Here is a 56,339-nt window from a genome sequence, read left to right as displayed (position 1 = left end):
GCAGGCCGGCGATCAGGGGATGCAGGTACATGGCCGCGATGGTGCACGGCAAGCCCCCAAGGGGGAACCCACAAACATGGGGGGTCTACCCCCTTCCCCCTGTAACTGGCGCCTGGCGCGTCAGTCGGCCTGCAGGCGTTCCGCGACCTCGTGCCGGCCGAGGTCGCGCACGGCCGCCAGGCGCTCGAGTTGCGCGGCCCGCGGACGGGCCTTGCCTTGCTCCCAGTGGTAGATCGTCTGGCCGGACACGCCGACCAGCTTTCCATACGATGCCGCCGACAACCCCAGCTTGCCGCGATGGGTGGCCAGGCGACCGGGGCTGAAGCGCCGCTTCGGCCCCGTCTCGACGTCGCCCTCTTCCGCCTCCTGCGCCGGGGCGCGGCGGGCGGAGCCCTTGGCCACGTTGCGCAGTTCCTTCTCCAGCGCACTCACCTGGCGGCGCAGCGCCGCGATCGACGCACGATGAAGCACGGACGCCTTCTTCAGCGTCTCGAGTTCCGCCCGAACCTCTTTGCGGGCCACGCGTGAGATTTCGGCTTTAAGGATGGATGCAATGTTTGGCATGACGCGATTGTGCCTAGCTCATGTGCAGGGAGAAAGGGCGCCTTAACCCAGGTCCGAACGCCTGCAATCGAAAACCACGCCCGGGTCGATGGCCCGCAGCGCGGGCACCTTGCCCGCGAAGGTCACGCCGGCGCTGATCAAACGCCATTCGCCGGCTTTGAAGAGCTTGAACAAATGCGTGACTTCGACGCCGACCGCAGGGATGGAGTTGAAGACATAGATGGGCTCGCCGGCTTGGGTCTCTTCCATGCTCAGCAGCTCGGCCCGCATCTTTCCCATGGTCTCCGTGTCTTTCGTCCTGGAGCGGACAATGTCCATGTTGACGGTTCGGGAGTGCTCGTCGATGGCGATCCTGCGAATCCAGGAGGAAGGCGCGGCGCTGGCGGAAGGGCCGGGAACGCATGTGATCGTTCCCGCGGCGCACGAGCCTGCTGTTGCCGCAAGGAGCAGCGCCCGGAGCAAGAAGGTTCCTGGTTGGATTGGCATCCGGCCGACTCTACCCTTGCGGCCGATGCCCGCGCCATGTGGCGCGCCAGTCTTCCTCATGCATTGCCGCCGCGCTTCGCGGCCCACGCCATGGCCATGGCCTTCGCGCGCTCCAGGGCCTCGGTCGCGTTGCTGCCAGCGCTCGGGTCGATCTTCAGCATGCGAATGTCGTTGTCCGGAGGGGCGCGGTACCGGAGCACGGCCTGGAACGATCCGGAAGGGAGCTTTTCAGCGCTGCACAGGAAGCGCCAACCCGCGTGCGGGAACTCGACCATTTCATCCATGGCGGCCACCGCCGGGCGACTGCGATTCACTGGATGCCCTGCCGGGTTTTGCGCTTGCGGCGTTCTTCATTCTGATCCCCTTGCCTTGTTTGGTCTTGGAGAAACCAAGTTAGCGCACACCCTGCGAGGTGCGATGTAGGAGGTCACCGCTGACCATGCAGGTGTTCAGCCGGGAGCGGGCAAGAAAAAGGGCGTTCACTGGATTTCAGTGAACGCCCTTGGACGTTGTGATGGTGGAGCTGGGGGGATTTGAACCCCCGTCCGCAAGCCTTCATCGCGCAGTTCTACATGTTTAGTGATCTGATTTGAGTCTCGCTTCCGGAGTCGCGCAGTCACACGCTAAACCGGACGCCAGCACCCTATTTTCTCGCCCCGACCCAAGGTACCCGGATCGAAGCCAGCCCATGTAATTATCTTTGCAGCCGGGAGGTTTCAGATTGCTCTGTCACCCCCTTGCCCAGCCCATCGGCCTGCTGTTGCAAAGCTCACTGGCAATTAAGCAGCGAGTGCGAAACGTTCGTCGTTTGCAGTTAGTTTGTTTGAATCTGTTTTACGAGCGCATTCAGCTCGACATGCCCCGCTGCGACTCCGAACCCGCGTCGAAACCAGTGCAGCCCCAAGCGACCCATTTTAGGCGCTATTCAGTAACTTCAAGAGCTCCATGGGCGAAGAGATTGAGGCATCGGCCTGCCAGAGCGACGAATCGGCCTGGGAGCCCATGTAGCCGTAGGCCGCGGCGACCGTGCGCATGCCCGCGGCGCGGCCCGCGATGATGTCGCGTTCGTCGTCGCCGACGTACATGCACGCCTCGGAGGGAACGCCGAGCCGGCGCGCGGCTTCGTGCAAGGGCTCCGGATGCGGTTTGGCGAAGGGCGTGGTGTCGCCGCTCACCACCGCGCCCGCGCTCTCGAAAAGCGGAATGGCGCGCGTGAGCGGATCGGTGAAGCGCATCGACTTGTTGGTGACGACGCCCCACAGCAGGCCGCGCTCGCGCAGCGCCTCGATCAGGGCCTGGATGCCGTCGAACACCTGCGTGTTGAGCAGCATGCGGCGTTCGTAGGTGACGAAGAACTCTTCGCGCAGCGCGTCGAACTCGGGCGACTCCGGCGTGATGCCGAAGGCCACGCCGAGCATACCCCGCGCGCCGGCACCCGCCATCGGTCGGTATCGTTCCAGCGGATACGGCGCCAGGCCGCGATCGGTGCGCATCTTGTCGGCCGCGGCACCCAGGTCGGGGGCGCTGTCGATCAAGGTGCCGTCCAGGTCGAACAGGACGGCCTGCGTTTTCATCGAGGCTTGCGTCATGCCTGAGTGCCCGGCAATGCCGCCTTCTGCGTGGCGAACATGTAGTTGACGCTGGTGTCCCCGCTGAGCCAGTAGCGTCGGGTCAAGGGGTTGTGCTCCAGGCCGCGGGTATGGCGCAAGTCGAGGTTGGCGCCGCGGCAGTGCGCGGCCAGTTCGCTCGGGCGGATCAGCTTGGCGTATTCGTGGGTTCCGCGCGGCAGCATGCCGAGCACATATTCAGCGCCCACGATGGCCAGCATGAAGGACTTCAGGCTGCGGTTGATGGTCGAGAGAAACACCCAGCCGCCGGGCTTGACCAGCGTGGCGCATGCCTGGACCACCGAAGCAGGGTCCGGCACGTGCTCGAGCATTTCCATGCAGGTCACGACGTCGAAGCTGCCCGGCTGCTCGGCGGCCAGCGCCTCGGCGCTGATTTCACGGTACTTCACGCCGCGCGTGCCGGCTTCGAGCGCGTGCAACTGAGCGACCTTGAGCGCCTTGCCGGCCAGGTCGATGCCCAGCACGTCCGCGCCCTTGCGCGCCATCGAATCGGCCAGGATGCCGCCGCCGCAGCCGATATCGAGCACGCGGCGCTGCGAAATAGGCGCAATACCGTCAATCCATTCCAGGCGCAAGGGATTGATTTCATGCAGCGGGCGGAATTCGCTCTCCAAATCCCACCAGCGATGCGCCAGCTCTGAAAACTTGGCCAGTTCGGCCGGATCGGCATTCACGTTTTCTGTCATGCAGCGATTATGAAACGAGCAATGCCCGGCAAACACCGGGCAGGTTTTGTTGAATGGGTGAACACCAATTCGACAGGCATAAAAAAACCCCGCCGTGGCGGGGTTTTCATGATCGATGGGAATCGATTGATTAGTTGGCGCGGGTGCCGACCACTTCGATTTCCACGCGACGGTTCTTGGCGCGACCTTCCTTGGTCTTGTTGTCAGCCACAGGTTGCGACTTGCCCTTGCCTTCGGTGTAGACGCGGTTGCGTTCGATGCCCTTCGAGACCAGGAAGGCCTTGACGGCTTCGGCGCGACGGACCGACAGGCGTTGGTTGTAAGCAACCGAGCCGATCGAGTCGGTGTGACCGACGGCGATGATGACTTCGAGGTTGACGCCACGGATCTTCTCGACCAGGTCGGTCAGCTTGGCGCGACCTTCAGGCTTCAGAACCGACTTGTCGAAGTCGAAGAAGGCGTCAGCAGCGAAGGTGACCTTCGAAGCGGCGACTTGCTGGGGCGTCGGGGCGACCGGAGCGGTAGGCGTGGGGGTAGCTGCAACAGGCGCAGCAGGAACCAGAGCACCGTCGCAACCAGCGGCAGCCGTTGCGGGCGTCCAGTTGGCATCGCGCCAGCACAGTTCGTTCGTGCCGTTCTTCCAGACCAGTTCGCCGGTGCCGTTTTGCCAGTTGTCGATCGTAGGACCGCCGTCCGCAGCGGTGACACGGGTCTGCGCGCCGGCGGCAGTGGCGAGCGCAGCGACTGCAAACATCATCGCCACTTTATTCAGTTTCTTCATGGTTCTCCTCTTGGGGAAAAAGCCGCAGCCGCGCTGCGAATCAAGGACGCTTTAAGTGACCACCACCCAAAACGTTGAGGCGATTGTGCCATAGGGTCTTTGGCAAACAGGCCGCTGGACGCCCCCGAAGCGTAGGACGGAGGCGGAATAGACGCCTTGTGTTGCGGCGGTGCGACACCCCTCACAGCGTAAAATTTCGGGTTCCTGCCGCCAGCCCCTCGCTCATGACCTCCTTCGCAAAAGAAACCCTGCCCATCAGTCTTGAAGAGGAAATGCGCAGCAGCTATCTCGATTACGCCATGAGCGTGATCGTGGGCCGAGCGCTTCCCGACGCCCGCGACGGCCTCAAGCCGGTGCACCGCCGCGTGCTCTACGCGATGCACGAACTCAACAACGACTGGAACCGGCCGTACAAGAAATCGGCCCGTATCGTCGGCGACGTGATCGGTAAGTACCACCCGCACGGCGACCAGTCGGTCTACGACACCATCGTGCGGCTGGCCCAGGACTTCTCGATGCGCCACATGCTGGTCGACGGCCAGGGCAACTTCGGGTCGGTCGATGGAGACAACGCGGCTGCAATGCGTTATACGGAAATCCGGCTGGCCAAAATTGCGCACGAAATGCTGGCCGATATCGACAAGGAAACCGTCGACTTTCAGGACAATTACGACGGCTCCGAAAAAGAGCCGAAAGTGCTGCCCAGCCAGCTGCCGAATTTGCTGGTCAATGGCTCCGGCGGTATTGCGGTCGGCATGGCCACCAATATCCCGCCGCACAACCTGAACGAGGTTGTCGACGCCTGCCTGCACCTGCTGCGCAACCCCGAAGCCAGCATCGACGAATTGATGGAAATCGTGCCCGCGCCCGACTTCCCCACCGCCGGCATCATCTACGGCATCAACGGCGTGAAGGACGGCTACCGCACCGGCCGCGGCAAGGTCGTGATGCGCGCCAAGTGCCACTTCGAGGACATCGACCGCGGCCAGCGCCAGGCGATCATCGTCGACGAGCTCCCCTACCAGGTCAACAAGAAGACGCTGCAGGAGCGCATGGCCGAGCTGGTGCACGAGAAGAAGATCGAAGGCATCAGCCACATCCAGGACGAGTCCGACAAGTCGGGCATGCGCCTGGTGATCGAACTCAAGCGCGGCGAAGTGCCCGAGGTGGTGCTCAACAACCTCTACAAGCAGACGCAGCTGCAGGACACCTTCGGCATCAACATGGTGGCGCTGGTCGACGGCCAGCCCAAGCTGTGCAACCTGAAGGACCTGATCCAGGTCTTCCTGCAGCACCGCCGCGAAGTGGTCACGCGCCGCACCGTGTTCACGCTGCGCAAGGCCCGCGAACGCGGCCACGTGCTCGAAGGCCTGGCAGTGGCGCTGGCCAACATCGACGAGTTCATCCGCATCATCCGCGAATCGCCCACGCCGCCGGTCGCCAAGGCCGAGCTCATGACGCGCTCGTGGGACAGCAAGCTGGTGCGCGAAATGCTCACGCGCTCGCGCGCCGACGGCGGCGTGATCAACGCCGACGACTACCGCCCCGAGGGCCTGGAGCGCGAGTACGGCATGGGCGGCGACGGCCTGTATCGCCTGTCGGAAACGCAAGCGCAGGAAATCCTGCAGATGCGCCTGCAGCGCCTGACCGGCCTCGAACAGGACAAGATCGTGGCCGAGTACCGCGACGTCATGGCCGAGATCGACGACCTGCTCGACATCCTGGCCAAGCCCGAACGCGTCTCGACCATCATTGGCGAAGAGCTGGGCACCATCAAGCAGGAGTTCGGCCAGTCGAAGATCGGCGCCCGCCGCAGCCTGGTAGAGCACAGCGCCTTCGACCTCTCGACCGAAGACCTGATCACCCCGACCGACATGGTGGTGACGCTCTCGCACAGCGGCTACATCAAGAGCCAGCCGCTGGGCGAATACCGCGCGCAGAAGCGCGGCGGCCGCGGCAAGCAGGCCACCGCCACCAAGGACGACGACTGGATCGACCAGCTCTTCATCGCCAACACGCACGACTACATCCTGTGCTTCTCCAACCGCGGCCGGCTGTACTGGCTCAAGGTGTGGGAAGTGCCGGCGGGCTCGCGCGGTTCGCGCGGGCGCCCCATCGTCAACATGTTCCCGCTGCAGGAAGGCGAGAAGATCAACGTCGCGCTCGCCCTCACCGGTGAAAAGCGCAACTTCCCGGCCGACCAGTACGTGTTCATGGCGACCTCGATGGGCACCGTCAAGAAGACCGCGCTCGACGAGTTCAACAACCCGCGCAAGGGCGGCATCATTGCCGTGAACCTCGACGAAGGCGACTACCTGATCGGCGCCGCCCTGACCGATGGCAAGCACGACGTGATGCTCTTCAGCGACGGCGGCAAGGCCGTGCGCTTCGACGAGGAAGACGTCCGCCCGCTGGGCCGCAACGCGCGCGGCGTGCGCGGCATGTCGCTGGACCCGGGCCAGGGCGTGATCGCCATGCTGGTGGCCGAGGACGAGCAGCAAAGCGTGCTCACCGCCACTGAAAATGGTTACGGAAAACGCACAAGCATTACGGAATACACGCGCCACGGCCGTGGAACCAAAGGCATGATCGCGATTCAACAGAGTGAGCGCAACGGCAAGGTCGTTGCCGCCACACTCGTGCATTCGGATGATGAGATCATGCTCATCACCGACAAGGGCGTGCTTGTGCGCACCCGGGTTGCCGAAATTCGCGAACTGGGTCGTGCGACGCAAGGCGTCACGCTGATCGGGCTCGACGAAGGCGCCAAACTCAGCGGGCTACAACGTATCGTAGAAAACGACGCGAACGGCGAAACCGAGCCTGACGCGGACGATACTTCCACATCTTCAACGGAGAATCCTCAGTGAAAAAAATCAAACTCGCACTTCTGACGGTCGCACTGGCTGGTAGTTCGATGGCCGCCATGGCCCAGGACAAGGCCACGCTCATCAAGCAGTTCATCGACATCCAACGCCCCGGCATCGAATCGCTGGCGCGCGGCCTGGTCGAGCAATCGAGCGCTCCGATCGCACAGGCGGGTTCGCAGTACCTGCAGACGCAGGTGCCGGAAGCCAAGCGCGAAGCAGCCGCCAAGGCTGCCGACGCCGAACTGAAGAAGTACTTCGACGACGCCTTCCCGATCGTGCGCGACAAGGCCCTGCAACTGGCCCCGGGCGCCCTGACCCCGCTGCTCGAGCAGAACTTCAGCGAAGACGAGCTCAAGCAACTGCTGGCCTGGATCAACTCGCCCCTGAGCAAGAAGTACCAGGACCTGAACCCGAAGATGCAGACCGCCCTGACGGAAAAGCTGGTGTCCGACACCCGCGCCACCATCGAACCCAAGATGCGCGCACTCGACGAAAACGTCGCCAAGGCCCTCGGCGCCCCGACCGAAGCTCCCGCCGCCAAGGCTCCGGCCAAGGCACCAGCCAAGAAGTAAAGCAACGTGACCCAGCAGCAGACGCCGGCCGGCAAGCGCCCCTACAACTTTTCGGCCGGTCCGGCTGCCATGCCGGAGGCGGTGCTGCAACGCGCCGCCTCCGAAATGCTCGACTGGCACGGCAGCGGCATGAGCGTGATGGAAATGAGCCATCGCGGCAAGGAATTCGGCGCGATCTGTACGCAGGCCGAAGCCGACATCCGCACGCTGCTGGCCGTGCCCTCCAATTTCCACGTCCTGTTCATGCAGGGCGGCGGCCTCGGCGAGAACGCCATCGTTCCGCTGAACCTGTCGCGCGGCAAGACCGCCGACTTCGTCATCACCGGCAGCTGGAGCGCCAAGTCGCACAAGGAAGCGCAGCGCTACTGCACCGCGCGCGTGGTCGCGAGCAACGCCGACGACCAGCACACCAAGCTCCCCGATCCCGCGACCTGGCAACTGTCCAAGGACGCCTCGTACGTGCACGTGTGCTCCAACGAGACCATCAACGGCATCGAGTTCCAGCAGTTGCCCGACCTGGCCGCGCTCGGCAGCAATGCCCCGCTGGTCATCGACTTTTCGTCGCACGTCGCCTCGCGCAGCGTCGACTGGTCCCGCGTGGGCCTGGCCTTCGGCGGCGCCCAGAAGAACCTCGGCCCGGCCGGCCTGACCATCGTCGTCGTGCGTGACGACCTGCTCGGCCATGCCCTGGAGATCTGCCCGAGCGCGTTCAACTACAAGACCGTGGCCGACAACAACTCCATGTACAACACCCCGCCGACCTGGGGCATCTACATGGCGGGGCTCACGTTCCAGTGGCTGCTGCAGCAAAAGGAAGGCGAGCACACCGGCATCGCCGCCATGGAGCAGCGCAACATCGCCAAGGCCAAGCTGCTGTACGACTTCATCGACGGCTGCGACTTCTACGCCAACCGCATCGACGCGGGCTGCCGCTCGCGCATGAACGTGCCGTTCTTCCTGGCCGACGAAGGCCGCAACGAGGCCTTCCTGGCCGGCGCGCGCGAAGCCGGGCTGCTGCAGCTCAAGGGCCACAAGTCGGTCGGCGGCATGCGCGCGAGCATTTACAACGCCATGCCGCTGGAAGGGGTGCAGGCCCTCGTGGGCTACATGCGAGAATTCGAGCGATCGCATGCCTAGGCGCATGCCCCGCTCAGTTGCTCGCACCGATGACCGCCTCCGCCCCCACACCACCCTCCTCTCCTTCCGATAAGTCCGAAAGCCTGTCCGATCTGCGCGTGCAGATCGACTCGCTCGACCAGCGCCTCCTGAGCCTGCTCAACGAGCGGGCCCACGTGGCCGAGCTGGTCGGCGAGGTCAAGAAGCGCGAGGGCACGCCGTTCTTTCGCCCCGATCGCGTGGCGCAGGTCATCGACAAGATGCAAAAGAGCAATGGCGGTCCGCTCAAGGACCTCCATGTGGCGGCCATCTGGCGCGAGATCATGTCGGCCTGCCTGGCGCTCGAGTCGCCGCAGCGCGTGGCCGTGCTCGGCCCCGAAGGCACGTTCTGCGAACAGGCCGCCATCGAGTACTTCGGCGGCGCCGCCGACCTGATCTACTGCGCCAGCTTCGACGAGGTGTTCCACGCCACGGCCGCCGGCAGCGCCCAGTACGGCGTGGTCGGCGTCGAGAACTCGACCGAAGGCGTGGTCACGCGCTCGCTCGACCTGTTCCTGCATTCGCCCACGCACGTGGTCGGCGAAGTCAGCCTGCTGGTGCGCCACCACCTGCTGCGCAGCAGCAACTCGCTCGAAGGCGTCGAGGCCGTGCTGGCCCATCCGCAGGCGCTGGCGCAGTGCCAGACCTGGCTGTCCAAGCACCTGCCCAACGCCGAGCGGCGCGCCGTGTCGAGCAATGCCGAAGCGCGCGCCTGGCGTCCACCAACCCGGCCTGGGCCGCGCTGGCCGGCGAACGCGCCGCCACCCGATTCGGCCTGCACATCGTGGCGCACGCCATCCAGGACGACTCGTACAACCGCACCCGCTTCTCCATCATCTGCCTGCCGCAGACGCTGGCCATGCCGCCGGCCTCGGGCCGCGACTGCACGAGCCTGATCGTGTCGGTGCCCAACCGGCCCGGCGCGGTGCACGACCTGCTGGTGCCGCTGAAGGCCAACAACGTATCGATGACCCGCTTCGAGTCGCGCCCCGCGCGCACCGGCCAGTGGGAGTACTACTTCTACATCGACCTCGACGGCCACCCCTCGCAGCCCAACGTGGCAGCGGCGCTGGCCGAACTGCGCGGACTCTGCGCTTTCTACAAGGTGCTGGGCGCCTACCCCGTCAAGGCCTGAGCGGCAGGCAAGCAGAAGCATGTTCGAACAACTGGGACTGATCGGCTGCGGCCTGATGGGCGGCTCGTTTGCGCTCGCGCTCAAGCGCGCCAAGCTGGTGAAGCGCGTGGTGGGCTACAGCAAGTCGCCCTCCACCACCGAGCGGGCGCGCCAGCTCGGCGTGATTGACGTGGCGGCGCCCTCCGCGCTGCTGGCGGTGTCGGGCGCCGACATCGTGCTGCTGGCGGTGCCGGTGGCGGCGTCGGAAGCCACCTTCAAGGCCATCCGCCACGGCATCTCGGCGGACACGCTGGTGATGGACGTCGGCTCGACCAAGGGCGACGTGATCGAAGCCGCGCGCAACGGCCTGCAGCGCCAGTTCTCGAGCTTCGTGCCGGCGCACCCGATCGCGGGCAAGGAACTGTCGGGCATCGAACACGCCGAAGCCTCGCTCTTCAGCGGCCGCCAGGTGGTGCTCACGCCCGTGAAGACCACGCTGCGCTCCAACGTGCAGCGCGCCTCGCAGGTGTGGAGCGGCATCGGCGCGCACGTCCTCACCATGACGCACGAGGAACACGACGCCGCCTTCGCCGCCGTGAGCCACCTGCCGCACCTGCTGGCCTTCGCGTACACCAACGCCATCGCCAGCCAGCCGCAGGGCGACCGCTTCCTGAGCCTCGGAGGCCCAGGCTTTCGCGACTTCTCGCGCATCGCCGCGAGCGACCCCGTCATGTGGCGCGATGTGCTGCTGGCCAACCGCGAGCAGGTGCTGCAGCAGTCGCAGGCCTTCCGCAAGGCGCTGGACGACCTCGAGGCGCTGATGACCGCGGGCGACCTGCAGGGGCTGGAACAATCCATCGCCGCCGCCAGCAAGACCCGCGCGGCCTGGAAGCCGGCCACCGACACCTCGTCGCAGCAACAGGACGCCTGACCATGTTCTCGACGACCTTCCTCGATCTGCCCCCGCTCGCAGGCGCCGCCGGCACCGTTCGGCTGCCCGGCTCCAAGAGCATTTCCAATCGCGTGCTGCTGCTGGCGGCCCTCGCGAGCGGCACCACCACCATCCACGACCTGCTGGATTCCGACGACACGCGCGTGATGCTCACGGCCCTGCGCGCGCTCGGCTGCGGCATCGACCCGGACGGCAGCACGCTGCGCATCACCGGCCTGGGCGGGCAACTGAAGCCCAGCGAGGCACTGCTGCCGCTGTTCCTCGGCAACGCCGGCACCGCGATGCGCCCGCTCACGGCCGCGTTGTCGCTGCTGGGCGGCGAGTTCGAACTCAGCGGCGTGCCGCGCATGCACGAGCGCCCCATCGGCGACCTGGTCGACGCGCTCACCCAGCTCGGCTGCCGCATCGACTACCTCGGCAACCCCGGCTACCCGCCGCTGCGCATCCACCCGGTGCCGCACGGCGAGCTGGTGCTCGACGCCCCGATTCGCGTGCGCGGCGACGTGTCGAGCCAGTTCCTGACCGCGCTGCTGCTGGCGCTGCCGCTGGCGGCGGCCAACGACATCGTGATCGAGGTGGTCGGCGAGCTCATTTCCAAGCCCTACATCGAGATCACGCTGAACCTGCTGGCGCGCTTCGGCATCCAGGTGCGGCGCGACGGCTGGGAGCGCTTCACCATTCCGGCCGCAGCCGCTACAGCTCGCCGGGCGACATCCACGTCGAGGCCGACGCCTCGTCTGCTAGCTATTTCATAGCACTGGGCGCCATTGCGACGGGTGTTTCCGGCAAGGACGGCATCCGCATCGAAGGCGTGGGCGCCGACTCCATCCAGGGCGACATCCGCTTCATCGACGCCGCCCGCCAGATGGGCGCGCAGGTCGACAGCGGCCCCAACTGGCTCGAAGTGCGCCGCGGCGCGTGGCCGCTCAAGGCCATCGACCTGGACGCCAACCACATCCCCGACGCCGCGATGACGCTGGCCGTCATGGCGCTCTATGCCGACGGCCCGACCACGCTGCGCAACATCGCGAGCTGGCGCGTGAAGGAAACCGACCGCATCGACGCCATGGCCAACGAGCTGAAGAAGCTCGGCGCCACGGTCGAGGCCGGCCCCGATTTCATCCGCGTGCACCCGCTGGCCCCGGCCGGCTGGCAGCCGGCAAGCATCCACACCTACGACGACCACCGCGTGGCCATGTGCTTCTCGCTGGCGGCGTTCAACCCGGCCGGCGTGCCGGTGCGCATTCTCGATCCGCACTGCGTCGCCAAGACTTTCCCCGACTACTTCGAGACCCTGTTCTTGGTGGCCCGGGCCGCCGAGGTGCCGGTGATCTGCATCGACGGCCCGACCGCCTCCGGCAAGGGCACGCTGGCGGCCGAGGTGGCGCGCCTGCTGGGCTACCACTACCTGGACTCGGGCTCGCTCTACCGCGTGACCGGCCTGGCCATGCGGCGCGCCGGCCTGGAGGCCGACGCCGGGCACGAGGCGCAGATCGCCGCCCTCGCCGCCGCCCTGCCCCTGCAGTTCACCGAAGGCAAGGTGCTGCTGGCCGGAGAGGACGTCAGCGACGACATCCGCACCGAAGCCGCCGGCATGGACGCCTCCCGCGTCTCCACCCTGCCCGCCGTGCGCGCGGCCCTGCTGGCCCTGCAGCAGCGCTTTCGCCGGCTGCCCGGCCTGGTGGCCGACGGGCGCGACATGGGCACCGTGATCTTCCCCGACGCGACGCTCAAGGTCTTCCTCACGGCCAGCGCGGCCGAGCGCGCCGAGCGGCGCCATAAGCAGTTGATTTCAAAGGGTATTTCGACTACACTCGACAGTCTTCGCTCCGACTTGGAAGCACGTGACGCCCGGGACTCCTCCCGCAGCGTCGCGCCACTCAAGCCGGCGCAAGATGCCCGCCACCTCGACAACTCCCAGCTGTCCATCGAGCAATCGATCGACCAGGTGTTGGAATGGTGGCAACAAGTACAGCCTTTCAAGTCCGCTTGAAAAGCTGGCGCCCGACGGTATTTCGGAAGGCGCATACCGCTCCAGCAGGCTCTCTTCGCGCGACAGCGCACCGGCCTGCTGGTTGTTCAACGAACCCGGGCTCACGCCCAACCAACCGCCGTCTACAGACCCACAGCAGCCGCACGCAATTTCGCAAGAGCGCCTGCCAACCCTGCCTGACGGAAGGAACCATAAATGTCTGAATCTTTTGCCGATCTGTTCGAAGAGTCCCTGAAGCGTTCCGAAATGCGCACCGGCGAGGTCATCACGGCCGAAGTCGTGCGTGTCGAACACAACCACGTCGTCGTCAACGCCGGTCTGAAGTCCGAAGCGTATGTGCCGATCGAAGAGTTCAAGAACGACAAGGGCGAACTCGAAGTTCAGGCCGGCGACTTCGTTTCCGTTGCCATCGGCAGCGTTGAAAACGGCTACGGCGACACCATCCTCTCGCGCGACACCGCCAAGCGTCTGGCTTCGTGGCTCGCCCTGGAGAAGGCACTGGAATCGGGCGACTTCGTCACCGGCACCACCAGCGGCAAGGTCAAGGGCGGCCTCACCGTCCTGGTCAACGGCATCCGCGCGTTCCTGCCCGGCTCGCTGATCGACACGCGTCCGATCAAGGACCTGACCCCGTACGAGAACAAGACCCTCGAATTCAAGGTCATCAAGCTGGACCGCAAGCGCAACAACGTCGTGCTGTCGCGCCGCGCCGTGGTCGAAGCCAGCATGGGCGAAGAACGCGCCAAGCTGATGGAAACGCTGAAGGAAGGCGCAGTCGTGCGCGGCGTGGTCAAGAACATCACCGAATACGGTGCGTTCGTGGACCTCGGCGGCATCGACGGCCTGCTGCACATCACCGACATGGCATGGCGCCGTGTCCGCCACCCGAGCGAAGTCGTTCAGGCCGGCCAGGAAATCACCGCCAAGATCCTCAAGTTCGACACCGAAAAGAACCGTGTCTCGCTGGGTCTGAAGCAAATGGGTGACGACCCGTGGATGGGCGTTTCGCGCCGCTACCCGCAATCGACCCGCCTGTTCGGCAAGGTCACGAACATTGCCGACTACGGCGCGTTCGTCGAACTCGAACCCGGCATCGAAGGCCTGGTGCACGTCTCCGAAATGGACTGGACCAACAAGAACATCGCTCCGAACAAGATCGTCTCGCTGGGCGATGAAGTCGAAGTCATGGTCCTGGAAATCGACGAAGACAAGCGCCGCATCAGCCTGGGCATGAAGCAGTGCAAGGCCAACCCGTGGCAAGAGTTCGCTCAGAACACGAAGCGTGGCGACCGCGTCAAGGGCCCGATCAAGTCGATCACCGACTTCGGCGTGTTCGTGGGTCTGGCTGCCGGCATCGACGGCCTGGTTCACCTGTCCGACCTCTCGTGGAACGAAGCCGGCGAAACTGCCGTTCGCAACTACAAGAAGGGCCAGGAAGTCGAAGCGATCGTGCTGGCAGTCGACGTCGACCGCGAGCGCATCTCGCTGGGCATCAAGCAGCTCGACAGCGACCCGTTCACCACGTTCACCACCGTGAACGACAAGGGCCAGATCGTGACCGGCAAGGTCAAGACGGTTGACGCCCGCGGCGCTGAAATCGACCTGGGCGAAGACATCCTCGGCTACCTGCGTGCTTCGGAAATCTCGCGTGACCGCGTCGAAGATGCCCGCAACGTGCTCAAGGAAGGCGACGAAGTCACCGCCATCGTCGTGAATGTGGATCGCAAGACCCGCAACATCCAGCTGTCGATCAAGCAGAAGGACATGGTCGACGAACAAGGCGCCATGGCCAGCCTGAGCCAGCAGTCGGCACGCGAAAACGCGGGCACGACCAGCCTGGGCGCACTGCTGCGCGCCAAGCTCGACAACAGCGACAACAAGTAAGCTGAGTCCGAAGACAGAGCAGGCCCTGGGGCCGCTCTGTCTTTTTCGTCCACGTTTTTGTTTGGCCTATGACCCGCTCAGACCTCGTCGAAGAACTTGCAGCCCGCTTTGCGCAACTGACGCACCGCGACGCCGAATACGCCGTCAAGACCATCCTCGACGCCATGAGCGACGCACTGGTGCGCGGGCACCGCATCGAGATCCGTGGCTTCGGCAGCTTCTCGGTCAACCGCCGTCCGCCGCGCATCGGCCGCAACCCGCGTTCGGGCGAGAGCGTGCAGATCCCTGAAAAGCGGGTGCCGCACTTCAAGCCCGGCAAGGCGCTGCGCGAGGCCGTGGACGCCAAGACCGCCGAGCTCGACGCAGGCAAGGAAGCCAAGGCCCGCAAGGCCTGAGACGCGGACGACACGAATGTCTGCAAACGTAGAATGCTCCCGGCAACGGGAACGGCAATGAAATACCTCCTGTGGCTGCTCAAGGCAGCCATTTTTTTTACGCTCTTCGCTTTCGCGCTGAACAACCAGCACGACGCGACCGTGTATTTCTTCTTCGGCACCCACTGGCGCGCACCGCTGGTGCTCGTCGTGCTCGCGGCCTTTGCCGGCGGGCTGGTGGTGGGCGCGCTCGGCATGCTGCCGGGCTGGTGGAAACACCGCACCGCGGCGGCGCAACTACCCGCCACCGCCTCCGAAGCCCCGACCACCACGGCACCGGCGGCCGCCACCGCTCCCGCGGCGGCGCCGTCCATTTCCGCCACCGACCTTCCCGCCGTACGTCAACATGGACTTTGATCCCAGCTGGCTGCTGATCAGCCTGCCCGTCGCCTTCGTGCTGGGCTGGCTCGCATCGCGCTTCGACATCCGCCAGCTCAAGCTCGAGAACCGGCAAGCCCCCAAGGCCTACTTTCGCGGCCTGAACTTCCTGCTCAACGAGCAGCAGGACCAGGCCATCGACGCCTTCATCGAGGCCGTGCAGAACGACCCCGACACGCAGGAGCTGCACTTCGCGCTCGGCAACCTGTTCCGCCGCCGTGGCGAGTACCAGCGCGCCGTGCGCGTGCACGAGCACCTGCTGGGCCGTGGCGACCTGAGCCGCACCGACCGCGAACGCGCACAGCACGCGCTGGCGCAAGACTTCCTGCGCGCCGGCCTGCTCGACCGCGCCGAGGCCGCACTGCAAAAACTCGAGGGCACGCGCTACGAGAACGAGGCGCGGCTGTCGCTGCTGGCCATCTACGAACGCTCGCGCGAATGGGCCCAGGCCGCCGACGTGGCGCAAAAGCTCGACGAGTCCGACCAGGCCAGCTACGCCACGCGCCGCGCGCATCACCTGTGCGAGCAAGCCACCGAGCGCGTGGCCGCCAGCGACCTGCCCGGCGCCACCAAGCTGCTCGCGCAGGCCGTCGAGCTGGCGCCGCAAGCCCCGCGCCCGGCCATCGACACCGCCAACCTCCAGCTGCGCAAGGGCGATGCCGCTGCGGCCTTCGACACCTTGGTCGCGCTGAGCGACACCGCCCCGCTCGCGCTGCCGCTCTACGCCGCCGCCTTGCAGCAGGCCGCCGTGGCCGCGCACCGCGAAGGCGAAGCGCTCGCGCTGCTGCAGCGTCGCTACGTGGAGTCGCCGTCGATCGACGTGCTCGAGGCACTCATCGCGCTCGGCGGCACGCCGAACGCCACCGCCGAAGACCCGCAGCCCACGCCGCGCGACGGCTACATCGCGCACCTCGCGCAACAGCCTTCACTGGTGGCCGCATCGCGCTGGCTCGCGGGCGAACGCTTCGAGCACGAGCAGTTCCATCCGCAGGTGCAGCGCGCGCTCGACCAGGCCACGCGGCCCCTGATGCGCTACCGCTGCGCCGCCTGCGGTTTCGAGGCCCACCAGTACTTCTGGCATTGCCCCGGCTGCCAGGCGTGGGACAGCTACCCGCCCCGCCGCGTCGAAGAACTCTGATCACGGTTCTGAACAATGGTCACGTGGACGCCGACAAGGCCGCCACGCGTCAACGCCCCTCCTTCGAGCCCCGTTGAGCCCAAGCCGGCAAGCTTGCCGGCTGTCAGTCATATCAACAAGTCAGAGGGAGTTTTCAACCATGTTCAAGAAGTTCCTGGCCGCCACGGCCATGCTGTTCGCGTTCGCCTCGTTCGCCGCCGTCGATGCCAACAAGGGCAGCGCCGCCGACCTCGACGGCCTCAAGGGCGTCGGTCCCGCCATGTCCCAGCGCATCATCGACGCGCGCAAGGAGCGCGAGTTCAAGGACTGGCCCGACTTCATGCAGCGCGTGAAGGGCGTGAAGGAAAAGAAGGCCGCCAAGCTGTCGGCCGAAGGCCTGACGGTCAACGGCCAGGCCTTCAGCGAGCCGGCCACGGCGCCCAAATCGGCCAAGGCCGACAAGCCCGCGAAGGCCCCCAAGTCCTGAGCCTCGCGAACTCGCAAGCCACACGAAGCCGCCCTCGAGGCGGCTTTTTCATGCGCGCGCCAAGGCAGGGAAATGCCTCAGAGATGGCCCGAAATTTGCACGTATGCTCATTTTCGTTTTCACTTTCATACGTTCCGGAGCGCTCATGAATCACAAGTTCGGCATTGCCCTCGCTGGTCTGACCCTCGGCGCAGCAGCCTTCGCACAGACCAAGTGGGACCTGCCCACCGCCTATCCGGCGAGCAACTTCCACACGGAGAACATCACCCAGTTCGCAAGCGACGTGGACAAGGGCAGCGGCGGCAAGCTCAAGATCACGGTGCATGCCAACGCCTCGCTGTTCAAGGCGCCCGAGATCAAGCGCGCGGTGCAAGGCGGCCAGGCGCAGCTCGGCGAGATCCTGCTGGTGAACTACCAGAACGAATGGCAGATGTTCGGTGCCGACGGCATTCCGTTCCTGGCCGACAGCTACGACGCCGCCTGGAAGCTCTACCAGGCGCAAAAGCCCGTGCTCGAGAAGAAGCTGGCCGAGCAGGGCATCGTGCTGCTCTACACGGTGGCGTGGCCGCCGCAGGGCATCTTCGTGAAGAAGGAAATCGCTTCGGCCGCCGACCTGAAGGGCGTGAAGTGGCGCGCCTACAGCCCGGCCACCGCGCGCATCGGCGAACTGGTGGGCGCGCAGCCCGTCACGGTGCAGCAGGCCGAGCTGTCGCAGGCCATGGCCACCGGCGTGATCGAGTCGTACATGTCCTCCGGCTCCACCGGCTACGACACCAAGACCTACGAGTACATCAAGAACTTCTACGACACCCAGGCCTGGCTGCCGAAGAACGCGGTGCTCATGAACAAGAAGGCCTTCGACGCGCTCGACAAGCCCACGCAGGATGCGGTGCTCAAGGCCGCGGCCGATGCCGAGAAGCGCGGCTGGGACCTGTCGAAGAAGAAGAACCTCGAGTACCTCGACCTGCTCAAGAAAAACGGCATGACGGTGCACGTGCCCTCCGCCCAGCTGAAGGCCGACATGAAGAAGGTCGGCGACACCATGATCAAGGAGTGGACCGAAAAGGCCGGCCCCGAAGGCCAGGCCGTGGTCGATGCCTACAAGAAGATGTGAAGCGGACTCGCACTGCATCCGATGCGCAAGACGCTTGATCTTCTCTACATGAGCGCCGCCGCACTGGCGGCGCTTTTCATGGTCGGTCTGCTGGTGATGGTGCTGCTGTCCATCGTCGGCCGCCAGCTCCACTTCAACATTCCGGGCATCGACGCCTACGCCGGCTACCTCATGGCCGGCGCCGGCTTCCTGGCGCTCGCGCACACGCTCAAGCGCGGCGAGCACATCCGCGTGACGCTGGTGATGCAGAACCTCTCGCCCGCGGCGCGGCGCTGGCTCGAGCGCTGGGCCATGGGGGCCGCGGCGCTGCTCTCGCTGCTGTTTGCCTGGTACAGCGTGCGCCTGTCGTGGCAGTCGTTCGACTTTCACGACATCTCCACCGGCAACGACGCCACGCCGCTGTGGATGCCGCAGCTGTCGATGGCGCTCGGCGCCATCGTCTTCGCCGTCGCGTCGCTGGACGAGTTCGTCATCGAATGGCGCGGCCGCCCCGCCAAGGCCGCCGAGACGGAGGCGCTTCGCCATGAGTGACATCGCCGTTGCGGGCCTGCTGATCGCCGCGCTGTTTCTCATCCTGGGCAGCGGCGTGTGGATCGGGCTCACGCTCTCGGGCGTGGCCTGGATCGCCATGCAGATCTTCTCGTCCCGCCCCGCCGGCGACGCCATGGCCGTGACCATCTGGGGCTCGGCCTCGAGCTGGACGCTCACCGCGCTGCCGCTGTTCGTGTGGATGGGCGAGATCCTGTTCCGCACGCGGCTCTCTCAGGACATGTTCAAGGGCCTCGCGCCCTGGATGCAAAGCCTGCCGGGCCGGCTGCTGCACACCAACGTGGTGGGCTGCGCGGTGTTCGCGGCGGTCTCGGGCTCGAGCGCGGCCACCTGCGCCACCATCGGCAAGATGAGCCTGCCCGAGCTCAAGCGCCGCGGCTACCCCGACGACATGGTCATCGGCACGCTGGCAGGCGCCGGCACGCTCGGCCTGCTGATCCCGCCCTCGATCATCATGATCGTCTACGGGGTGAGCGCGGACGTGTCGATCGCGCGGCTGTTCATCGCGGGCGTCATTCCGGGCATCCTGCTGGCGCTGCTGTTCTCGGGCTACATCGTGTTCTGGGCACTGCGCCATCCTGACCGCGTGCCGCCGGCCGACGCCAGGCTGCCCTTCGGCGAGAAGCTCAAGGCCTCGATGTCGCTGATTCCGGTGGCGCTGCTGATCCTGTCGGTGCTCGGCTCGATCTACGCGGGCATCGCCACCGCCACCGAGGCGGCCGCCGTGGGCGTGGTCGGCGCGATGGTCATCTCCGGCGCGCAGGGGTCGCTCACCTGGCACAGCTTCAGGGAAGCGCTGCTGGGCGCCACGCGCCTGTACTGCATGATGGCGCTGATCCTGGCGGGCGCGGCCTTCCTCACGCTGGCCATGGGCTACATCGGCCTGCCCCGGCACCTGGCCGAATGGATCGGCTCGCTGGGCCTGTCGAAGTTCCAGCTCATCCTGATGCTGGCGGCGTTCTACGTCGTGCTGGGCTGCTTTCTCGATGGCATCTCGATGGTGGTTCTGACCATGGGCGTGATCATGCGACCGTCACCGCGGCCGGCATCGACCCGATCTGGTTCGGCATCTTCATCGTGCTGGTGGTCGAGATGGCGCAGATCACGCCGCCGGTGGGCTTCAACCTCTTCGTGCTGCAGGGCATGACCGGCAAGGACCTGCTCTACATCGCGCGCGTGACGCTGCCGATGTTCTTCCTGATGGTGGCGGCGGTGCTGATCATCTACTTCGTGCCGCAGCTGGTGACATGGCTGCCGCAGCAGATGGCGCCCTGAAGCCGGCGGGGCGCGCCGACAATAGACGCATGCTTCTTCCGGTTCTTGCGATCTGCATCGGCGCGTCGATCGGCGCCTTGGCCCGCTGGGGCCTCGCGCTCTGGTTCGGCGCCGGCGGCCTCATGCCATGGGGCACGCTGGCGGCCAACCTGATCGGCGGCTACCTCATCGGCATCGCCATCGCCAGCTTCCAGCTGCTGCCCGACCTCGACCCGATCTGGCGGCTCGCGCTGGTGACCGGCTTCCTCGGCGGCCTCACGACCTTCTCGAGCTTCTCGGCCGAGGTCACGACCATGCTGCTCGAAGGCCGGCTCGGCGTGGCCATGCTCACGGCGGCGGCCCACCTGGGCGGCTCGCTCTTTTTCACCTGGCTGGGCATCCGCTCCGTGCAGGCTTTCGCGGCCTGAATGTCCCGAAAAGTGCCTTATGTCTTGCGGTTATAGATAAGCCCTTTCATAGGGGCCACCGATAGAATCAACCCCAATGCCCCTGGTCTTTCTCGTCGCACTCCCATTCATCGCCAGCGTGCTGGCCGCGTTGATGCCTTCCAACGCGCGAAACAGGGAGTCGACGCTCGCGGGCCTCGTCGCGCTGGGCTGCGCCATCCAGGCCGCATGGTTCTTTCCGCAGATCGCGCACGGCAACGTGCTGCGCCAGCAGATCGAATGGCTGCCGGCCCTGGGCCTGAATCTCGTGTTCCGCATGGACGGCTTCGCATGGCTGTTCTGCATGCTGGTGCTGGGCATCGGCGCGCTGGTGGTGCTGTATGCGCGCTACTACATGTCGGCCTCCGACCCGGTGCCGCGCTTCTTCTCGTTCTTCCTCGCGTTCATGGGCGCGATGATGGGCGTGGTGCTCTCGGGCAACCTCATTCAGATGGTGCTGTTCTGGGAGCTCACCAGCCTGTTCTCTTTCCTGCTCATCGGCTACTGGCACCACCGGCGCGACGCGCGGCGCGGCGCGCGCATGGCCCTTACCGTGACGGGCGCGGGCGGCCTGTGCCTGCTGGCCGGCGTGCTGGTGCTGGGGCGCATCGTCGGCAGCTACGAGCTCGACGTGGTGCTGGCCTCGGGCGACCTGATTCGCGCGCACGCGCTCTACCCGGTCGCGCTGGTGCTGGTGCTGCTCGGCGCCTTCACCAAGAGCGCGCAGTTTCCGTTCCACTTCTGGCTGCCGCGCGCCATGGCCGCGCCCACGCCGGTGTCGGCCTACCTGCACTCGGCCACCATGGTGAAGCTGGGCGTGTTCCTGATGGCGCGGCTGTGGCCCGTGCTCTCGGGCACCGAGCAATGGTTCTGGCTGGTGGGCGGCGCGGGCGCGATCACGCTGCTGCTGGGCGGCTTCGCGGCCATGTTCCAGCGCGACCTGAAGGCGCTGCTGGCCTACTCGACCATTTCGCACCTGGGCCTGATCACGCTGCTGCTGGGCCTGAACAGCCCGCTCGCCGCCGTGGCCGCCGTGTTCCATGTGATGAACCACGCGACCTTCAAGGCCTCGCTGTTCATGGCGGCCGGCATCATCGACCACGAGACCGGCACGCGCGACATCCGCAAGCTCAGCGGCCTGATGCGGCTCATGCCCATCACGGGCACGCTGGCCATCATCGCCAGCGCCTCGATGGCCGGCGTGCCGCTGCTCAACGGCTTTCTCTCGAAGGAAATGTTCTTCGCCGAGACGGTGTTCATCCAGTCCACGCCGTGGGTCGATTTCAGCCTGCCGGTCATCGCCACCATCGCGGGCATCTTCAGCGTGGCGTACTCGGCGCGTTTCGTGTTCGACGTGTTCTTCGGCCCGCCCTGCGGCAACGACGTGCCCAAGCACCCGCACGAGCCGCCGCACTGGATGCGCGTGCCGGTCGAGCTGCTGGTGCTGCTGTGCCTGGTGGTGGGCGTGGCGCCCGCGTGGTCCGTCGGCCCGATGCTCGCTGCCGCCGCCACGCCCGTGGTCGGCGGCACCTTGCCCGAATACAGCCTGGCCGTATGGCACGGTTTCAACCTGCCACTGGTGATGAGCTTCGTCGCGCTGCTGGGCGGCGCCGCGCTGTACCTGCTGCAGCGCCGCCGGCGCGCCAGCGGCGGCCTCGAAAACACGCCGCTGCTGCACCGCTTCGACGGCCAGGTCATCTTCGAGCACCTGCTCGCGCTGCTGAGCGAAGCCGGCCGCCGCAGCCGCCGCCTGTTCGGCACGCGCCGCATGCAGTGGCAACTGCTGCTGCTCGTGGTGGTGGCCGTGGCCGGCGCCGCCGCATCGCTGTGGGCCACGCCCGCCGCACCGGGCACGCGCGAGCTGCTGCCCTTCTCGCCGATGTTCGCCATGACCTGGATCATCGGCGGCACCTGCGCGCTGGCCGCCGCGTGGCAGGCCAAGTTCCACCGGCTCGCGGCGCTCATGCTCGCGGCGGGCGCGGGCCTCGTGTCGTGCGTGACCTACATCTGGTTCTCCGCGCCCGACCTCGCGCTGACGCAACTGGTGGTCGAGGCCGTGACCACCGTGCTGATTTTGCTGGGCCTGCGCTGGCTGCCGATGCGCAGCAAGGACGCCGTCCAACCCGCCCGCGCGCGGCTGCGGCCCTGGGGGCGCCGCGGCCGCGACCTGCTGGTGGCCACCATCGCCGGCGGCGGCATGGCCGCGCTGGCCTGGGCCATGATGACGCGGACCTTCCCGCAGAGCATTTCCCCCTTCTTCCTCGAACGCGCGCTCACCGAGGGCGGCGGCACCAACGTCGTCAACGTGATGCTGGTCGACTTCCGCGGCTTCGACACCTTCGGCGAAATCACGGTGCTCGGCGTGGTCGCGCTCACCGTCTACGCGCTGCTGCGCCGCTTTCGCCCCGCCATCGAGTCGATGGCGCTGCCGATCCAGCAGCGCCTGCAGGTCGACGACGGCAGCAGCGACCTGCTGAACCCGCGCCGCGCCAAGGACACCGCCGTCGGCTACCTCATGGTGCCGGCCGTGCTGGTGCGGCTGCTGCTGCCGCTGGCGGTGCTGGTGTCGGTCTACTTCTTCATGCGCGGCCACAACGCGCCGGGCGGCGGCTTCGTCGCCGGGCTGGTGATGTCGGTCGCGCTGGTGCTGCAGTTCATCGTCTCGGGCACCGAGTGGGTCGAGGAGCACCTGCGCATCTACCCGCGCCGCTGGATCGCCATCGGCCTGCTGTTCGCGCTGGCCACCGGCAGCGGCGCCGTGGCGTTCGGCTACCCCTTCCTGACCACGCACACCGCGCACCTGCACCTGCCGCTGCTGGGCGAGGTGCACGTGCCCAGCGCCCTCTTCTTCGACATCGGCGTGTTCGCGCTGGTGCTCGGCGCCACCATGCTGATCCTGACCGCGCTGGCCCACCAGCGATACGAAGCCACCGCTGGGCCGACGAACAGGCCGAGAAAGAAGCCGAGGCCGCCGCGGCCGAAGGCGCCGAGGGAGCGCACTGACATGGAAATCGTGCTCGCACTCGCCATCGGCGTGCTCACCGGCTCGGGCGTCTACATGCTGCTTCGCCCGCGCACCTTCCAGGTCATCATGGGCCTGACGCTGATCTCGTACGCGGTCAACCTGTTCATCTTCAGCATGGGCCGGCTCAAGGTCGACAGCGAGCCCGTGCTCGTCAAGGGCTTCGAGGCCACGCTCGCCAACACGGCCGACCCGATGCCGCAGGCGCTGGTGCTCACGGCCATCGTGATCGGCTTCGCCATGACGGCGCTGTTCCTCGTCGTGATGCTCGCCTCGCGCGGCCTCACCGGCACCGACCACGTGGACGGTGAAGAGCGGCAGGAGGCGGCGGAGTGACGGAAATCTTCCACCTGCTCGACCAACTGCTCGAGTTCAGCATGCCGCACCTGATTGCGGTGCCGATCCTCGTGCCCATGCTCACGGCCGCGCTCATGCTGCTGCTGGGCGAGAACCGCCGCCGCACCAAGTCGGCGTTGAGCGTGGTCTCGGGCCTGGTCGGCCTGCTGGCCGCGCTGGCGCTGCTGCGCTGGGTGAACGCGCCCGAAACCGGCGGCGGCCCCGGCTCCATCGGCGTGTATCTGCCGGGCAACTGGCGCGCGCCCTTCGGCATCGTGCTGGTGGCCGACCGGCTCTCGACCATGATGGTGGCGCTCACCGGCGTCATCGCCTTTGCCGCGTCCATCTATTCCACCTCGCGCTGGGACCGCGCGGGCGTGCACTTCCACCCGCTGCTGCAGCTGCAGCTGATGGGCCTGAACGGCGCGTTCCTCACGGGCGACCTGTTCAACCTGTTCGTGTTCTTCGAGGTGATGCTCGCGGCCTCCTACGGCCTGCTGCTGCACGGCTCGGGCCGGCTGCGCGTGCAGGCCGGGCTGCACTACATCGCAATCAACCTCGCGGCGTCGTCGCTGTTCCTCATCGGCGCGGCCATCCTCTACGGCGTGACCGGCACGCTGAACATGGCCGACCTGGGCGTACGCATCGCCGAGCTGTCGGCGGGCGACCGCGGCCTGGTGCATGCGGCGGCGGCCATTCTCGCGACCGCCTTCTTCGCCAAGGCCGGCGCGTGGCCGCTCAACTTCTGGCTGGTGCCGGCCTACAGCGCGGCGGTGTCGCCCGTGGGCGCGGTGTTCGCGCTGCTGACCAAGCTGGGCATCTACACCATCCTGCGGCTGTGGACCGTGCTGTTCGCGCCCGACACCGGCGACTCCGCCGCCTTCGGCCAGGCCGCGTTGGTGGGCATGGGGCTGGCCACGCTGTTCGTGGGCGCCATCGGCATCGTCGGCACGCAGCGGCTGTCCAACCTTGCGGGCTTCAGCGTGCTGGTGTCGGCGGGTACGCTGCTCGCGGCGGTCGGCCTCGGGCAGCCGGCCGTGTGGGCCGGTGCGTTGTATTACCTGCTGAGCTCCACGCTCGCGGTCAGCGCCTTCTTCCTGCTGACCGACATGATCGAGCGCTGGCGCAATGCCGGCATGAGCGTGGCGCCGCACGAAGCCGCTGGCAACGCGCCCTTCCTGGCCGAAGACCTGAGCGCGCTCGCCGACGTGAACCTCGACGACGAGGCGCAGGCGCTCTACGGCCGCGCCATTCCCGCCGGCGTGGCCTTCCTGGGCCTGAGCTTCATGGGCTGCACGCTGCTGCTCGCGGGCCTGCCGCCGCTGTCGGGCTTCGTCGGCAAGTTCGCGATGCTCTCGGGCCTGCTCGGCGCGCCGGGCGTCAGCGCCGCCGGCTGGACCTTCCTTGCGCTGCTGATCGTCTCGGGCTTCCTGACGCTGATCGCGCTGAGCCGCACCGGCATTCGCCACTTCTGGACCCAGCCGCACGCCACCATGCCCTCGCTGCCCGCGCTCGAGGTGCTGCCCGTGGCCGGCCTGCTCGCGGCCTGCGTCGCGCTCACCGTGTGGGCCGAGCCCGTGATGCAGCACGCCAAGGCCACCGCGCAAGGCCTGAAGAACCCCGTGGCCTATCGCCAGGCGGTGTTCGGCGCCAGGCAAGTGCCGAACCCCGTGCCCCCCGCGGACAAGAAGCAGGAAGCCCCGGCTCCATGAAGCGCCTGATTCCTTCCCCGCCGCTGTCGTTCGCGCTGTTCGTCGTCTGGCTGCTGCTGAACCAGTCGCTCGAGGCGGCCACGCTGCTGTCGGCACTGATCCTGGCCATTGCCGTGCCGCTGCTGACCCAGGGCCTGCGCCCCGCCGCCGTGCGCATGCGCCGGCCCGGCGTGGCGCTGCGGCTGTCGTTCCTGGTGACCTTCGACATGCTGAAGTCGGCGTTCGACGTGGCCCGGCTGCTGCTCACGCGCCGCACGCCGGCCATCGGCTCGAAGTTCGTGCAGATCCCGTTGGACATGCGCGACCCCAACGGCCTGGCCGTGCTCGCCATGATCATGTGCCTCACGCCCGGCACCGCCTGGGGCGAAGTGTCGTTCGACCGCAGCACCCTGCTCATCCACGTGTTCGACCTCGATGACGAGGCGGCCTTCGTCGCGATGATCAAGAAGCGCTACGAACGCCCCCTGATGGAGATCTTCGAGTCATGACACCCATCCTCTTCTGGGCCCTGAAGTTCGCGCTGTTCCTGCTGGCCGTGGCCATGCTGTGCGCGCTCTCGCGGCTGCTGGTCGGCCCCACCGCGCAAGACCGCGTGATGGCGCTGGACTGCCTCTACGTCAACGGCATGCTCATGATGCTGGTGCTCGGCATCATCTACGCGAGCAACGTGTACTTCGAGGCGGCGATGCTGATCGCGCTGTTCGGCTTCGTGGGTTCCACGGCCATGGCCAAGTTCCTGCTGCGCGGGGAGGTGATCGAATGAACGACTTCATCGTGGGCCCGCTGCCGCTGTGGGCCGAAATCATCACCGCCGTGTTCGCGGTGCTGGGCGCGGCCTTCGCGGCCATCGGCTCCTTCGGCCTCGTGCGCCTGCCGACCTTCTTTCGGCGCATTCACGCGCCCACGCTGGGCGCGACGGTGGGCGTGTGGTGCATGACGATCGCCACGATCGTCTATTTCTCGGTGCAGGGCTTCAGCCTGTTCCTGCACGCGGTGCTGATCGTGCTGTTCATCGCGCTCACGGCGCCCATCACGACCATCTTCCTGATGCGCGCCGCCCTCTTCCGCGAGCGGCAAAAGGGCGGCGAGGTGCCGCCCGCCGCCAAGCCGGAATAGCGCGCCCGGCCCCGGCGGCGGCCGCGCGGCCTAGATCCGCCGCTGCCACATCTCCTCCAGCTCGTAGCCGATCGAACGCGCCAGGCCTTCGAGGTCCGGAAACAGCGTGGCCTGCGTGATGTTCATGCGGTACAGCGCGTGCATCGCCTCCGAGCGCAGCTCGCGGCCGAGCACCACCTTCTCGATCAGCGGCTGCTCGCTGTCGTAGCTGCGCAGCACGTCGTCCAGCGGCATCTCCAGCGTGCCCGGCATCACCAGCAGGCCCGACTGCGCCACCAGCCGCCGGTCCATTTCGGAGGGCTCGCCGAACCAGACCATCGGATGGTGGTTCTCGGCGAAATAGCGCTCGAAGTTGCCCTGCACGCGCGGGTCGATCTGCTCGCGCGTGAGCGTCGGATCGTGGCGCGGCGCGGCCGACCAGAGCCACGGCGTGTTGAGCGCGTACACCACCGCATCGCCCACCGCCTGCTCGACCGCGAAGAAGGCCGCGACAAAAGGCGACTTGGTGAAGTCGAGCAGCCGGGTCGGCGCCCCGTGGTGCTGCATCAGCGCCAGGCAGCGCAGTTCGTCCTGCAGCACCGAGCGGTCGGGCAGGTAGACGTGCGCCTTGCGCCGGAAGATGCGGATCGAGCGCTCTTCGCGCGCCTGCCATTCGCTGCGGCCCGCCGGATCGCGCAACAGCCGGCGCGACAACGAGCTGAACAGCGGCCAGCCCGGATCGGCCTGGCCGCGAAAGGCCCACCCGTCGCGGCGGTTGCAGTAGTCGACGAACTCGGCCCACGAACGCAGGCGCAGCTCGTGCATGGCATCGGGGCCTGGAAGCGGGGTCGGGTTCATGGAGACCATTGCAAATAAATCGCCCGTGGGCGTCGCCCTCATTCTGCGGAAAGACCGATCTTCCTGGCAATGTTCGCGAAGCGGTCGACGTCACCGTCGACGATCTTCTGGAACGCGGCCGGTCCGTCGTTCGCGGGCGTGTAGCCGAGGCCGGCGAGCGTGCGCCTGACGTCCTCGCGCGCCATGATCTTCGCGATGCCTTCGTAAAGCCGCATCTGCACCTCGGGCGGCGTGCCCTTGGGCGCGAGCAGGCCGTGCCACTGGCTCAGCTCGTAGCCCGGCAGGCCCTGCTCGGCCACGGTCGGCACCTCGGGCAACTGCGACAGCCGCTCCTTCGACGACACCGCGAGCGCGCGCAGCTTGCCGGCCTTGATGAACGGCAGCGCGCTCGAGGTGGTGACCACGCCCAGCGCCACCTGCCCGCCGATGATGTCGGTGAGCGCCGGCCCGCAGCCCTTGTAGGGCACGTGCAGCAGGTGCACCTTGGCCTGGATGTTGATGAGCTCGCCCGCCAGGTGCTGCGGCGTGCCCGCGCCGCAGGAGCCGAACGAGAGCGTGTTCTTCTCGGGCGTCGCCGCGGCCAGGACGTCCGCGAGCGTCTTGTAGGGCGAGTTGACGGGCACCACGACCACGCTCGCGATGTAGGCCACGTTGATGATCGCCGCGAAGTCGGCCTTGGGGTCGAAGGGCAGCGACTTGAAGACGCCGGGGTTGACCGCGAAGGAGCTGTTGACCATCAGCAGCGCGCTGCCGTCGGGCGGCCGCCCCGCCACATAGCGCGCGCCGAGGTTGCCGCTGGCGCCGGGCCGGTTCTCGACGATCGCGGTCTTGCCCAGGCTCTCACCGGCGTGGCTGCCGATCAGCCGCGCGAGCATGTCGGTGCCGCCGCCCGGCGGGAAGGTCACGGTGATCTCGATCGGCGCGCCGGCGGCCGAGCTTCTGGCGGCGCCGTTGCCTCCGGCCGTCGACGGCAAGGCGAACACGCAGGCCGCCGCGAACATCGCGATCCGGACCATGGGACTGCAGCAGCGATTCATGCCCGACTCCTTGGTTCATTTCACACGGCCGCCCGATCGTCGGATGGCTGATTGCAACACCGGCGGCGGCCATCCGCTGCGCCTCGATACGGATGCCCGGCGTGCCCACGGCCTCGCCCCGGCAGAAGGATCCTGCTTCCAGGCACGCCCTGCAGGCGGCAAGGTCTTCGGGCGAGGCCGCATGGATGCGGTAGAGCACATCGCCCGCTTCGACCGCATCGCCGACCTTGCACCGCAGGTCGATGCCCGCGCCCGGGTCGCCCGGCGCACCGGCCCGGCGCGCGATGCCGGCAATGGCCCATCCGTCGATGGCCACGACCTTGCCGGCCCGTGGCGCACGCACGACGTGTACCAGCGCGCTCGGCGCCGCCGGCGGCGCTTCGTTGCGCCCTTGCGCGTCGACGATGCGCTCGAAGGCCCGCCGCGCCGCGCCCGACTGCAGCAGCGACTGCGCCAGCCCGCGCCCGGCTTCCACCGAGCCGACGGCGGGGTCCCACGACAGGATGACGCCCGCGAACAGCAGCGCCTTCTCGCGCAGGTCGGCCGGCGCGCGCGCATCGTTGTCGAGCACCTGCAGCACATCGCGCATCTCCAGCGCGGGCCCGATGCCGTGGCCGATCGGCTGGCTGCCGTCGGTGGCCAGCGCGCGCACCTGCAGCCCGATGCCGCGCCCCGTGGCCTCGAACAGCGCAGCGAGGGCCAGCGCCTCCTGCTCGCCGTGGATCTTGGCGTGCGGGCCGTAAGGCAGGTCGACGATCACATGGGTGGCGCCCGCCGCCTTCTTCTTCGACAGGATCGAGGCCACCGACCAGCGGTTGGAGTCGATCGCCAGCGGCCGGGTGATCGCGTTCATCACCTCGTCGAGCAGCGAATGGCTGAGCCGGCCGTTCCAGGCGATGCAGGCACGCGCCTGCGCGACGCAGCGCCGCACGTCCTGCGCGTTCAGGTCGACGCGCGCGACGACTTCCATGGTGTCGGCCGTGCCGGCGGCGGAGGTGATGGCGCGCGACGAGGTCTTCGGCATCGCGAGCCCGTGCGCCGCCACCAGCGGCACCACGATCGGGCTCAAGCGGTTGCCGGGGATGCCGCCCATCGAGTGCTTGTCGACGACCATCTTCTCGTCCCAGGCGATCTGGTGCGCGAGGCTGGTGCGCACGCGCGCCAGGCTCAGCACTTCGGCATCGCTCAGATGGCGCGTGGCCGCGACGAGAAAGGCGGTGAGCTCGCGGTCGCTGTAGCGGCCTTCGACGACATCGCGCAGCACCTGGCGGTACTGCGGCTCGTCGAGCGCCTCGCCGCGGATCTTGCGCGACAGGAGTTCGCGGCTGCGCGGCGCGGGGATTGCGCGCACGGTCACCGGCGTGCCTTCGGCCACGCCCAGGGCTTCGAAAGACTCGACCGAAAGCCCGATCTCGCCGGGCTTCGTTGCGCCCTCGATCCCGCAGACATGCACGCGCGCCTGCAGGCGCCGCCCGCCCGTGGCCACGAGTTCGATGCGCGCGTGGCCGGCCAGTTCGCAAAGGCCTTCGGGCGCACCGGAGGCCGGCAGGTAGGCGATGCGGTCGGTGCCGCCGCGAATGTCGAGCGCGCGAACGGCCAGCCGGCCGCGAAACGACGCAATGGCTTCGACGAAGCGGTCGATGCCTTCGGCCAGCGTCGCGTCGTTGTCCACCGCGAGCGACAGCACCGAATCGGGCATCGGATCGACGCGCCGCGCGAGCCGCTGCAGCAACGCGTCGCCGCTCTCGCGACCGCGTCCCGCGATGCGTGCCGCCAGAACCTCTGGCGGTGCGCTCACCTCGATCACGCAAAGGTCCGGCAGCTTGCGGGCCAGCGCGCCCACGATGCGGCGCGAGCCGTTGGCGACGACGTTCGCGCCCTGCGCCATTGCCGCGAGCAGCGACGCCGGCAGCCCGTAGCTGAGCCCGTGCGCCTGCCAGGTCACGAGGAATTCGCCGGCGGCCTCGCGCCGCTCGAACTCGGCCTGCGAGATGCTCTCGTGGTCCTCGCCCGGCGCATCGGCGGCCCGCGTGATCGCGCGCCGGGCGAACACATGGCGATGGCCATCGGACAGGCGTTCGCGCGCGCCGTCGATCAGGGAATCCTTTCCCGCACCGCTCGGCCCGACGACCAGGAAGAAAAGACCGGGGACCGTCACGCTCAAGCCTCGTCGAGGCCGATGTCGACCGCGACGGCAGCCTGCGTGATCTTGCTGGTCGAGATGTAGTCGACGCCGGTTTCCGCGATCGGCCGGATCGTCTCGAGCCGGATGCCGCCCGAGGCCTCGATCTTCGTGCGCCCGTTCACCATCTCGACCGCCTTCTTCATGTCGGGCACCGACATGTTGTCCAGCATGATCACGTCGACGCCGGCCTCCAAAGCCTCGCTCACCTGGTCGAGGCGGTCGCATTCGACCTCGAGCTTGGTCAGCACCGGCAGCACCTTGCGCGCCCGCTCGACCGCGGCCGAGATGCTGCCGCAGACGGCGATGTGGTTGTCCTTGATCATCACGCCGCTGTCCAGGCCGAGCCGGTGGTTGAGGCCGCCGCCGCAGCTCACGGCGTGCTTCTCGAGCATGCGCAAGCCGGGCGTGGTCTTGCGGCTGTCGATCAGCCGGGCGCGCGTTCCGGCGATGGCGTCCACGTACCGGGCGGTCTCGTTGGCGATGCCGCACAGGCGCTGCATGATGTTGAGCGCCGTGCGCTCGGCCGTAAGCAGGCTGCGCGCCGACCCGCTCACCCGGGCCAGGATCGCGCCCGACGCCACGCGCTCGCCGTCCGAGACGGCCACCTTCACCTCGAGCGTGGGGTCGTAGCGCCGGAACACCTGGGCCGCCACGTCGATGCCCGCGACGATCATCGGCTCGCGCGCATTCATGACGAAGGCGCCGCGTTCGTCCTTGCCGATCATGGTCTGCACCGTGAGGTCGCAACCCCCGATGTCTTCCATGAGCCACTGGTCGATCAGGCGATCGGTCGAGAAGGTGTCGTACATCTTGGCTTGCTCCTGCAGGTGTTGAATTTACTTAGGGATCGAAACTTATACGCAATCCTAGACCTGTGGGCCTCCATGTCAACTATTATTTGATCTCTAATTTAAATTCACTCGAAGCCGGGCACCGCGCGCAATCGGACCGCCGCCCCGAACCCTTATCATTTGCCCGGCCCCGCGGGCCTTCCTTCCGCGTTCTTCATCACCCTTCGCCTTGCACGCCATGAGAGACCGACAACAGGCGCCGGCCGCCCCCACCGCCGACCCGACGCAGGAGCGCCTCGCGCACATCGTCAAGGACGCGGCGCGCGCGTACGTCCGCGCGCTGCAGATGCGGCTCGCGCCGCATGCGGTGTCCTATGGCCACTGGTCGATCCTGCGGGTGCTGTGGTCGCGCGACGGCCTCACGCAGCGCGAACTCAGCGAACAGGCCAACATCGCCGAGCCGACCACGTTCGCGGCGGTTAAGGCGCTGGAGACGCTGGGCTACGTGGAGCGCATGCACCTGCCGGGCAATAACAAGAACATCCACGTCTACCTGACCCGTTCGGGCAAGCAGCTCGAGCGCAAGCTCGTTCCGCTGGCCGAAGAGGTCAACGAGGTCAGCGTGAGCGGCATCTCGGCCGAAGACGTGGAAACCACGCGCCGCGTGCTGCTCGCGATCAATGCCGCGCTGGCGGCGGACGAAGCGGCGGCCGAGGGCACCAAGCGCCGGATTCCGTCAACGCGCGAACTGGGCAAGCGGCTGTCGGACATCGGCATCGCCGCGCCCTGAAGGCGAGCGCCGCGGCGGCGCCCCCGCGCGCGCAAGCTCAGACGGCTTCCGCGCGCTCCTTGGCCGTGGCCACCGCGACCTCGCGCGGCAGCGTCACCGCGTTCTTCACCGCCAGGATTTCGGCCATCACGCTCACCGCGATCTCGGGCGGCGTCTTGCTGCCGATGTAGATGCCGATCGGCCCGCGCAGCCGGGCCAGCGACTCGTTCGTCTGGTCGAAGTGCTCGATCATGCGGTCGCGCCGCGCGTCGGCGTTGCGGCGCGAACCGATGGCGCCGACGTAGAAGGCCTCGGTCTGCAGCGCCTCGAGCAATGCGAGGTCGTCGAGCTTGGGGTCGTGCGTGAGCGCCACCACGCAGCTGCGACGGTCGGGCCTGAAGGCCAGCACCGCGTCGTCGGGCATCTCGGTGGTGATGTGCACACCGGGCAGCGACCACGCCGTGCGGTACTCGGCGCGCGGGTCGCACAGCGTGACCGCGAAGCCGCTGAACTTGGCCATCGTGGCCAGGTACTCGGCGAGCTGGCCGGCGCCGATCAGCAGCATGCGGTACTCGGGGCCGAAGGTGTTGGTCAGCTCGGTGTCGTTCACCACGAGTTCGTCGGGGGCGCTGGCTTCGGCCAGCCGCACCGCGCCGGTGGCCAGCGTGACCGTGCGCCGCATCAGCTTGCCCTGCTCCAGCTGCGCGACCAGCAGGTCGAGCGAGGCGGCGTCGGGCGCGTATTCGAGCAGCAGCTCCAGCGTGCCGCCGCAGGGCAGGCCGAAGCGGTGCGCCTCGTCGGCGGTGATGCCGTACTTGACGAGCGCGGGCGGCGCGCCCAGCGGCACGTCTTCGCCCTTGCCGTGGGCGTGGCTGTAGCGCGCGATCAGGTCGTCCTCGATGCAGCCGCCCGAGACCGAACCGACCACCGCGCCGTCTTCCGCCAGGGCCATGATCGAGCCCACCGGCCGGGGCGACGAGCCCCAGGTGCGCACCACCGTCGTCAGCAGCGCGCGCTTGCCGGCGCGCCGCCAGTCGCGCAGCGTGCGCAGCACCATGACGTCGAGGTTTTCCACGATGCGCTCCGTCGGCCTCTCAGGCGGCGTCGCCGGGTGCTGCGGGCTCGTCCTTCTTGCCCAGGCCGATCTTCTTCATGAGGCCGGACATGACGCCGGTCTTCTCGGCAGCGGGCGCCTCGGCGGTTTCCGGCACGGCGGCCGGCGGCGGGCCGTAGCGGCTTTGCATCTCGGCCTCGAAGCGCTTGAAGAAATCGTCGGCGGTGGACTTGGCGGCGCCGTCGATCAGGCGCTGGCCGAGCTGGGCGATCTTGCCGCCGACCTGGGCCTGCACGGTGTAGTCGAGTTCGCAGCCGGCCTCGGGCGCGGCGGCGGCCGCATCGGCGCTCGCCGGCTTCAGCGTGACGCTCGACGAGCCCTTGGCAAACCCCGCCACGCCGCCCTGCCCCTCGAAGCTCAGCTTGTAGCCGTCGGGCGCCACGATGTCCGAGAGCATCACCTTGCCGTTGAACTTGGCCGACACGGGGCCGATCTTGACCGCCAGCGCGACGCTGTAGGTGTTGTCGCCCGTGAGCTCGAACTTGTCGCAGCCGGGAATGCATTTCTTCAGCGTCTCGGGGTCGTTGAGCGCTTCCCAGGCCTGTTGTTGGGTGATGCCGAGGTGGCGGTTTCCGAGCATTTCCATGGTGGGCTTCCTTTTTTCGAATCCTGCGCGGGGGCGTCAGCGGCCGGAGCGCATCAGGGCGGCGAGGCTGGCGGCCAGTTCCTCGAGCGCGTTGAGATTGTGAACCGCCAGCATCGCGTCTGCATGGCGGTGCAGCACGCCGGCCCCACGGGCCAGAGGGGCGTAGCCGGCAAAGCGCAGCAGCGGGTTGAGCCACAGCAGCCGGCGCGAATGGCGCTTGAGCCACAGCAGCTCCTGTTCCAGCGCGGCGGGCTCGCCGGTGTCCAGGCCGTCGCTGATCACCAGCACCAGCGTGCGGCGACCGGTCAGGCGACGGGCATGCGCACGGCGCAGTTCGGCCAGCGAAGCGCCCAGCCGCGTGCCGCCCGCGAAATCGTCGATGGCCACGCTGGCGGCGCCGAGCATGGCGTCGGTGTCGGCCAGCCGGAAGGCCGGCGTCAGGTCGGTCAGGCCGGTGCCGAAGGCGAACACGTCGCGCCGGCCGGCGCGGCGGGTCGCGGCATGCAGAAACGCCAGCAGCAGGCGCGCGTAGCGCTCCATCGAGCCCGACACGTCGACCAGCACCAGCAGCGGCAAGGGCTGCGCGCGGCGCGTCAACCGGGGCAGCCGCAGGATCTCGCCGCCGGTGCGCGCGGCCTCGTGCAGCACGCCGGGCCAGTGCATGCGCGCATGCTGCCGGCCGGCCTCGCCCGCCGCGCGCAGGCGGCGCGAGGGCAGCGACGGAATCGGCAACGCGATGTCGCGCGCGAGCCGCTCGACCAGCCGGTATTCGGACGCGCCGAGCGCATTGAAGTCCGCATGCTGCAGCCGCTGGCGGTCGCTCGAGGTCATGGCGGCGTCGAACTCGACCTCGCGGTCGGGCTTGGCCAGCTCGGCCGGTTTGGCGGCGTTGCGCGGCGCCGTAAGCGCTTCGCGCACGCGGGGCCGGCGCTTCGACGGCTCGGCCTTGCCTTCGGCGCTGGGCAGCATCTGCGCGAGCAGCTTGTTGGCCAGCTCGGGTCGCGGAACCAGGCGTCGAACAGCTCGCGGAACACCATGCGGTCTTGTTCGCGGCTGACCATCACGGCTTCCATCGCGGCGCCCAGGTCGAGCTTGTCTTCCACGCCCACCAGCGTCGCGGCTTCCGCGGCCAGCGCGATGCGCGCCGCGTCGGTGCGCACGCCGGCGCGGCGCAGTGCGCGGCCGAAGGCGGTGATGTTGCCCGCGAGCTTGCCGCTGCGGACATCGCCGAGTTGCTGGATGCCGGCCATGCGAAGTGCCTGCCTGCCTCGACCGTTCGCGCTCAGCGCGCGGCCGGCTCCTCGGGGCGCAGCAGGTCGGACGCCAGCTCTTGCGTGAGCGCGGCCACGTCGTCGCGCTGCTTGAACAGGATGCCGGCGGTGTCGACCACCACCTCGGGGTCGAGTTCCACCGTGTCGAGCGCGATCAGCGCCCTCGCCCACTCCACGCTTTCGGCGATGCCGGGGGCGCGCTGGAAGGCGTTGACGAAAGGCGCCTCGCGCAGCCGCGCGACAAAGGCCGAGACCTGCGCCGACAGCTTCTCGCCGGCCTGCGGCACCTGCGCCCGCACGATGGCCAGTTCGCGTTCGCGCTCCGGGTAGTCGAGCCAGTGGTACAGGCAGCGGCGCTTGACCGCATCGTTGAGCTCACGCGTGCGGTTGCTCGTGAGAATGGTCACGGGCGGCACCACGGCGCGCACCGTGCCCAGTTCGGGAATGCTCACCTGGTACTCGCCCAGGTACTCCAGCAGGAAGGCTTCGAAGGGCTCGTCGGCGCGGTCGACCTCGTCGATCAGCAGCACGGCGCCGGGCGCGGGCGTCTGCAGCGCCTGCAGCAGCGGACGGCGGATCAGGTAGTGGGGCTGGTAGACCTCGGCCTCGACGTCGCGCGCCGCGCCCGTGGCCTCGGCCGCGCGCATGTGCAGCAGCTGCGCGGCGTAGTTCCATTCGTAGAGCGCCTCGCGCTGCTCCAGGCCGTCGTAGCACTGCAGGCGCAGCAGCTCGCGGCCGAGCGCCTTCGACAAGGCCTTGGCCAGCTCCGTCTTGCCCACGCCGGGTTCACCTTCGAGCAGCAGCGGGCGCTGCAGCTTGAGCGCCAGGAACACGGCCGTCGCCAGGCGCCGGTCGGCAAAGTAGCCGGCCTGCATCAAACCGTCGGACAGGGAATCGATGGTCGGAAAGATCATGGCGAAGCGTAGCGGAAGACGCGTGGATGCCGCGCCTTCCGCCCTGCGATGAACCGCGCCGGCCGGCTCAGCCCAGCGCCTTGGTCACGGCGCGCTGGGTCAGCACGCTGATCAGGTTGGCGCGGTAGGCGGCCGAGGCATGCAGGTCGCTGTTGAGGTCGCTGGCGTCGATCTTCACCGTGGCGGCCGATGCGGCGGTGAAGCTCTGGTTCAGCGCGGCTTCGAGCCCCGCGTGTCGGAACACGCCGTTGCCTGCGCCGGTGACGGCCACGCGCACCGCGCCGCTGTCCGACTGCGTGAGGAAGATGCCCACGAGCGGGAAGTGCGAGGCCTTCTGGCGCAGCTTTTCATACACGGCGCGCTTCGGAATGGGAAAGCGGATGGCGGTGATCAGCTCGTCTTCTTCCAGCGCCGTGGTGAACAGGCCCTGGAAGAAATCGTCGGCGGCAATTTCGCGCTTCGACGTGATGACGGTCGCGCCCGAACCCAGCACTGCGCTCGGGTAGCACGCCGCCGGGTCGTTGTTGGCCACCGAGCCGCCGATGGTGCCCATCGCGCGCACCTGCCGGTCGCCGATGCGCGAGGCCAGGTCGGCCAGCGCCGGGAACGCGGCCTTCACGTCGGCGTTGTTGGCCACGTCGAGGTGGCGCGACATGGCGCCGATGACAAGGGCGTTGCCGTCCTTGCGGATGCCGGTGAGTTCCTTGATGCCGCTCAGGTCCACCAGCTGTTCGGGGGCGGACAGGCGCAGCTTCATGGAAGCCAGCAGGGTCTGGCCGCCCGCCAGCGGCTTGGCGCCGGCAGCGACGAGTTTGGCCGCATCGGCCACGGACAAGGGCCGTTCGAGTGTGAAGGCATACATGGTGGTGATTCCTTCTTTGTTATTTCAATGATTGGCGGCGGCTTGCATGGCTTCCCAGACCCGGCTGGGCGAGGCTGGCATGTCGAAATCCTTGACGCCCAGCGGCGCCAGCGCGTCGAGCACGGCATTGATCACGGCCGGCGGCGAGCCGATGGCCCCCGCCTCGCCGCAGCCCTTGGTGCCCAGCGGATTGTGCGTGCACGGGGTGCACACGGTGTCGAGCTTGAACTGCGGAAAGTCGGCGGCGCGCGGCATGGCGTAGTCCATGAAGCTGCCGGTGAGCAGCTGGCCGGTCTCGTTGTCGTACACGCAATTCTCGATCAGCGCCTGCCCGATGCCCTGCACCAGCCCGCCGTGAACCTGGCCCTCGACGATCATCGGGTTGATGATGGTGCCGAAGTCGTCCACCGCGGTGAAGCGGTCGACGCGCACCTCGCCGGTCTGCTTGTCGACCTCGACCTCGCAGATGTAGGTGCCGCCCGGAAAGGTGAAGTTGGTCGGGTCGTAGAAGGCGGTTTCGTTCAGGCCGGGCTCGAGCTTGTCCAGCGGATAGTTGTGCGGCACGTAGGCCGTGAGCGCCACCTGGCCGAACGGAATCTTCTTGTCGGTGCCCTTGACCGTGAACTCGCCGTTGGCGAACTCGATGTCGGCGTCGCTCGCCTCCATCAGGTGCGCGGCGATCTTCTTGGCCTTGGTCTCGATCTTGTCGAGCGCCTTCATGATGGCCGCGCCGCCCACCGAGATGGAGCGCGAACCGTAGGTGCCCATGCCGAAGGGCACGCGGCCGGTGTCGCCGTGCACCACGTCGACGTTCTCGACCGGAATGCCCAGCCGCGCGGCCACGACCTGCGCGAAGGTGGTTTCATGGCCCTGGCCGTGGCTGTGCGAGCCGGTGAACACCGTCACGCTGCCGGTCGGGTGCACGCGAATTTCGCCGCACTCGAACAGGCCGGCCCGCGCACCGAGCGCCCCGGCGATGTTCGACGGCGCGATGCCGCAGGCCTCGATGTAGCTGGAGTAGCCCATGCCGCGCAGCTTGCCCTTGGCCTGGCTCGCCGCCTTGCGCGCCGCGTAGCCGTCTACTTCCGCCAGCACGCGGGCCTTGTCCATGCAGGCATGGAAGTCGCCCGTGTCGTACTGCAGCGCCACCGGCGTCTGGTACGGGAAGGTGGAGATGAAGTTGCGCTTGCGGATCTCGTCCTGCCCCAGGTTCATTTCCCAGGCGCAGCGCGACACCAGCCGCTCCAGCAGGTAGGTGGCCTCGGGCCGGCCCGCGCCGCGGTAGGCATCGACCGGCGCGGTGTTGGTGAACCACGCATCGACCTCGACGTAGATCTGCGGCGTGGTGTACTGCCCCGCCAGCAGGGTGGCGTAGAGGATGGTCGGTACCGCCGTCGAGAAGGTCGACAGGTAGGCGCCCAGGTTGGCGTCGGTATGCACGCGCATGGCCAGGAACTTGCCGTCCTTGTCCATTGCCATTTCGGCGTGGCTCACGTGGTCGCGGCCGTGCGCGTCCGACAGGAAGCACTCGGAGCGCTCGGCCGTCCACTTGATGTTGCGGTTGAGCTGCTTGGCGGCCCAGGTCAGGCACACGTCTTCCGCGTACAGGAAGATCTTGGAGCCGAAGCCGCCGCCCACGTCAGGGGCGATCACGCGCACCTTGTGCTCGGGCAGGCCCAGCACGAAGGCCGTCATGAGCAGGCGCTCGACGTGCGGGTTCTGGTTCGACACGTACAGGGTGTAGTCGTCGGTGCCCCGGCTGTAGCTGCCGATGGCCACGCGCGGCTCGATCGGGTTGGGAATCAGGCGGTTGTTGACGAGGTCGAGCGTGGTCACGTGCGCCGCGCCGGCAAAGGCCGCGTCGACCGCCGCCTTGTCGCCCAGCGCCCACTTGTAGCACTGGTTGTCGGGCGCTTCGTCGTGCAGCGTGACGCCGCCGGCCTTCTTGGCCGCGTCGGCCACGCTCACGAGCGCGGGCAGCACGTCGTAGTCGACCACCACGGCCTCGGCCGCGTTCTTGGCCTGCTCCACCGTCTCGGCCACCACCATGGCCACGTGGTCGCCCACGTAGCGCACCTTGTTGATCGCCAGGATCGGGTGCATCGGCTCCTTCATGGGGGTGCCGTCGGGGTTGTTGATGAGCCAGCCGCAGGGCAGCCCGCCCATCTTGCCCTCGATGTCCTTGCCGCTGAAGATGCCGACCACGCCGGGCATCTTCATGGCCTGGGCGATGTCGATCGACTTGATGGCGGCATGCGCGTGCGGCGAGCGCACGAACACCGCATGGCTCTGGTTGGCCAGCGTGATGTCGTCGGTGTAGTTGCCCGCGCCGGTCAGGAAGCGATAGTCTTCCTTGCGCCGCAGGGCCTCGCCGATGTGCGGCAGGTTGGAGAAGTCGGAAGCGCCCATGATGCCGCTCCTTTCACGCCGTGGCGGTTGATTTCACGGGTGTGCCCGAGGCCATGGCCTCGCCGCCCATCTTCACGGCCTTCACGATGTTCTGGTAGCCCGTGCAACGGCACAGGTTGCCGTCGAGCAGCTCGCGGATCTCCGACTCGCTCGACTTGGGGTGGTGGGTGCACAGGTCGATGGCGCTCATGACCATGCCCGGGGTGCAGAAGCCGCACTGCAGGCCGTGGCACTCCTTGAAGGCCGCCTGCATGGGGTGCATGGTGCCGTCGGCCTCGGCAATGCCTTCGATGGTGGTGATGTCGGCGCCGGCCGCCTGGGCGACCAGCACATTGCATGACTTGACGGCCCGGCCGTTCACATGGACGGTGCAGGCGCCGCACTGGGCGGTGTCGCAACCGACGTGCGTGCCTGTCAGATGGAGGTGCTCCCGGATGGCGTGGACAAGGAAGGTGTTGGGAGGAGCATCGACCGTGACCTGGCGGCCGTTGACTTTGAAAGCGACCTGCATTTGGCTGTCTCCGTGAAAGGTGATGGCTGATTCAGCAAAAGCATCTTGGATGCCGACCTTTCGCACTATCCTAGGCAAAACCCTTGACACTTGCACAGACCGCGCGAAATTCTCAAAATGAAACAGCTTGCCATCCGGCGAGCCGGGAAAAGCCACCCCACACGCGCGAACACCCCACGATGTCTGCCTCTGTCGTTTCGCCTGCCCCCGAACGCTCCCTGGCCATTGCCCAGGCCCGCCGCGAACTGATTCACGGCGAATCGCCGCGCGCGCATGCCAACCCCTGTGTCGACTCCTGGATCTCCCGCTCGTGGCAGCGCTGCATCGAGGCCGGCCGGCGCCCGCAGCAGCGCGTCAGTTTCGACCCGGTGGGCCCGTCGGCCGGCCGTGATGCAACAGAGCGCAACAGGGCGCTCGTCACGGCCGCCCGGCCGGTGATCGAGCGGCTCTCGCGCGCCATTGCCGACACCCGCTATTTCGCGATCCTGACCAACGCCGACGGCATCGTGGTCGACGTGGGCAACCTGCCCGACGGCACCGACGCCGCCAGCCGCTACGCGCGCGACATCGGGCGCATCGGCGTGGACCTGTCCGAAAGGGCCATCGGCACCAGCGCCATCGGCACGGCGCTGGCCGAGCACGAGTCGGTATGGCTGCACCGCGGCGAGCACTTCTTCGACGACACCAGCGTCTACAGCTGCGCCGGCGCCCCGCTCTTCGGTCCCCGAGGCGACTGCATCGGCATGCTCGACCTCACGGGCGTACAGGTGGTCGAGCGGCCGGAGCTGCGCCACCTGGCCACGCTGTCGACGCGCAGCATCGAGAACATGCTGGTGCTGCACGAACCCTGCGAGCTGCTGCTGCACCTGGCGTGGCCCGGCAGCACGGCCAGCGAAGCCACCGAGGGGCTGTTGTGCATCGACGCCGACGGGCACGTCACCGGCGCCAATGCCGCGGCCCGGCAAATGCTGCACCAGCCGCTGGCGCGCAGCCAGCACGCGCTGCACTTCAACGACCTGTTCGCCCTGCCCCTGCACATGATGTTCGACGCCGCGCGGCGCGGCGACGCCATGCTCGAGGTGCCGCTGTGGTCGGGCCTGCGGGTGCAGGTGCAGCCCCAGCGCGGCGGTGGCGGCATGCCGGTCCAGCCCGTGGTCGACACCCGGCCCCGGCTGCGCGACGTGGAGACCGCATTGATCCGCAAGGCGGTGGCCGATGCGCGCGGCAACGTGGCGGAGGCCGCAAGGGCGTTGGGGATCAGCCGGGCGACGGTGTATCGCAAGCTGTGGCGCGGGCGGCCGGCGGGCGCGCCGGACTGACTGACCGGCCGGCCCCGCCGTTCAGCTCCCGTTCAGGCGCCGACCGGCACCTTGTCGAGAAAACCCGTCACCGAACGCAGCTTGCCCGCCTCCACCTGCGCGAAGTCGGTCCCCTGGATCAGGTCTTCCGCGCCGCTGGGGCCCAGCGTCCACGAAAAGCGCAGGTGGTCGCCGTGCGAATCGGCCTTGCCCAGCAGGTTGAAGCGAAAGCCCGGAAAGCGCTGGTGCACCGCGCCGACCAGCGCGCTGATCTGCTCGTGGCCGCTGGCCTGCGCCATCGGGTCGATGTAGCTGGCGTTGGCGGTCCAGCCGGCTTCGATGAGCGCGGCGCGGCGGGCCGCGTCGGTCTCGTTCCAGACGGCGATGTAGCCTTGGGCGATCGTGGCGGCGTCGTGTGCGGCGGTGTTCATGATGACCATTCCTTTCGGGGGTTGGCCCCGCAACATCGCGGGGTGAATGAATGGTCGCGCCGCACGCGCGCAGCGTCGATGACGTGGGAGGTTATGCCGCCTGCGCCATCGCCACGTCCGCGTCCAGCGGGAACACCGGGCGGCGCACTTTGCTGAACGGGAACAGGCTGTAGTCGGAGCTCGTCACGCCGGGGCTGTCGCACTCCACCAGCGCGGCCGACAGCGGCTCGAACACCGGCCGGCAGTACATGCGCGACTTCAGCAGCAGGAAGCGCTCGGTGCGCGGGTCGAGCCCCGCGCACTCGAACACGCCGATGTCCCACGGCTCCTGCGTGCGCTCCGTCACCACGATGCGCGCCGCGCCGATGTCGAACAGCACTGTGCGGCCCATGCTGCTGCGCTGGCCCGTGTAGGTCGGGCCGGTGATCACGTACTCGCCGTTGCTCACGCTGCGCACGGTGCCGGTCAGGCGCACGGGCGTCTTCGCCAGGCCGATGCCCGCGAGCGAGACCTTGTTGCCCAGCGCCACCGTCACCTGTGCGCCCTCGCCCGCCGCGATGAGCTGCGCCACCGCCTCGGGGTCGCACAGCGGGCCCACGCCGATGCCGTGCAGCCCCTGCGCCAAGGCCTCCTGCAGCACGTCCATGGTGTCGCAGCTGCCGCCCGACATGCAGTTGTCGCCGTGGTCCAGCAGCAGCACCGGGCGCGTCGCGCCTTCGGCGATCAGCCTGGCGCGCGCCACCGATTCCGCCAGCGGCTCGCTGCGGTAGATGAATGCTTCGCGCTCGTTCCACATCTGCGCGGCGATGCGGTCGGCCGTGGCCTGCGCGCGTTCGGGCGAGTGCGCGTCGACCACGATCACGCTCATGCACGGCGCCTCGATGTCCGACAGCGAGAAGCCCGCCAGGATCGACACCGCGAGCGACTCCGATTTCTCGGCCTCGCGCGCGGCCTCGATGGCGCGCTGCATCGCGCCGGTGAACGACGCGCTGCGCAGCGTGTGCGCCATCAGCGGCAACTGGCGCCAGCGCATCGCTGGCTGGCTGCGCCCGGCCAGCAGGTCGAGCAGCAGGCGCCCGACATGCGCGCCGGTCTCGTACATGTCGATGTGCGGGTAGGTCTTGAAGCCGACGATCACGTCGGCGTTCTCCACCATCGCGGGCGTGACATTGGCGTGCAGGTCGAGCGCCACGCCGATCGGCACGCCGGGCGCCACCGCGCGCAGGCGCAGCAGCAGGTCGCCCTCGCCGTCCGCGCTGTTCTGCGCGACCATGGCGCCGTGCAGGTCGAGCAGGATGGCGTCGCAACCCGGCGCCGCGTCGACGATGCACTGCGTGAGCGTGGTGTAGGCCAGCGCATCGACCGGCCCGCTCGGGTTGGCCGAGGCCGACACCGGCGTGACCACCGACGCGCCCGCCGCTTCGGCCAGGTCGATGAAGGCCGACATCGCGGTGCGCATGCCCTTGTTGTCGCTGTAGGCCTGCGCGCCGAAGGTCGGCCCGTCGGGCCCGAAGGCCGCGAGCGGCGTGGGCACGGGCGAGAAGGTGTTGGTCTCGTGGTTCAGGCGTGCGATCAGCACTTTCATTTCGCCACTCCCGCGCTTTGCAGCATCGCCTGCAGCAGCACGTTGCAACCGGCCTCGAGGTGATCGGGCTGCGCGTCCTCGATCTCGTTGTGGCTGATGCCGTCCAGGCAGGGCACGAAGATCATCGCCGTGGGGCACACGCGCGCCAGGTACACGGCGTCGTGGCCCGCGCCGCTGATCACGTTCATCCAGGTCATGCCCTGGGCCTGCGCCGACTCGCGGATGGCCGACACCAGGTGCGGCGTGAACGGCTGCGGCGGGAAGTACACGACCTGCTCGGCGGTCATCGCGACCTTGCCCTGCGCGGCCAGGCGCTTCACCGCTTCCTTGAGTTCGGCGTCCATGGCCGACAGCGTGGCGTCGTCCGCCGCGCGCAGGTCGACACTCATCTTCACGCGGCCCGGAATCACGTTGCGCGAGTTGGGATAGTTGTCGATCCAGCCGACCGTGCCGCGCGCATGCGGCGCGTGCGCCAGCGCGATGCGGTTCACCTCGATCACGAGTTGCGAAGCGGCGAGCAGCGCGTCCTTGCGCAGCTCCATCGGCGTGGGGCCTGCATGCGCTTCCATGCCCTGCACCACCACGTCGTACCAGCGCTGGCCCAGCGCGCCTTCGACCACGCCGATCACGCGCGCGTTGGCTTCGAGCACCGGGCCCTGTTCGATGTGCGCCTCGAAGTACGCACCCACGGGAGATGCGGCCGCCGATGCCGGCGTGCTGCCTGCGTAGCCGATGGCGTCCAGCGCTTCGGACACGCTCACGCCGTCGTTGTCGCGCTGCGCCAGCGCATGTTCGAGCGTGAAGGCGCCGACGAACACGCCCGAGCCCATCATCACGGGCACGAAGCGCGAGCCTTCCTCGTTGGTCCAGACCGCGACCTCCAGCGGCGCCTCGGTCTCGACCTTGGCGTCATTCAGGCAGCGAATCACTTCCAGCCCCGCAAGCACGCCGTAGTTGCCGTCGAACTTGCCGCCCGTGGGTTGCGTGTCGATATGGCTGCCGGTAGTGACGGGCGGCAACGCATTGTTGCGGCCCGCGCGGCGCGCGAAGATGTTGCCGATGGCGTCGACGCGGACCTCGCAGCCCGCCTCGCGCACCCAGCGCGTGAACAGGTCGCGGCCCTGCCGGTCGAGATCGGTCAGCGCGATGCGGCAGACGCCGCCCTTCTCGGTGGCGCCGAGTTGCGCCAGCTCCATCAGCGAGTTCCAGAGCCGCTGGCCGTCGATGCGCAGTTCAGTGTGTGATGAGTTCATGACTTTGAAAAAAGAGATGCGATGCGCGGCGCCTCAGGCGAGGCCCACGCCCAGATAGCGGTCCTTGACTTCGTGGTCGGCCATGAAGGCGGCGTTGTCGGCTTCGTGCACGATCACGCCCTGCTCCACGATGTAGTGGCGGTCGGCCAGCTGCACGCAGACCTCCAGGTTCTGCTCGACCAGCAGGATGGCCACGCCGGCGGCCTTGATGGTCTTGAGCTGCGCGACGATCTCCTCCACGATCACCGGCGCCAGGCCTTCGACCGGCTCGTCCAGGATCAGCAGGCGCGGGTGGTTCATGAGCGCGCGGCCGATGGCCAGCATCTGCTGCTCGCCGCCCGACAGCTGCCCGCCGCCGTTGCGCCGCCGTTCCTTCAGCCGCGGAAAGATGCGGTAGATGTCGGCCAGTTGCCACGGCGATTCGCGCCGCAGGCCGAGCAGCAGGTTTTCTTCCACCGTCAGCAGCTTGAAGATGCCGCGGTGCTCGGGCACCAGGCACACGCCGCGCGTGGCGATGCGGTGCGGCGGTTGGCCGGCGATGTCGGCGCCCTGGAATCGCACCCGGCCCGAGGACGGCGTGACCGCGCCGGCAATGCTCTTGAGCGTGGTCGACTTGCCCGCGCCGTTGCGCCCGAGCAGCGTGACGAGTTCGGCCTCGCCCACGCGCATCGACACGCCCTGCAGCACGTGGCTCTTGCCGTAGTGCGCGTGCAGCGCTTCCACTTCGAGGATGTTTCCAGCGCTCATGCCTTGCCTCCGGTGATCATGTTGCCCAGGTAGGCCGTGCGCACGCGCGCGTCGGCGCGAATGTCGCCCGGCAAGCCCTCGGCCAGCACGCGGCCCAGTTGCATCACGGTCACGGTGTCGGAGATGTCCATCACGATGTTCATGTTGTGCTCGATCAGCACCACGGTGTGCGCGTCGCGCAGGCCGCGGATCAGCTGCTTCATGTCGTCGAGGTCGTCGATGCCCATGCCCGAGGTCGGCTCGTCGAGAAAGATCGCCTTCGGCTTCGCGGCCAGCGCCATGCCCACTTCGAGCCGGCGCTGCTGGCCGTGCGAAAGCTCGCCGACCGGCGTGTTCGCCAGCCGCTCGAGGCCCACGCGCTGCAGCACCTCGTCCACCGTTTGCGTGCAGGCCAGTTCGCCGACCGGCGCGCGCCAGCAGTTCATGGCCTGTCGCGGCGACACGCCCTGCGCCGCCACGCGCAGGTTCTCGCGCACCGACAGGCTCGCGAACAGCGCCGTGACCTGGAACGAACGCGCCATGCCGCGTTGCACGCGCTTGTGGTCGGGCTCGCGCGTCACGTCATGGCCGTCGAACACGATGCGCCCGCCCGTGGTGGTGCCGGTGCCCGTGAGCATGTGGAACAGCGTGGTCTTGCCCGCGCCGTTGGGGCCGATCACCGAGTGCACGGTGTTGCGCCTGATCTTCAGGTCGACCCCGCCGAGCGCGGCGAACTTGCCGTAGTGCTTGGTGACGCCGACGGCTTCGATGAGTACGGGTTGCGTCATGCCTTGTCTCCCTGCGCGGAAGGTGTGGGAGCGCCCGGCGGCGTCCTGCGGAAAATGCGGCGCCATGCGGCCTCGCCCACGCCCCAGAGCCCGCGCTGCATGCCGATGCTCACGCCGATCAGCAACAGCCCCAGCAACAGCAGCCAGCGCGGCCACAGCGTGGAAAGCCAGTCGGCCAGCAGCACATAGAAGGCCGAGCCCAGCACCGAGGCGAACAGGTTGCCGGTGCCGCCGATCACGGCGATGACCAGGATCATTTCGCTCGTGTGGTACTCGGCGTTCGACAGCGGCGCGATGCCGGTCATCATCGCGTGCAGGCCGCCCGCCAGGCCGGTGACGGCGCCCGAGATCACGAAGGCCAGCAGCTTGAAGCGCTTGAGGTTGTAGCCCACGGCGGCCGCCCGGTCTTCGTTGTCGCGGATGGCCAGCAGCGTGCGGCCGAAGACCGAGTCGGTCACGCGCAGCAGCAGCGCGAACGCGATCAGAAAGACCACGGCCACGAAGGCGTAGTACTTCCACGGCGTGTCCATGAAGCCGGGACGCGGCACGTCGAGCAGGCCGTTGTCGCCGCCCGTGAGCTCGGTCGCGGTGTAGGCGATGAAATAGAACATCTGCGCAAAGGCCAGCGTGAGCATCACGAAGTAGGTGCCGCGCTGGCGGATGGCGACCCAGCCGACCACCGCCGCGCCGAGCGCGCCCATGCCCATGGCCGCCAGCAGCGCAAGCGGCATCGGCAGGTGCAGCCGCGTGAGCAGGATCGCGATGGTGTAGCTGCCCAGCCCGAAGAAGATGCCCTGCCCGAAGGACAGCAGCCCCGTGTAGCCCAGCAGCAGGTTGCAGCCCAGCGCGGCCAGCGCATAGATCAGCACCTCGCTTGCGAGCGAGCCCGAGCGCAGCACCAGCGGCAGGCCCAGCGCGGCGATCAGCGCCAGAAGGAAAGTGATTTTTCTCGGCATGGCGGTGTTCATCCTTTGCGGCCGAGCAGGCCATGCGGGCGCAGCAGCAGCACGGCCGCCATCGCGATGTAGACCATCAGGCTCGCCCCCGGCGGCCAGATGGTGCTCATGAGGCTCTGCACGATGCCGATCAGCAGGCCGCCCACGAGCGCGCCGCCGAAGCTACCGAGCCCGCCGATCACCACCACCACGAACGCGACGCTCAGCGCCTCGACGCCCATGAACGGTTCGGCCCCGCGGATCGGCGCGGCCAGCACGCCCGCCAGCGCCGCCGTGGCCGCGCCGAGCGCGAACACCAGGCTGAACACGCGGAACACGTTGATGCCCAGCAGCGACACCATCTCGGTCGATTCGCTGCCCGCGCGCACCGCGCTGCCCAGCCGCGTGCCTTCGAGCACCCACCACAGGATGATCGCGAGCACGGCGGTGAAGCCGATCACGAACAGCCGGTACTTGGGATAGACGAACGAGCCCCACATCACCACGCCCTGCAGCAAGTCAGGCGTGGGCACGCTGTTGCCCAGCGGGCCCCAGAACACGATGACGATCTCCTGCACCGCGAGCGCCAGGCCCACCGTCACGAGGATGTGGAACTCGTGCGCCTTGGCGTACACGCGGCGCAGCAGCAGCTTCTCGGCCAGCCAGCCGAGCGCGCCGACGCACAGCGGCACCAGCACCAGCGAGGCCCAGAAGTTCAGCCCCCATTGCGTGGCCTGGTAGCAGAGGTAGGCGCCCAGCAGGTAGAAAGCGCCATGCGCGAAGTTCACGAAGCGCAGCAGGCCGAACACGATGGACAAGCCAACGGCCAGCAGGAAATACAGCATGCCGATGCCGATTCCGTTGATGGTCTGGAGCAGGTAGACGGACATAGGTGTGAGTGATCGCGGACACGAAAGCAGTGCGCCTTCCAGGAACACCGCGGAACCGGCTTCGCCGGGCCGCAGGTGTTGCCCCCGGCAAGGGGGTGGGAGGCCACACGCAGTGGGCAAGCCTGGGGGTCAGCCCAATTTGCAGCCGGTCTTGTCGACCGGGAGGAAAGACTTGCCCGAGCTGATCACGTCGACGAAGTCCGCCGGGTTCTGCATCTTCGACTTGGCCTTGCCCTTGAGCAGGTAGTAGTCCTTGATGACCTGGTGGTCGGCCTTGCGGATTTCCTCGGTGCCGGTGAGGCCGTCGAACTTCATGCCCTCGAGCGCGGCGATCACGGCCTTCTGGTCCACCGTGCCCGCCTTCACGATGCCGTCGATCAGGATCTTGGTGCAGACATACGAGCCCGCAAGGCTGTAGTTGGGCACGATCTTGAGCTTGTCGGCCGTGCGCTTGACCAGGTCCTTGTTCAGCGCCGTGTCGGCGGTGTGCCAGTACTGCGCACCGAAGTAGACGCCGTCGCACAGGTCCGCGCCCAGCGACTCGAACTGCTCCAGGCCCGAGGCCCAGGCCATGAGGATCGTCATGTTCTTGTTCATGCCGAAGCTGATGGCCTGACGCAGCGCGTCGGACGACTGCGCACCGAAGTTGAGCAGCAGCAGCACGTCGGGCTTGGCGGCCGCGGCGTTGGTGAGGTAGCCGCTGAACTCCTTCTCGTTGAGCGAGTGGTAGCTGTTGCCCACGTGCTCGATGCCCTTCTCCTGGAAGATGGCCTTGGCCGCGCTCAGCAGGCCGTCGCCGAACACGTACTGCGGCGTGATGGTGTACCAGCGCTTGGCCTTGGGCATCGACGCGATCAGCGGGCGCACGGTCTGCTCGATCGCACCGAAGGTGGGCACCGACCAGCGGAAGGTGGCGGGGTTGCAGTCCTTGCCCGTGATCTCGTCCGCGCCGGCGGTGGTGATGAACAGGCCGCCGGCTTTTTCGGCTTCCTTGCCCATGGCCAGCGATTCGGACGACAGGATGCCGCCCGCGAAGAACTTCGTGCCCTGCTGCTGCGAGGCTTCCTGCACCTTGCGCACGGCCGTCGCGGGCTTGCCTTCGGTGTCGAGCACCGTGTAGGCCAGCGGCCGCTTCAGCACGCTGCCGTACTGCTCGATGGCCAGCTTCATCCCCAGGTCGGCGAACTTGCCGTTGGCCGCGAAGGCGCCCGACATCGGGACCGGGCAGCCGAAGCGGATCGCGTCGGCCGACTGGGCAAAAGCCGCGCGGCCCGCCAGCAGGGATGCGGGGGCGGCCGACAGGGCGGCCAGCTGAAGAAGGTGTCTGCGTTGCATGGAGTTCTCCGGTCGTGGTGTGGAAGTAAGGAAAAAGGCGTGATCCGCGATGGCGGCGAATTTAAGCGGATAAATAGGATTAATATGCTGGTAAAAACCCGCTAGCAAACGCCGTGCCCAAAACCAGAGTCTTCGTCCCGATGCAGTTGATTAAGATCGCGCGTGGTTGCGCAGTCCGCGCTTCTCTTGATGGGCATGGAGTGCGCGAATGACAGTGGGGCAACACCGCCCAAAGCGGCAAAAGCTCTCGGACGTCATCGTCGAAGACGTCAAGCGCTGGATCGTTGCGGAGCGCAAGCAGCCGGGCGACCGGCTACCGAACGAGAAGGAGCTGATCGAGCTGTTCGGCTATTCGAAGAGCACCGTGCGTGAGGCGCTGAAGGCGCTGGAGGTGCGCGGCCTGATCTCCATTCGCACCGGCCCCGGCGGCGGTGCGTACCTGCAGCAGGTGTCGGTCGACCACGCGTCGGAGCCGCTGCGCAACTTCCTGCACTTTCACCACCTCGACGGCCACCACATCTACCAGCTGCGCAAGGCGCTGGAGCCCGAATTGGCGGTGAGCGTGGTCGGCAAACTGACACCGGCGCAGTTCGAGAAGCTCGAAGAAAACATCCGCCTGTGCGCCATCGAGCCCGGCAACGACGACGAACTGCGCATCCAGCGCGAGGCCGAACTGGCTTTTCACACCATGTTGGCCGAGAGCTGCCCCAATCCGGTGCTGTCTTTCATGTGCAGGTTTCTCAACGACCTGCTGCGCGACCTCGTGGTCTACAAGAAAGCGCTGGACCACCACCACTTCGGCGAGACCAACGTGGACTATCACACCCAACTGCTGGCCGCCTACCGCAAGGAAGACGCCGAGGAGGTGCGGCGGCTGATGGCTGAGCACATGATCGATGCGGAGCAGCACATGCACGAGATGGAAGCGCACATCGGGGCGAAGCATTTGTTGCTGCCGAGCGGGCAGCGGTAGTCAATCAATCAATCAATCAATCAATCAATCAATCAATCAATCAATCAATCAATCGGTCAGTTGATGCGCGCGTTCGTGAGTTCCATGTGCTGGAAGTTGCTGCCCGTGAAATCCACCTGAGCGCCTCGCAGGTTGGTGCCCGTGATGGAGGTACCGCCGCAGTCGAGGATGCCTACGGCCTGCCACTGGCAGTTGTCGAAATTCAGGTTCGTCCAGGTGCAGCCTCTGAAGCTGCACTGGCTCCATTCAGCGCCCTGAAACGCGGCGCTCTCGAAAGTGCAGCCCGTGAAGGTGCACCCCGCCATGCGCAGGCGCTCGAAGTCGCACTTGCTGAAAGTACAGCCCTGGAACTGGCACGAAGACCAACTCGCGTCCTTGAATGTCGTCGCGGAAAAGCTGCTGCCGGTGAACGTGCTGGCCGAGAAGGTGATCAGGTTGAGGTCGAGCCCGGCATAGGCGTTGGCATCGCTTTCTCCACTCAGCCCGGCCGGCGCACCGCCCACGCCTTTGCGCCACTTGTCGTGATCCAGGATGATTTGTTGTGCGCTCATGCTTGGCCCTTTTGCTGATACGACCGGGACTGCCAGTAGTTGGTGCGGGAAATATGGCTCTTGGCCTCAACGTCTACACGGCGGATCTCTGTCAGCAACTCGTGGCTCAGGGGAAGTCGCGCTCGGCCGGTGCCCCCGGAGCTTGGCATGGGCCGCGCAGCGGGCTGCACGACGAGGGCTTCGGCTGCGTCGATCAGCGTTTGCCTGTCGCCGTTCCACTGGGGCAGTTGCGCCGGAGGCAGGGGCAATACCTCGTCGAGACTGGGGAAGCGAAGATCGGGATTGCGCCAAAGGGCATCACCCAAGACCGAATAGCGCTCGGCGCGTGCCAAGTCCACATGGAGGTCAACGAGGGGGCGTCCAAAATAGAAGGCAACGGCCAAACTGTTCGCTGACTTCTCGCTACCCAGTCTGGCACCTGCCTGAAAAGTCCCCAGCGCACGCGAGTAGTCGTCCTGCTGCTTGGCGTCGCGGCCTTGAGTCATTGCAAGTTGGTATGCGGCATTTCCCGAACCTTGTGCAAACGCGCACTCCAACATCCTGAGGCCGACAGTCGCGTTTCCCCAAAAAACGGGGGCTCGTCATGCCCTGCATTCAGCTTTTCGCCGAGATGCGCCTGTGCCGCGATGCTTCCCATGTCCGCCGCCTTTTGCCAAAAGGCATAGGCCACATTTGCATCCTGCTTTAACGGGCCGACCCCGCCCATGTGGTAGGCGCCCATGTTGTCCCAAGCCGCTGGAACGCCCCTGCGCATCAAGTCCTCGGTAAGTTCAATCGCCCTCTCGATGTTCTGCGGCACGCCCAACCCCTTCAGATGAAGTCCGGCAAGATTGAATTGCGCTTTCCAATGGCCTTGCTCGGACGCCTGCACCCAAAGTCGCGCCGCTTTTGTGTAGTCACGGTCGTCAGGCCACAAGTCATGGCTCGTTGCGGTCATACCTTGTTCGAACAGCGTTTGGGCATCCGCCGTGAATGGTGGATTGGCATCTTCTTCGTGCATGCATTCAAAGCTTCGACGATGAGGATCAAATGCATCAAGCTTGGAAAAACGGAGAAGCACGGGCGCCGCGGAACGGTCATCGTTCGTTGGGCAACCTGCCAAGAGAATGGTGAAAACAAATACAGCGACCGGAGTCGCTAAATGGCCCCAGGTCCTTCTTGAGAAAATCAGGAAGGCCATCACTGCGCGAGTCTCGCTAAAGGCTCATTCCATAACACGCGGACTATGGAGAGAATCGCTGGGGAACAAACAGTAAGAGCCGACATGGACCACTGACGAATTGGTGATCCAAAAGTCTGCGGCACCCCGGCGACTCACACTGCAAACAATAGTCACTCAGCGGTCATCAGAGGAAATCAATCCGCACGACCGTGGCAAATTCACGCCCCCCCACCCCCTACCCGTGCGCCCACGCCAGGCACTCCTGAAACGCCAGCACCGCCCGCGAAGGCTTCGGCGACCTGCGCAGCAAACTCACGAACCGGCACACGTAGTTGAACCTTGCCGGCAGCACCGCCTTCATCAACCCGCGCTCTTCGAACACCTGCGCGTAGTGGTCCGGCAAGAAGCCCAGGAACCGCCCCGAAAGAATCAGCGTCGCAATCGCCTCCTGGTCGAACCCCGTCGCCTTGCGCGACAGCCTGGCGCGGTGGCTCAGTTCCATGTTCGGCGAGTGATACCCCAGCCCCGCGAAGTGATGCGCCCCCAGCTTCGCCCACGTGAGCTTGGCGTGGCTGCTGTCGAACAGCGGATGCCCCTTGCCGCAATACAGCAGCATGGTCTCGTCGAAAAGATCCGCATACACCAGGCTCTGCGAGGCCCGGTGCGCGGGGATGATGCCGATCTGGAAATTGCCGTCCAGCACCCCCTGCTCGATGGCGTTGATCGACCCCACATGCACCGCCAGGTTCACTTCCGGCGCGATCTCGGTGAAGCGCGCAATCGCCTCGCCGATGCGCGCCTTCGGGTTGGTGGCGGTCTTGTCGAACAGCGCCACCTCGAGTTGTCCGCCCATGCGGTTGTGGATGTCGTCGATGCTGCCGCGAAACGCATCGACCGAGGCCAGCAGGCGCAGGGTCTCGTCGTACACGCGCTGGCCCTCGGCGGTGAGCGCGAAGCCCGCGCGCCCGCGCCGGCACAGCACCAACCCGAGCCGCGTTTCCAGGTCCTTCACGTGCCGGCTCACGGTGGAGGTGCCGATGTTCAGCTCCAGCTCGGCGGCCGCCATGCCGCCGCAGTCGACCACGCTCTTGAACACCTTGAGCAGGCGCAGGTCCATGTCGCTGATCTGCCCCAGCACGGCACGGTTCCTGGCGCTGTTTTTGGCTTGCGCCTTTACTTGCATGAAGTGTCAAGTGAACATTGATATTGCGCCATTCTCCACACTGAAGGGTCTGCGAACAATCGGCGCATCCCATAACCCTCCTTCGGAGCCCGCCCCCGGCGGAACGCCATGACCCTTGCAACCCCCGCCATCGAACCCACGCCCGCCCTGCGCACCGACGCCGCCTGGCTCGACGCGCACTGGATGCCCTACACCGGCAACCGCAATTTCAAGGCCGATCCGCGGATCATCGTGGAGGCCAAGGGCGCCTACTTCACCGACGCGACGGCCGCAAGATCTTCGACGGCCTCTCGGGCCTGTGGTGCTCGGGCCTGGGCCATGGCCGCCCCGAAATCACCGAGGCGGTGAGCCGCCAGATCGCCAAGCTCGACTACTCGCCCGCCTTCCAGTTCGGCCACCCGCTCTCGTTCGAGCTGGCCAACAAGATCAAGGAACTGACGCCCGCCGGCCTGGACTACGTGTTCTTCACCGGCTCGGGCTCCGAAGCCGCCGACACCTCGCTGAAGATGGCGCGCGCCTACTGGCGCACCAAGGGCCAGGCCAGCAAGACCCGCCTGATCGGCCGCGAGAAGGGCTACCACGGCGTGAACTACGGCGGCATCTCGGTGGGCGGCATCGCGGCCAACCGCAAGCTGTTCGGCCAGGGCGTCGAGGCCGACCACCTGCCGCACACGCAGCTCGCCGCGAACGCCTTCACGCGAGGCATGGCCGACAACGGCGCCGAACTGGCCGACCGCCTGCTCGACCTGATCGCGCTGCACGACGCATCGAACATCGCGGCCGTGATCGTCGAGCCCTTCGCGGGTTCGGCCGGCGTGGTGATTCCGCCCAAGGGCTACCTGAAACGCCTGCGCGACATCTGCACGGCCCACAACATCCTGCTGATTTTTGACGAAGTGATCACCGGTTTCGGCCGCTGCGGCGCGCTCACGGGCGCCGAGGCCTTCGGCGTGACGCCGGACATCATGAACATCGCCAAGCAGGTGACCAACGGCGCGCAGCCGCTGGGCGCGGTGGTCGCCAGCAAGGAGATCTACGACACCTTCATGGCGGCAGGCGGCCCCGACTACATGCTCGAGTTCCCGCACGGCTACACCTACGGCGCGCACCCGGTGGCCTGCGCCGCCGGCATCGCCGCGCTCGACGTGCTGCAGAAGGAAGACATGATCGGCCGCGTGCAGACGCTGGCCCCGCACTTCGAGAACGCCGTGCACAGCCTGAAGGGCAGCAAGCACGTGAGCGACATCCGCAACTTCGGCCTGGCTGCCGGCCTGACCATCGCCGCGCTGCCGGGCGAGCCCGCGCGCCGCCCCTACGAGATCGCCATGAACTGCTGGAAGAAGGGCTTCTACGTGCGCTACGGCGGCGACACGATCCAGCTCGCGCCTCCGTTCATCGCGGAGAAGGCCGAGATCGACCGCATGGTCAACGCGCTGGCCGACGCGCTGGCGGAAACGGCCTGAGCCTTTCCTCCCGGCGCGGCCTGATCGGAGGCCGGGTCCTACAGGCGGCGCGCCGGCCGCCTTTCAGAATCACCGGCATGACGGTACTGCGCAGCGACATCCCCGCGCGCCTGGACCGCCTGCCGTGGTCGCGCTGGCATTGGCGCGTGGTGATCGCGCTGGGCGTGGCCTGGGTGCTCGACGGGCTCGAGGTCACGCTGGTCGGCTCCATCGGCGCGGTGCTGGAGCGGCCCGACACGCTCGGGCTCACGGCCGGCGAAATCGGCCTGTCGGGCTCGGTGTACGTGGCGGGCGCGGTGATCGGCGCCCTGCTCTTCGGGCGGCTCACCGACCAGCTCGGGCGCAAGAAGCTCTTTCTCGTCACGCTGGTGGTCTACACCATCGGCACGCTGGCCACGGCCTTCTCCCCCGACTTCGCTTTCTTCGCGTTGTGCCGCTTCGTCACGGGGCTGGGCATCGGCGGCGAGTACGCGGCCATCAACTCGGCCATCGACGAACTCATTCCGGCGCGGGTGCGCGGGCGCGTCAATCTCGCCATCAACGGCAGCTTCTGGATCGGCGCGGCCCTGGGCGCGGCGCTCAGCCTGGTGCTGCTCGACGCGCGCGTGATCGGCCCGGTGTGGGGCTGGCGCGCGGGCTTCGCCTTGGGCGCAGTGCTGGCGGTGGCCATCCTGCTGGTGCGGCGCGACGTGCCCGAGAGCCCGCGCTGGCTCATCGCGCACGGGCGCGCCGACGAAGCCAGGCGCATCGTCGACAAAATCGAGGCCGAGGTGGAAGCGCAGCACGGCCCGCTGCCAGCGCCGCTGGGCCACGTCAGCTACCCGGCCGCGCGCCAGGCCAGCCCGTCGATGCGCGAGGTGGCGCGCGTGCTGTTCAAGCGCTACCGGCAGCGCAGCGTGGTCGCGCTGGCGTTGATGATCTCGCAGGCCTTTTTCTACAACGCGATCTTCTTCACCTACGCGCTGGTGCTCACGCGCTTCTACGGCGTGCCCGAAGGCCGCGTGGCGCTCTACATCTTTCCGTTCGCGCTCGGCAACGTGCTCGGGCCGCTGCTGCTGGGCCCGCTGTTCGACAGCCTGGGGCGACGCAAGATGATCGCGCTGACTTACGTGCTCGCGGGCGTGGGCCTCGCGCTCACGGGCTGGGCCTTCACGATGGGCTGGCTCGACGCGCGCAGCCAGGCGCTGTGCTGGTCGGCGGTGTTCTTCCTGGCATCGGCGGCGGCGAGTTCGGCGTACCTCACGGTGAGCGAGGTGTTCCCGCTGGAGATGCGCGCCATGGCTATCGCGATCTTCTACGCGGTCGGCATGGGCGCGGGCGGTTTCGCGGCGCCGCTGCTCTTCGGCCTGCTGATCGAGACCGGCAGCCGCAGCGCGGTGATGGTGGGCTACGGCGTCGGCGCGGTGCTGGTCATCGTCGCGGGGTTGCTGGCTTTGCGCTACGCGGCCGACGCGGAGCGCAAGCCGCTGGAAGAGGTGGCGCCCCCGCTGGCGTCCGAGGCCGGCGGCGAGCGCTGAGGCAGAGCCGGGCTACAGCGCGCAGGTGCGAAAGCCGAAGAACCCGTCGTCGCGCTCCGGCAGTGCAAAGCCGCGCCGCTTGAGCGAACGCAGGCGCGCACGCGTCGCGAACGACGCACCGCGCAACACGCGCGCCCGACCGAACGCGGCCGCCGGATCGAACTCCCCGCCCGCGCTCCACGGGTCGGCCTGGTAACCGGGCCACGGCTGCAGCGTGCCCGCCGTCCATTCATGCACGTCGGCCCAGCGAAAGCCGCGCCGCGCGGCGGCGTGCGCGGCGATTTCCCACTCGACCTCGGTCGCCACGCGCCGG

General features: G+C 67.5%; 50 protein-coding genes, 1 other RNA gene and 7 pseudogenes (1 of these 58 running past the window's edge). 26 read left to right on the top strand and 32 right to left on the bottom strand.

The features are described from left to right. The 8 genes from BMG07_RS08795 to ompA all read right to left on the bottom strand — a co-directional run. Positions 1-31: the 5' portion of a Crp/Fnr family transcriptional regulator gene (locus tag BMG07_RS08795; protein ID WP_198084227.1), read on the bottom strand. It extends 626 nt beyond the left edge of the window; the window shows 31 of its 657 coding nt (coding positions 1-31); the start codon lies at positions 29-31; its stop codon lies beyond the left edge, outside the window. 89 nt (positions 32-120) lie between these two features. Further along, positions 121-564, bottom strand: a complete 444-nt coding sequence (locus BMG07_RS08790) for a DNA-binding transcriptional regulator (protein WP_198084226.1) — start codon at positions 562-564, stop codon at positions 121-123. Positions 565-606: 42 nt separating this feature from the next. Next, entirely contained in the window at positions 607-1,026 is a 420-nt protein-coding gene (locus BMG07_RS08785; protein ID WP_269758774.1) for a hypothetical protein, read from the bottom strand. 80 nt (positions 1,027-1,106) lie between these two features. Beyond that, entirely contained in the window at positions 1,107-1,364 is a 258-nt protein-coding gene (locus BMG07_RS08780; protein WP_198084224.1) for a hypothetical protein, read from the bottom strand. Between the two features lie 201 nt (positions 1,365-1,565). Continuing rightward, positions 1,566-1,952, bottom strand: a transfer-messenger RNA (tmRNA) gene (gene ssrA / locus BMG07_RS08775). A 12-nt stretch (positions 1,953-1,964) separates the two neighbouring features. Next, on the bottom strand, positions 1,965-2,624 hold the full coding sequence (locus BMG07_RS08770; RefSeq protein ID WP_269758773.1) for an HAD family hydrolase: 660 nt from the start codon (positions 2,622-2,624) through the stop codon (positions 1,965-1,967). Between the two features lie 11 nt (positions 2,625-2,635). Continuing rightward, positions 2,636-3,364, bottom strand: a complete 729-nt coding sequence (ubiG, locus tag BMG07_RS08765) for a bifunctional 2-polyprenyl-6-hydroxyphenol methylase/3-demethylubiquinol 3-O-methyltransferase UbiG (RefSeq protein WP_198084241.1) — start codon at positions 3,362-3,364, stop codon at positions 2,636-2,638. Positions 3,365-3,494: 130 nt separating this feature from the next. Next, positions 3,495-4,145, bottom strand: coding sequence for an outer membrane protein OmpA (ompA, locus tag BMG07_RS08760; RefSeq protein WP_198084222.1), 651 nt, complete (start codon positions 4,143-4,145; stop codon positions 3,495-3,497). Between the two features lie 224 nt (positions 4,146-4,369). On the opposite strand from ompA, the gene gyrA reads away from it, so the two are divergent. The 21 genes and pseudogenes from gyrA to mnhG all read left to right on the top strand — a co-directional run bounded on the left by gyrA (position 4,370) and on the right by mnhG (position 26,650). Then, entirely contained in the window at positions 4,370-7,015 is a 2,646-nt protein-coding gene (gyrA, locus tag BMG07_RS08755; RefSeq protein WP_198084221.1) for a DNA gyrase subunit A, read from the top strand. After that, complete coding sequence (locus BMG07_RS08750) at positions 7,012-7,587, top strand: DUF2059 domain-containing protein (RefSeq protein WP_198084220.1); 576 nt, start codon at positions 7,012-7,014, stop codon at positions 7,585-7,587. The genes gyrA and BMG07_RS08750 overlap by 4 nt, the downstream gene beginning before the upstream one ends. Positions 7,588-7,656: 69 nt before the next feature. Next, on the top strand, positions 7,657-8,724 hold the full coding sequence (gene serC / locus BMG07_RS08745; RefSeq protein WP_269758782.1) for a 3-phosphoserine/phosphohydroxythreonine transaminase: 1,068 nt from the start codon (positions 7,657-7,659) through the stop codon (positions 8,722-8,724). Positions 8,725-8,753: 29 nt separating this feature from the next. Continuing rightward, positions 8,754-9,877 (top strand): annotated as a pseudogene (pheA, locus tag BMG07_RS08740) (prephenate dehydratase). Between the two features lie 19 nt (positions 9,878-9,896). Beyond that, positions 9,897-10,787, top strand: coding sequence for a prephenate dehydrogenase/arogenate dehydrogenase family protein (locus BMG07_RS08735; protein ID WP_198084218.1), 891 nt, complete (start codon positions 9,897-9,899; stop codon positions 10,785-10,787). 2 nt (positions 10,788-10,789) lie between these two features. Continuing rightward, positions 10,790-12,801, top strand: a pseudogene (locus tag BMG07_RS08730) (bifunctional 3-phosphoshikimate 1-carboxyvinyltransferase/cytidylate kinase). A gap of 195 nt (positions 12,802-12,996) precedes the next feature. Then, positions 12,997-14,685: a 30S ribosomal protein S1 gene (rpsA, locus tag BMG07_RS08725; RefSeq protein ID WP_116908100.1), complete on the top strand. Its 1,689-nt coding sequence runs from the start codon at positions 12,997-12,999 to the stop codon at positions 14,683-14,685. A gap of 68 nt (positions 14,686-14,753) precedes the next feature. Further along, complete coding sequence (locus BMG07_RS08720; protein WP_093236803.1) at positions 14,754-15,080, top strand: integration host factor subunit beta; 327 nt, start codon at positions 14,754-14,756, stop codon at positions 15,078-15,080. Between the two features lie 57 nt (positions 15,081-15,137). Next, complete coding sequence (locus BMG07_RS08715; RefSeq protein ID WP_198084217.1) at positions 15,138-15,476, top strand: lipopolysaccharide assembly LapA domain-containing protein; 339 nt, start codon at positions 15,138-15,140, stop codon at positions 15,474-15,476. Next, positions 15,466-16,635 (top strand): lipopolysaccharide assembly protein LapB, encoded by a 1,170-nt coding sequence (lapB, locus tag BMG07_RS08710; RefSeq protein WP_198084216.1) that lies wholly within the window; start codon positions 15,466-15,468, stop codon positions 16,633-16,635. Before BMG07_RS08715 ends, lapB begins: the two co-directional genes overlap by 11 nt. Before the next feature lie 139 nt (positions 16,636-16,774). Next, on the top strand, positions 16,775-17,101 hold the full coding sequence (locus BMG07_RS08705) for a DUF655 domain-containing protein (RefSeq protein WP_198084215.1): 327 nt from the start codon (positions 16,775-16,777) through the stop codon (positions 17,099-17,101). A gap of 145 nt (positions 17,102-17,246) precedes the next feature. Continuing rightward, on the top strand, positions 17,247-18,215 hold the full coding sequence (locus BMG07_RS08700; RefSeq protein ID WP_198084214.1) for a TRAP transporter substrate-binding protein: 969 nt from the start codon (positions 17,247-17,249) through the stop codon (positions 18,213-18,215). A 21-nt stretch (positions 18,216-18,236) separates the two neighbouring features. Further along, positions 18,237-18,746 carry a TRAP transporter small permease gene (locus BMG07_RS08695; protein WP_198084213.1) on the top strand — a complete coding sequence of 170 codons (510 nt, stop codon included), beginning with the start codon at positions 18,237-18,239 and terminating at the stop codon, positions 18,744-18,746. Continuing rightward, positions 18,739-20,039, top strand: a pseudogene (locus tag BMG07_RS08690) (TRAP transporter large permease). Before BMG07_RS08695 ends, BMG07_RS08690 begins: the two are co-directional and overlap by 8 nt. 29 nt (positions 20,040-20,068) lie before the next feature. Further along, positions 20,069-20,446, top strand: a complete 378-nt coding sequence (crcB, locus tag BMG07_RS08685; protein ID WP_198084212.1) for a fluoride efflux transporter CrcB — start codon at positions 20,069-20,071, stop codon at positions 20,444-20,446. A 76-nt stretch (positions 20,447-20,522) separates the two neighbouring features. Then, a pseudogene (locus BMG07_RS08680) lies at positions 20,523-23,467 on the top strand (monovalent cation/H+ antiporter subunit A). A 1-nt stretch (position 23,468) separates the two neighbouring features. Then, positions 23,469-23,822 carry a Na+/H+ antiporter subunit C gene (locus BMG07_RS41780; protein ID WP_269758772.1) on the top strand — a complete coding sequence of 118 codons (354 nt, stop codon included), beginning with the start codon at positions 23,469-23,471 and terminating at the stop codon, positions 23,820-23,822. 41 nt (positions 23,823-23,863) lie between these two features. Continuing rightward, complete coding sequence (locus BMG07_RS08675; protein ID WP_269758781.1) at positions 23,864-25,534, top strand: monovalent cation/H+ antiporter subunit D; 1,671 nt, start codon at positions 23,864-23,866, stop codon at positions 25,532-25,534. Continuing rightward, a complete protein-coding gene (locus tag BMG07_RS08670; protein WP_198084209.1) occupies positions 25,531-26,022 on the top strand; it encodes a Na+/H+ antiporter subunit E in 492 nt (163 codons plus the stop codon). The genes BMG07_RS08675 and BMG07_RS08670 overlap by 4 nt, the downstream gene beginning before the upstream one ends. Then, the gene (locus tag BMG07_RS08665; protein WP_198084208.1) at positions 26,019-26,297 is read left to right on the top strand and encodes a K+/H+ antiporter subunit F; all 279 of its coding nucleotides are present in this window, start codon (positions 26,019-26,021) and stop codon (positions 26,295-26,297) included. The genes BMG07_RS08670 and BMG07_RS08665 overlap by 4 nt, the downstream gene beginning before the upstream one ends. Next, positions 26,294-26,650, top strand: a complete 357-nt coding sequence (gene mnhG / locus BMG07_RS08660) for a monovalent cation/H(+) antiporter subunit G (protein WP_198084207.1) — start codon at positions 26,294-26,296, stop codon at positions 26,648-26,650. Before BMG07_RS08665 ends, mnhG begins: the two co-directional genes overlap by 4 nt. Before the next feature lie 30 nt (positions 26,651-26,680). On the opposite strand, the gene BMG07_RS08655 is transcribed toward mnhG, so the two are convergent. From BMG07_RS08655 to nadC, 4 genes are all read right to left on the bottom strand, one after another. Continuing rightward, the gene (locus BMG07_RS08655; RefSeq protein ID WP_198084240.1) at positions 26,681-27,454 is read right to left on the bottom strand and encodes an FRG domain-containing protein; all 774 of its coding nucleotides are present in this window, start codon (positions 27,452-27,454) and stop codon (positions 26,681-26,683) included. A gap of 71 nt (positions 27,455-27,525) precedes the next feature. Then, positions 27,526-28,392, bottom strand: a complete 867-nt coding sequence (locus BMG07_RS08650) for a tripartite tricarboxylate transporter substrate binding protein (protein ID WP_307866908.1) — start codon at positions 28,390-28,392, stop codon at positions 27,526-27,528. Further along, positions 28,328-30,682 carry a phosphonate metabolism protein/1,5-bisphosphokinase (PRPP-forming) PhnN gene (phnN, locus tag BMG07_RS08645; protein WP_307866907.1) on the bottom strand — a complete coding sequence of 785 codons (2,355 nt, stop codon included), beginning with the start codon at positions 30,680-30,682 and terminating at the stop codon, positions 28,328-28,330. The genes BMG07_RS08650 and phnN overlap by 65 nt, the downstream gene beginning before the upstream one ends. A 2-nt stretch (positions 30,683-30,684) precedes the next feature. After that, a complete protein-coding gene (gene nadC / locus BMG07_RS08640) occupies positions 30,685-31,518 on the bottom strand; it encodes a carboxylating nicotinate-nucleotide diphosphorylase (RefSeq protein ID WP_198084205.1) in 834 nt (277 codons plus the stop codon). Positions 31,519-31,738: 220 nt separating this feature from the next. On the opposite strand from nadC, the gene BMG07_RS08635 reads away from it, so the two are divergent. After that, positions 31,739-32,290 carry a MarR family winged helix-turn-helix transcriptional regulator gene (locus BMG07_RS08635; protein ID WP_198084204.1) on the top strand — a complete coding sequence of 184 codons (552 nt, stop codon included), beginning with the start codon at positions 31,739-31,741 and terminating at the stop codon, positions 32,288-32,290. Positions 32,291-32,327: 37 nt separating this feature from the next. Here the strand turns inward: BMG07_RS08635 and BMG07_RS08630 are convergent, their stop codons facing one another. The 7 genes and pseudogenes from BMG07_RS08630 to BMG07_RS08600 all read right to left on the bottom strand — a co-directional run bounded on the left by BMG07_RS08630 (position 32,328) and on the right by BMG07_RS08600 (position 39,936). After that, complete coding sequence (locus BMG07_RS08630; protein WP_198084203.1) at positions 32,328-33,344, bottom strand: XdhC family protein; 1,017 nt, start codon at positions 33,342-33,344, stop codon at positions 32,328-32,330. 19 nt (positions 33,345-33,363) lie between these two features. Beyond that, complete coding sequence (locus tag BMG07_RS08625) at positions 33,364-33,969, bottom strand: CoxG family protein (RefSeq protein WP_198084202.1); 606 nt, start codon at positions 33,967-33,969, stop codon at positions 33,364-33,366. A 36-nt stretch (positions 33,970-34,005) separates the two neighbouring features. Then, positions 34,006-35,219, bottom strand: a pseudogene (locus BMG07_RS08620) (VWA domain-containing protein). Between the two features lie 32 nt (positions 35,220-35,251). Next, positions 35,252-36,154: a MoxR family ATPase gene (locus tag BMG07_RS08615; protein ID WP_198084201.1), complete on the bottom strand. Its 903-nt coding sequence runs from the start codon at positions 36,152-36,154 to the stop codon at positions 35,252-35,254. 67 nt (positions 36,155-36,221) lie between these two features. Next, on the bottom strand, positions 36,222-37,016 hold the full coding sequence (locus BMG07_RS08610; RefSeq protein WP_198084200.1) for a xanthine dehydrogenase family protein subunit M: 795 nt from the start codon (positions 37,014-37,016) through the stop codon (positions 36,222-36,224). Positions 37,017-37,040: 24 nt separating this feature from the next. Further along, the gene (locus BMG07_RS08605) at positions 37,041-39,425 is read right to left on the bottom strand and encodes a xanthine dehydrogenase family protein molybdopterin-binding subunit (protein WP_198084199.1); all 2,385 of its coding nucleotides are present in this window, start codon (positions 39,423-39,425) and stop codon (positions 37,041-37,043) included. A 13-nt stretch (positions 39,426-39,438) separates the two neighbouring features. Beyond that, on the bottom strand, positions 39,439-39,936 hold the full coding sequence (locus tag BMG07_RS08600; RefSeq protein WP_198084198.1) for a (2Fe-2S)-binding protein: 498 nt from the start codon (positions 39,934-39,936) through the stop codon (positions 39,439-39,441). 179 nt (positions 39,937-40,115) lie between these two features. On the opposite strand from BMG07_RS08600, the gene BMG07_RS08595 reads away from it, so the two are divergent. Beyond that, complete coding sequence (locus BMG07_RS08595; RefSeq protein WP_198084197.1) at positions 40,116-41,255, top strand: helix-turn-helix domain-containing protein; 1,140 nt, start codon at positions 40,116-40,118, stop codon at positions 41,253-41,255. A 32-nt stretch (positions 41,256-41,287) separates the two neighbouring features. Here BMG07_RS08595 and BMG07_RS08590 read toward each other — a convergent pair whose 3' ends face one another. From BMG07_RS08590 to BMG07_RS08555, 8 genes are all read right to left on the bottom strand, one after another. Beyond that, on the bottom strand, positions 41,288-41,665 hold the full coding sequence (locus BMG07_RS08590) for a nuclear transport factor 2 family protein (RefSeq protein WP_198084196.1): 378 nt from the start codon (positions 41,663-41,665) through the stop codon (positions 41,288-41,290). A 91-nt stretch (positions 41,666-41,756) separates the two neighbouring features. Next, positions 41,757-43,250: a M81 family metallopeptidase gene (locus BMG07_RS08585; RefSeq protein WP_198084195.1), complete on the bottom strand. Its 1,494-nt coding sequence runs from the start codon at positions 43,248-43,250 to the stop codon at positions 41,757-41,759. Beyond that, complete coding sequence (locus BMG07_RS08580; RefSeq protein ID WP_198084194.1) at positions 43,247-44,503, bottom strand: Zn-dependent hydrolase; 1,257 nt, start codon at positions 44,501-44,503, stop codon at positions 43,247-43,249. Before BMG07_RS08580 ends, BMG07_RS08585 begins: the two co-directional genes overlap by 4 nt. A 33-nt stretch (positions 44,504-44,536) precedes the next feature. Beyond that, a complete protein-coding gene (locus tag BMG07_RS08575) occupies positions 44,537-45,250 on the bottom strand; it encodes an ABC transporter ATP-binding protein (RefSeq protein ID WP_198084193.1) in 714 nt (237 codons plus the stop codon). Next, positions 45,247-46,017, bottom strand: coding sequence for an ABC transporter ATP-binding protein (locus BMG07_RS08570; protein ID WP_198084192.1), 771 nt, complete (start codon positions 46,015-46,017; stop codon positions 45,247-45,249). Before BMG07_RS08570 ends, BMG07_RS08575 begins: the two co-directional genes overlap by 4 nt. Beyond that, positions 46,014-46,973 carry a branched-chain amino acid ABC transporter permease gene (locus tag BMG07_RS08565; RefSeq protein WP_198084191.1) on the bottom strand — a complete coding sequence of 320 codons (960 nt, stop codon included), beginning with the start codon at positions 46,971-46,973 and terminating at the stop codon, positions 46,014-46,016. The genes BMG07_RS08570 and BMG07_RS08565 overlap by 4 nt, the downstream gene beginning before the upstream one ends. Before the next feature lie 8 nt (positions 46,974-46,981). Beyond that, a complete protein-coding gene (locus BMG07_RS08560) occupies positions 46,982-47,842 on the bottom strand; it encodes a branched-chain amino acid ABC transporter permease (RefSeq protein ID WP_198084190.1) in 861 nt (286 codons plus the stop codon). A 129-nt stretch (positions 47,843-47,971) separates the two neighbouring features. Next, positions 47,972-49,177, bottom strand: a complete 1,206-nt coding sequence (locus BMG07_RS08555) for an ABC transporter substrate-binding protein (RefSeq protein ID WP_198084189.1) — start codon at positions 49,175-49,177, stop codon at positions 47,972-47,974. Between the two features lie 208 nt (positions 49,178-49,385). On the opposite strand from BMG07_RS08555, the gene BMG07_RS08550 reads away from it, so the two are divergent. Further along, entirely contained in the window at positions 49,386-50,150 is a 765-nt protein-coding gene (locus BMG07_RS08550; protein WP_198084188.1) for a FadR/GntR family transcriptional regulator, read from the top strand. 56 nt (positions 50,151-50,206) lie between these two features. On the opposite strand, the gene BMG07_RS08545 is transcribed toward BMG07_RS08550, so the two are convergent. From BMG07_RS08545 to BMG07_RS08535, 4 genes are all read right to left on the bottom strand, one after another. Continuing rightward, entirely contained in the window at positions 50,207-50,701 is a 495-nt protein-coding gene (locus BMG07_RS08545) for a pentapeptide repeat-containing protein (protein WP_198084187.1), read from the bottom strand. Beyond that, entirely contained in the window at positions 50,698-51,186 is a 489-nt protein-coding gene (locus BMG07_RS41775; protein WP_269758771.1) for a DUF6396 domain-containing protein, read from the bottom strand. Before BMG07_RS41775 ends, BMG07_RS08545 begins: the two co-directional genes overlap by 4 nt. After that, a complete protein-coding gene (locus BMG07_RS41770; RefSeq protein ID WP_269758777.1) occupies positions 51,183-51,881 on the bottom strand; it encodes a tetratricopeptide repeat protein in 699 nt (232 codons plus the stop codon). Before BMG07_RS41770 ends, BMG07_RS41775 begins: the two co-directional genes overlap by 4 nt. Positions 51,882-52,098: 217 nt before the next feature. Beyond that, positions 52,099-53,046, bottom strand: a complete 948-nt coding sequence (locus BMG07_RS08535; RefSeq protein WP_198084186.1) for a LysR family transcriptional regulator — start codon at positions 53,044-53,046, stop codon at positions 52,099-52,101. A 108-nt stretch (positions 53,047-53,154) separates the two neighbouring features. On the opposite strand from BMG07_RS08535, the pseudogene BMG07_RS08530 reads away from it, so the two are divergent. Together BMG07_RS08530 and BMG07_RS08525 are read left to right on the top strand one after the other, a co-directional pair. Next, a pseudogene (locus BMG07_RS08530) lies at positions 53,155-54,509 on the top strand (aspartate aminotransferase family protein). A 77-nt stretch (positions 54,510-54,586) separates the two neighbouring features. Next, positions 54,587-56,026 carry an MFS transporter gene (locus BMG07_RS08525; RefSeq protein ID WP_198084185.1) on the top strand — a complete coding sequence of 480 codons (1,440 nt, stop codon included), beginning with the start codon at positions 54,587-54,589 and terminating at the stop codon, positions 56,024-56,026. A gap of 12 nt (positions 56,027-56,038) precedes the next feature. On the opposite strand, the pseudogene BMG07_RS08520 reads toward BMG07_RS08525, so the two are convergent. Then, positions 56,039-56,339, bottom strand: a pseudogene (locus tag BMG07_RS08520) (hypothetical protein); the annotation flags it as partial.

The organism is Variovorax sp. E3, assembly GCF_016082275.1.
Classification (GTDB): Bacteria; Pseudomonadota; Gammaproteobacteria; order Burkholderiales; family Burkholderiaceae_C; genus Variovorax.
The sequence above is the reverse complement of the archived record's forward strand: the minus strand, read 5'-3'. Positions and strand labels throughout refer to the sequence as shown.

Coding starts and splice junctions, on each gene's coding strand:
- BMG07_RS08695 (WP_198084213.1), top strand. CDS start 18,237: ATGCGCAAGACGCTTGATCTTCTCTACATGAGCGCCGCCGCACTGGCG.
- lapB (WP_198084216.1), top strand. CDS start 15,466: ATGGACTTTGATCCCAGCTGGCTGCTGATCAGCCTGCCCGTCGCCTTC.
- BMG07_RS08720 (WP_093236803.1), top strand. CDS start 14,754: ATGACCCGCTCAGACCTCGTCGAAGAACTTGCAGCCCGCTTTGCGCAA.
- BMG07_RS08770 (WP_269758773.1), bottom strand. CDS start 2,624: ATGAAAACGCAGGCCGTCCTGTTCGACCTGGACGGCACCTTGATCGAC.
- nadC (WP_198084205.1), bottom strand. CDS start 31,518: ATGTACGACACCTTCTCGACCGATCGCCTGATCGACCAGTGGCTCATG.
- BMG07_RS08605 (WP_198084199.1), bottom strand. CDS start 39,425: ATGGGCGCTTCCGACTTCTCCAACCTGCCGCACATCGGCGAGGCCCTG.
- BMG07_RS08555 (WP_198084189.1), bottom strand. CDS start 49,177: ATGCAACGCAGACACCTTCTTCAGCTGGCCGCCCTGTCGGCCGCCCCC.
- ompA (WP_198084222.1), bottom strand. CDS start 4,145: ATGAAGAAACTGAATAAAGTGGCGATGATGTTTGCAGTCGCTGCGCTC.
- BMG07_RS08600 (WP_198084198.1), bottom strand. CDS start 39,936: ATGCAGGTCGCTTTCAAAGTCAACGGCCGCCAGGTCACGGTCGATGCT.
- serC (WP_269758782.1), top strand. CDS start 7,657: ATGCCGGAGGCGGTGCTGCAACGCGCCGCCTCCGAAATGCTCGACTGG.
- BMG07_RS08610 (WP_198084200.1), bottom strand. CDS start 37,016: ATGTATGCCTTCACACTCGAACGGCCCTTGTCCGTGGCCGATGCGGCC.
- gyrA (WP_198084221.1), top strand. CDS start 4,370: ATGACCTCCTTCGCAAAAGAAACCCTGCCCATCAGTCTTGAAGAGGAA.
- BMG07_RS08705 (WP_198084215.1), top strand. CDS start 16,775: ATGTTCAAGAAGTTCCTGGCCGCCACGGCCATGCTGTTCGCGTTCGCC.
- BMG07_RS08675 (WP_269758781.1), top strand. CDS start 23,864: ATGCCGCACCTGATTGCGGTGCCGATCCTCGTGCCCATGCTCACGGCC.
- BMG07_RS08560 (WP_198084190.1), bottom strand. CDS start 47,842: ATGTCCGTCTACCTGCTCCAGACCATCAACGGAATCGGCATCGGCATG.
- mnhG (WP_198084207.1), top strand. CDS start 26,294: ATGAACGACTTCATCGTGGGCCCGCTGCCGCTGTGGGCCGAAATCATC.
- BMG07_RS08565 (WP_198084191.1), bottom strand. CDS start 46,973: ATGCCGAGAAAAATCACTTTCCTTCTGGCGCTGATCGCCGCGCTGGGC.
- BMG07_RS08590 (WP_198084196.1), bottom strand. CDS start 41,665: ATGAACACCGCCGCACACGACGCCGCCACGATCGCCCAAGGCTACATC.
- BMG07_RS08655 (WP_198084240.1), bottom strand. CDS start 27,454: ATGCACGAGCTGCGCCTGCGTTCGTGGGCCGAGTTCGTCGACTACTGC.
- BMG07_RS41770 (WP_269758777.1), bottom strand. CDS start 51,881: ATGGCCTTCCTGATTTTCTCAAGAAGGACCTGGGGCCATTTAGCGACT.
- ubiG (WP_198084241.1), bottom strand. CDS start 3,364: ATGACAGAAAACGTGAATGCCGATCCGGCCGAACTGGCCAAGTTTTCA.
- BMG07_RS08570 (WP_198084192.1), bottom strand. CDS start 46,017: ATGACGCAACCCGTACTCATCGAAGCCGTCGGCGTCACCAAGCACTAC.
- BMG07_RS08585 (WP_198084195.1), bottom strand. CDS start 43,250: ATGAAAGTGCTGATCGCACGCCTGAACCACGAGACCAACACCTTCTCG.
- BMG07_RS41780 (WP_269758772.1), top strand. CDS start 23,469: ATGGAAATCGTGCTCGCACTCGCCATCGGCGTGCTCACCGGCTCGGGC.
- BMG07_RS08665 (WP_198084208.1), top strand. CDS start 26,019: ATGACACCCATCCTCTTCTGGGCCCTGAAGTTCGCGCTGTTCCTGCTG.
- BMG07_RS08550 (WP_198084188.1), top strand. CDS start 49,386: ATGACAGTGGGGCAACACCGCCCAAAGCGGCAAAAGCTCTCGGACGTC.
- BMG07_RS08790 (WP_198084226.1), bottom strand. CDS start 564: ATGCCAAACATTGCATCCATCCTTAAAGCCGAAATCTCACGCGTGGCC.
- BMG07_RS08715 (WP_198084217.1), top strand. CDS start 15,138: ATGAAATACCTCCTGTGGCTGCTCAAGGCAGCCATTTTTTTTACGCTC.
- BMG07_RS41775 (WP_269758771.1), bottom strand. CDS start 51,186: ATGACTCAAGGCCGCGACGCCAAGCAGCAGGACGACTACTCGCGTGCG.
- BMG07_RS08595 (WP_198084197.1), top strand. CDS start 40,116: ATGTCTGCCTCTGTCGTTTCGCCTGCCCCCGAACGCTCCCTGGCCATT.
- rpsA (WP_116908100.1), top strand. CDS start 12,997: ATGTCTGAATCTTTTGCCGATCTGTTCGAAGAGTCCCTGAAGCGTTCC.
- BMG07_RS08635 (WP_198084204.1), top strand. CDS start 31,739: ATGAGAGACCGACAACAGGCGCCGGCCGCCCCCACCGCCGACCCGACG.
- BMG07_RS08535 (WP_198084186.1), bottom strand. CDS start 53,046: ATGCAAGTAAAGGCGCAAGCCAAAAACAGCGCCAGGAACCGTGCCGTG.
- BMG07_RS08670 (WP_198084209.1), top strand. CDS start 25,531: ATGAAGCGCCTGATTCCTTCCCCGCCGCTGTCGTTCGCGCTGTTCGTC.
- BMG07_RS08580 (WP_198084194.1), bottom strand. CDS start 44,503: ATGAACTCATCACACACTGAACTGCGCATCGACGGCCAGCGGCTCTGG.
- BMG07_RS08525 (WP_198084185.1), top strand. CDS start 54,587: ATGACGGTACTGCGCAGCGACATCCCCGCGCGCCTGGACCGCCTGCCG.
- BMG07_RS08735 (WP_198084218.1), top strand. CDS start 9,897: ATGTTCGAACAACTGGGACTGATCGGCTGCGGCCTGATGGGCGGCTCG.
- BMG07_RS08575 (WP_198084193.1), bottom strand. CDS start 45,250: ATGAGCGCTGGAAACATCCTCGAAGTGGAAGCGCTGCACGCGCACTAC.
- BMG07_RS08545 (WP_198084187.1), bottom strand. CDS start 50,701: ATGAGCGCACAACAAATCATCCTGGATCACGACAAGTGGCGCAAAGGC.
- BMG07_RS08615 (WP_198084201.1), bottom strand. CDS start 36,154: ATGATCTTTCCGACCATCGATTCCCTGTCCGACGGTTTGATGCAGGCC.
- BMG07_RS08700 (WP_198084214.1), top strand. CDS start 17,247: ATGAATCACAAGTTCGGCATTGCCCTCGCTGGTCTGACCCTCGGCGCA.
- BMG07_RS08625 (WP_198084202.1), bottom strand. CDS start 33,969: ATGGAAATGCTCGGAAACCGCCACCTCGGCATCACCCAACAACAGGCC.
- crcB (WP_198084212.1), top strand. CDS start 20,069: ATGCTTCTTCCGGTTCTTGCGATCTGCATCGGCGCGTCGATCGGCGCC.